At 62.4% G+C, this 56339-nt stretch carries 49 protein-coding genes, 1 rRNA gene and 3 pseudogenes (1 of these 53 running past the window's edge); 29 read left to right on the forward strand and 24 right to left on the reverse strand.

Features of this window, described 5'->3' with window-relative positions:
- The 7 genes from rrf to GV818_RS25480 all read left to right on the forward strand — a co-directional run.
- Positions 1–84 (forward strand): 5S ribosomal RNA (rrf, locus tag GV818_RS35345); the annotation flags it as partial.
- A gap of 163 nt (positions 85–247) precedes the next feature.
- Positions 248–3700: an exodeoxyribonuclease V subunit gamma gene (recC, locus tag GV818_RS25455; RefSeq protein WP_161777842.1), complete on the forward strand. Its 3453-nt coding sequence runs from the start codon at positions 248–250 to the stop codon at positions 3698–3700.
- A complete protein-coding gene (gene recB / locus GV818_RS25460) occupies positions 3697–7389 on the forward strand; it encodes an exodeoxyribonuclease V subunit beta (RefSeq protein WP_161777843.1) in 3693 nt (1230 codons plus the stop codon). The genes recC and recB overlap by 4 nt, the downstream gene beginning before the upstream one ends.
- Positions 7386–9467, forward strand: coding sequence for an exodeoxyribonuclease V subunit alpha (gene recD / locus GV818_RS25465; RefSeq protein WP_161777844.1), 2082 nt, complete (start codon positions 7386–7388; stop codon positions 9465–9467). The genes recB and recD overlap by 4 nt, the downstream gene beginning before the upstream one ends.
- Before the next feature lie 115 nt (positions 9468–9582).
- The gene (locus GV818_RS25470) at positions 9583–10164 is read left to right on the forward strand and encodes a YfiR family protein (protein WP_161755866.1); all 582 of its coding nucleotides are present in this window, start codon (positions 9583–9585) and stop codon (positions 10162–10164) included.
- Entirely contained in the window at positions 10161–11429 is a 1269-nt protein-coding gene (locus tag GV818_RS25475) for a diguanylate cyclase domain-containing protein (protein WP_161755865.1), read from the forward strand. Before GV818_RS25470 ends, GV818_RS25475 begins: the two co-directional genes overlap by 4 nt.
- 56 nt (positions 11430–11485) lie before the next feature.
- Entirely contained in the window at positions 11486–11938 is a 453-nt protein-coding gene (locus tag GV818_RS25480) for an OmpA family protein (protein WP_178125115.1), read from the forward strand.
- 516 nt (positions 11939–12454) lie between these two features.
- Here GV818_RS25480 and GV818_RS25485 read toward each other — a convergent pair.
- Positions 12455–13405 (reverse strand): LysR family transcriptional regulator, encoded by a 951-nt coding sequence (locus GV818_RS25485; protein ID WP_161755863.1) that lies wholly within the window; start codon positions 13403–13405, stop codon positions 12455–12457.
- A gap of 148 nt (positions 13406–13553) precedes the next feature.
- On the opposite strand from GV818_RS25485, the gene GV818_RS25490 reads away from it, so the two are divergent.
- Together GV818_RS25490 and mmsB are read left to right on the forward strand one after the other, a co-directional pair.
- On the forward strand, positions 13554–15080 hold the full coding sequence (locus tag GV818_RS25490; RefSeq protein WP_161777845.1) for a CoA-acylating methylmalonate-semialdehyde dehydrogenase: 1527 nt from the start codon (positions 13554–13556) through the stop codon (positions 15078–15080).
- 10 nt (positions 15081–15090) lie between these two features.
- Positions 15091–15981, forward strand: a complete 891-nt coding sequence (gene mmsB / locus GV818_RS25495) for a 3-hydroxyisobutyrate dehydrogenase (RefSeq protein ID WP_161755861.1) — start codon at positions 15091–15093, stop codon at positions 15979–15981.
- 161 nt (positions 15982–16142) lie between these two features.
- On the opposite strand, the gene GV818_RS25500 is transcribed toward mmsB, so the two are convergent.
- The 3 genes from GV818_RS25500 to GV818_RS25510 all read right to left on the reverse strand — a co-directional run bounded on the left by GV818_RS25500 (position 16143) and on the right by GV818_RS25510 (position 17614).
- Positions 16143–16661, reverse strand: coding sequence for an RES family NAD+ phosphorylase (locus GV818_RS25500; RefSeq protein ID WP_161755860.1), 519 nt, complete (start codon positions 16659–16661; stop codon positions 16143–16145).
- Positions 16658–17143, reverse strand: coding sequence for a type II RES/Xre toxin-antitoxin system antitoxin (parS, locus tag GV818_RS25505; RefSeq protein WP_161755859.1), 486 nt, complete (start codon positions 17141–17143; stop codon positions 16658–16660). Before parS ends, GV818_RS25500 begins: the two co-directional genes overlap by 4 nt.
- Before the next feature lie 126 nt (positions 17144–17269).
- On the reverse strand, positions 17270–17614 hold the full coding sequence (locus GV818_RS25510; RefSeq protein WP_161755858.1) for a cupin domain-containing protein: 345 nt from the start codon (positions 17612–17614) through the stop codon (positions 17270–17272).
- 297 nt (positions 17615–17911) lie between these two features.
- On the opposite strand from GV818_RS25510, the gene kynB reads away from it, so the two are divergent.
- The 3 genes from kynB to GV818_RS25525 all read left to right on the forward strand — a co-directional run bounded on the left by kynB (position 17912) and on the right by GV818_RS25525 (position 19849).
- A complete protein-coding gene (kynB, locus tag GV818_RS25515) occupies positions 17912–18553 on the forward strand; it encodes an arylformamidase (protein WP_161755857.1) in 642 nt (213 codons plus the stop codon).
- Between the two features lie 108 nt (positions 18554–18661).
- Positions 18662–19513 carry a tryptophan 2,3-dioxygenase gene (kynA, locus tag GV818_RS25520; RefSeq protein ID WP_161755856.1) on the forward strand — a complete coding sequence of 284 codons (852 nt, stop codon included), beginning with the start codon at positions 18662–18664 and terminating at the stop codon, positions 19511–19513.
- 159 nt (positions 19514–19672) lie between these two features.
- Positions 19673–19849, forward strand: coding sequence for a hypothetical protein (locus tag GV818_RS25525; protein WP_161777846.1), 177 nt, complete (start codon positions 19673–19675; stop codon positions 19847–19849).
- Between the two features lie 268 nt (positions 19850–20117).
- Here the strand turns inward: GV818_RS25525 and GV818_RS25530 are convergent, their stop codons facing one another.
- From GV818_RS25530 to antA, 4 genes are all read right to left on the reverse strand, one after another.
- Positions 20118–21518 carry an amino acid permease gene (locus GV818_RS25530; RefSeq protein WP_161777847.1) on the reverse strand — a complete coding sequence of 467 codons (1401 nt, stop codon included), beginning with the start codon at positions 21516–21518 and terminating at the stop codon, positions 20118–20120.
- 79 nt (positions 21519–21597) lie between these two features.
- The gene (gene antC, locus GV818_RS25535) at positions 21598–22620 is read right to left on the reverse strand and encodes an anthranilate 1,2-dioxygenase electron transfer component AntC (protein ID WP_161755853.1); all 1023 of its coding nucleotides are present in this window, start codon (positions 22618–22620) and stop codon (positions 21598–21600) included.
- Between the two features lie 17 nt (positions 22621–22637).
- Entirely contained in the window at positions 22638–23129 is a 492-nt protein-coding gene (gene antB / locus GV818_RS25540; protein WP_161777848.1) for an anthranilate 1,2-dioxygenase small subunit, read from the reverse strand.
- 2 nt (positions 23130–23131) lie between these two features.
- On the reverse strand, positions 23132–24520 hold the full coding sequence (gene antA / locus GV818_RS25545; protein ID WP_161777849.1) for an anthranilate 1,2-dioxygenase large subunit: 1389 nt from the start codon (positions 24518–24520) through the stop codon (positions 23132–23134).
- 409 nt (positions 24521–24929) lie between these two features.
- On the opposite strand from antA, the gene GV818_RS25550 reads away from it, so the two are divergent.
- The gene (locus GV818_RS25550; protein WP_161755850.1) at positions 24930–25943 is read left to right on the forward strand and encodes an AraC family transcriptional regulator; all 1014 of its coding nucleotides are present in this window, start codon (positions 24930–24932) and stop codon (positions 25941–25943) included.
- Positions 25944–25959: 16 nt separating this feature from the next.
- On the opposite strand, the gene GV818_RS25555 is transcribed toward GV818_RS25550, so the two are convergent.
- Complete coding sequence (locus GV818_RS25555; RefSeq protein WP_161755849.1) at positions 25960–26433, reverse strand: Lrp/AsnC family transcriptional regulator; 474 nt, start codon at positions 26431–26433, stop codon at positions 25960–25962.
- Between the two features lie 188 nt (positions 26434–26621).
- Between GV818_RS25555 and kynU the strand changes: the two genes are divergently transcribed.
- The 3 genes and pseudogenes from kynU to GV818_RS25570 all read left to right on the forward strand — a co-directional run.
- Entirely contained in the window at positions 26622–27872 is a 1251-nt protein-coding gene (gene kynU, locus GV818_RS25560) for a kynureninase (RefSeq protein WP_161777850.1), read from the forward strand.
- 130 nt (positions 27873–28002) lie between these two features.
- Positions 28003–29416: pseudogene (locus GV818_RS25565) on the forward strand (amino acid permease); the annotation flags it as partial.
- A pseudogene (locus GV818_RS25570) lies at positions 29403–29900 on the forward strand (transposase); the annotation flags it as partial. The pseudogenes GV818_RS25565 and GV818_RS25570, both read left to right, overlap by 14 nt.
- A gap of 457 nt (positions 29901–30357) precedes the next feature.
- Here GV818_RS25570 and GV818_RS25575 read toward each other — a convergent pair.
- From GV818_RS25575 to GV818_RS25585, 3 genes are read right to left on the reverse strand one after another with little or no spacing between them, the layout of a single operon-like run.
- Complete coding sequence (locus GV818_RS25575) at positions 30358–30729, reverse strand: MerR family transcriptional regulator (protein ID WP_161755846.1); 372 nt, start codon at positions 30727–30729, stop codon at positions 30358–30360.
- A 59-nt stretch (positions 30730–30788) separates the two neighbouring features.
- Positions 30789–31364 (reverse strand): NAD(P)H-dependent oxidoreductase, encoded by a 576-nt coding sequence (locus GV818_RS25580; protein WP_161777851.1) that lies wholly within the window; start codon positions 31362–31364, stop codon positions 30789–30791.
- Positions 31365–31420: 56 nt separating this feature from the next.
- Positions 31421–32305: a LysR substrate-binding domain-containing protein gene (locus tag GV818_RS25585; protein WP_161777852.1), complete on the reverse strand. Its 885-nt coding sequence runs from the start codon at positions 32303–32305 to the stop codon at positions 31421–31423.
- Between the two features lie 744 nt (positions 32306–33049).
- Between GV818_RS25585 and GV818_RS25590 the strand changes: the two genes are divergently transcribed.
- On the forward strand, positions 33050–33814 hold the full coding sequence (locus tag GV818_RS25590) for a sulfite exporter TauE/SafE family protein (RefSeq protein ID WP_161777853.1): 765 nt from the start codon (positions 33050–33052) through the stop codon (positions 33812–33814).
- A 9-nt stretch (positions 33815–33823) separates the two neighbouring features.
- Here GV818_RS25590 and GV818_RS25595 read toward each other — a convergent pair whose 3' ends face one another.
- Positions 33824–34138, reverse strand: a complete 315-nt coding sequence (locus tag GV818_RS25595; RefSeq protein WP_161755842.1) for a putative quinol monooxygenase — start codon at positions 34136–34138, stop codon at positions 33824–33826.
- A gap of 203 nt (positions 34139–34341) precedes the next feature.
- Here GV818_RS25595 and GV818_RS25600 point away from each other — a divergent pair, with 203 nt between their 5' ends.
- From GV818_RS25600 to GV818_RS25635, 8 genes are all read left to right on the forward strand, one after another.
- Positions 34342–34932 carry an NAD(P)H-dependent oxidoreductase gene (locus GV818_RS25600; protein WP_161755841.1) on the forward strand — a complete coding sequence of 197 codons (591 nt, stop codon included), beginning with the start codon at positions 34342–34344 and terminating at the stop codon, positions 34930–34932.
- 75 nt (positions 34933–35007) lie between these two features.
- Positions 35008–35919 carry a LysR substrate-binding domain-containing protein gene (locus tag GV818_RS25605; protein WP_161755840.1) on the forward strand — a complete coding sequence of 304 codons (912 nt, stop codon included), beginning with the start codon at positions 35008–35010 and terminating at the stop codon, positions 35917–35919.
- Positions 35920–36531: 612 nt separating this feature from the next.
- A complete protein-coding gene (gene ggt, locus GV818_RS25610; RefSeq protein WP_161777854.1) occupies positions 36532–38199 on the forward strand; it encodes a gamma-glutamyltransferase in 1668 nt (555 codons plus the stop codon).
- Between the two features lie 213 nt (positions 38200–38412).
- A complete protein-coding gene (locus GV818_RS25615; RefSeq protein ID WP_161777855.1) occupies positions 38413–39858 on the forward strand; it encodes a SulP family inorganic anion transporter in 1446 nt (481 codons plus the stop codon).
- A 199-nt stretch (positions 39859–40057) separates the two neighbouring features.
- Positions 40058–41407 (forward strand): gluconate:H+ symporter, encoded by a 1350-nt coding sequence (locus GV818_RS25620; protein ID WP_161755837.1) that lies wholly within the window; start codon positions 40058–40060, stop codon positions 41405–41407.
- The gene (locus GV818_RS25625; RefSeq protein WP_161755836.1) at positions 41408–42268 is read left to right on the forward strand and encodes a MurR/RpiR family transcriptional regulator; all 861 of its coding nucleotides are present in this window, start codon (positions 41408–41410) and stop codon (positions 42266–42268) included.
- Position 42269: 1 nt separating this feature from the next.
- Positions 42270–43736 carry an N-acyl-D-amino-acid deacylase family protein gene (locus GV818_RS25630; protein ID WP_161777856.1) on the forward strand — a complete coding sequence of 489 codons (1467 nt, stop codon included), beginning with the start codon at positions 42270–42272 and terminating at the stop codon, positions 43734–43736.
- Positions 43737–43852: 116 nt separating this feature from the next.
- Positions 43853–44221 carry a glyoxalase superfamily protein gene (locus GV818_RS25635; RefSeq protein ID WP_161755834.1) on the forward strand — a complete coding sequence of 123 codons (369 nt, stop codon included), beginning with the start codon at positions 43853–43855 and terminating at the stop codon, positions 44219–44221.
- Positions 44222–44227: 6 nt separating this feature from the next.
- On the opposite strand, the gene gliR is transcribed toward GV818_RS25635, so the two are convergent.
- The 4 genes and pseudogenes from gliR to GV818_RS25650 form a co-directional block, all read right to left on the reverse strand.
- On the reverse strand, positions 44228–45256 hold the full coding sequence (gliR, locus tag GV818_RS25640) for an AraC family transcriptional regulator GliR (RefSeq protein ID WP_161755833.1): 1029 nt from the start codon (positions 45254–45256) through the stop codon (positions 44228–44230).
- Between the two features lie 173 nt (positions 45257–45429).
- Positions 45430–46293 (reverse strand): methyl-accepting chemotaxis protein, encoded by an 864-nt coding sequence (locus GV818_RS35135; protein ID WP_372242124.1) that lies wholly within the window; start codon positions 46291–46293, stop codon positions 45430–45432.
- Positions 46288–47349, reverse strand: a pseudogene (locus GV818_RS35140) (methyl-accepting chemotaxis protein); the annotation flags it as partial. The pseudogene GV818_RS35140 and the gene GV818_RS35135, both read right to left, overlap by 6 nt.
- The gene (locus tag GV818_RS25650; RefSeq protein ID WP_161777857.1) at positions 47342–47641 is read right to left on the reverse strand and encodes a hypothetical protein; all 300 of its coding nucleotides are present in this window, start codon (positions 47639–47641) and stop codon (positions 47342–47344) included. The gene GV818_RS25650 and the pseudogene GV818_RS35140, both read right to left, overlap by 8 nt.
- A gap of 67 nt (positions 47642–47708) precedes the next feature.
- On the opposite strand from GV818_RS25650, the gene GV818_RS25655 reads away from it, so the two are divergent.
- Positions 47709–48386, forward strand: coding sequence for a histidine phosphatase family protein (locus GV818_RS25655; protein WP_161777858.1), 678 nt, complete (start codon positions 47709–47711; stop codon positions 48384–48386).
- Between the two features lie 63 nt (positions 48387–48449).
- Here the strand turns inward: GV818_RS25655 and GV818_RS25660 are convergent, their stop codons facing one another.
- The 3 genes from GV818_RS25660 to GV818_RS25670 form a co-directional block, all read right to left on the reverse strand.
- Positions 48450–49019, reverse strand: a complete 570-nt coding sequence (locus GV818_RS25660; protein WP_161755829.1) for a DUF2589 domain-containing protein — start codon at positions 49017–49019, stop codon at positions 48450–48452.
- 76 nt (positions 49020–49095) lie between these two features.
- A complete protein-coding gene (locus GV818_RS25665; protein ID WP_161755828.1) occupies positions 49096–49779 on the reverse strand; it encodes a DUF2589 domain-containing protein in 684 nt (227 codons plus the stop codon).
- Between the two features lie 82 nt (positions 49780–49861).
- Complete coding sequence (locus GV818_RS25670; protein WP_161755827.1) at positions 49862–50245, reverse strand: transcriptional regulator; 384 nt, start codon at positions 50243–50245, stop codon at positions 49862–49864.
- A 168-nt stretch (positions 50246–50413) separates the two neighbouring features.
- Between GV818_RS25670 and GV818_RS25675 the strand changes: the two genes are divergently transcribed.
- Entirely contained in the window at positions 50414–50971 is a 558-nt protein-coding gene (locus GV818_RS25675; RefSeq protein WP_161755826.1) for a pesticin C-terminus-like muramidase, read from the forward strand.
- Positions 50972–51012: 41 nt separating this feature from the next.
- Here the strand turns inward: GV818_RS25675 and GV818_RS25680 are convergent, their stop codons facing one another.
- The 3 genes from GV818_RS25680 to GV818_RS25690 form a co-directional block, all read right to left on the reverse strand.
- A complete protein-coding gene (locus GV818_RS25680) occupies positions 51013–51471 on the reverse strand; it encodes a hypothetical protein (protein WP_161777859.1) in 459 nt (152 codons plus the stop codon).
- 89 nt (positions 51472–51560) lie between these two features.
- Positions 51561–52109: a hypothetical protein gene (locus GV818_RS34585; RefSeq protein ID WP_256667426.1), complete on the reverse strand. Its 549-nt coding sequence runs from the start codon at positions 52107–52109 to the stop codon at positions 51561–51563.
- Between the two features lie 215 nt (positions 52110–52324).
- Positions 52325–53791, reverse strand: coding sequence for an ArnT family glycosyltransferase (locus tag GV818_RS25690; RefSeq protein ID WP_161755824.1), 1467 nt, complete (start codon positions 53789–53791; stop codon positions 52325–52327).
- A 196-nt stretch (positions 53792–53987) separates the two neighbouring features.
- On the opposite strand from GV818_RS25690, the gene GV818_RS25695 reads away from it, so the two are divergent.
- Positions 53988–55007 (forward strand): metallophosphoesterase, encoded by a 1020-nt coding sequence (locus GV818_RS25695; RefSeq protein ID WP_368668884.1) that lies wholly within the window; start codon positions 53988–53990, stop codon positions 55005–55007.
- Here the strand turns inward: GV818_RS25695 and GV818_RS25700 are convergent.
- Positions 54982–55356: a winged helix-turn-helix transcriptional regulator gene (locus GV818_RS25700; RefSeq protein ID WP_161755822.1), complete on the reverse strand. Its 375-nt coding sequence runs from the start codon at positions 55354–55356 to the stop codon at positions 54982–54984. The two genes, GV818_RS25695 and GV818_RS25700, sit on opposite strands and share 26 nt — an antisense overlap.
- A gap of 106 nt (positions 55357–55462) precedes the next feature.
- Here GV818_RS25700 and GV818_RS25705 point away from each other — a divergent pair, with 106 nt between their 5' ends.
- Positions 55463–56339 carry the 5' portion of a zinc-binding alcohol dehydrogenase family protein gene (locus tag GV818_RS25705; protein ID WP_161777860.1) on the forward strand. It continues 170 nt past the right edge of the window, so only the first 877 of its 1047 coding nucleotides appear in the window; its start codon is at positions 55463–55465; the stop codon falls past the right edge of the window.

Below are 56339 nucleotides of genomic sequence, written 5' to 3' on the forward strand. Positions count from 1 at the left end.
TCCCATCCCGAACTCAGTAGTGAAACGATGCATCGCCGATGGTAGTGTGGGGTTTCCCCATGTGAGAGTAGGTCATCGTCAAGATTAAATTCCGAAACCCCAATTGCGAAAGCAGTTGGGGTTTTGTTTTGCCCGAAAGAAAAGCTGCAGGCAGCTCTCTGTCCTTGTTTGGTCGGCCCGGCTGCCACCGCACTGTGACAGTGCTAAGGTTCCGCCCTAGCTTTTTGCATTCTCCAAGGAAGCCCTTATGCCGGACGCCTCGTCCCTCAACCCTGGTTTCATGGTGGTTCACGGTAACCGCCTGGACGAGTTGCGCAGCCTGGTGGTCAGCTGGATGCGGCGTTACCCACTGGCACCCCTGGAAAATGAAATTGCTCTGGTACAGAGCAACGGCATCGCTCAATGGTTGAAGCTGGCCTTGGCCGAAGATCCCGAAGAAGATGATTCTGGCGGCTGCGGCATTGCCGCCGCCATTGACGTGCAATTGCCCGGCAGCTTCATGTGGCAACTGTATCGTCTGGTCCTGGGCCGGGACGAAATCCCGCCCAAATCCCTATTGGATAAAGCCCCACTGACCTGGCGCCTGATGCGCCTGTTACCAGAGCTGATCGATGAGCCCCATTTCGAGCCCCTGCAGCGCTTTCTGACCCATGACAGTGATTTGCGTAAACGCTATCAACTGGCGGAGCGCCTTGCCGACCTGTTCGACCAATACCAGGTCTATCGAGCCGACTGGCTGGAGGACTGGGCAGCCGGTCGCCATCAATTGCGCAATGTTCGTGGTGAAGCCAAAGTCCTGGCCCCAGCCAACTGTTGGCAAGCCGAATTGTGGCGGGCGCTGCTTCTGGATGTAGGTACCGAAGGCATGGCCCAGAGCCGTGCAGGTGTCCATCAGCGCTTTATCGAGCAGATCACCCACATGCACCAGGCTCCCACAGGCCTGCCTTCACGGGTGATCGTTTTCGGCATTTCTTCATTGCCGGCCCAGGCCCTCGAAGCCTTGGCTGGACTGGCCCGTTTCAGCCAGGTCCTGCTCTGCGTGCACAACCCTTGTCGCCATCATTGGGCGGATATCGTCGCCGACAAGGACCTGCTGCGGCATCAATACAAGCGCCAGGCGCGCAAGGCCGGCATGCCCCAAGCCCTGGACCCGCAAACCCTGCACCAGCATGCCCATCCGTTGTTGGCCGCCTGGGGCAAGCAGGGCCGAGACTACATCAATCTGTTGGACAGCTACGATGATCCCAGCAGCTACCGCTCGGCTTTTCGCGATGGACGGATCGATCTGTTCAGCGAGAGCCAGCCGCTCTCCATGCTCCAGCAACTGCAGGACGACATCCTAGAACTGCGGCCGCTCAACGAAACGCGAGAGCTGTGGCCCGAGGTCGACCTCCAGCAGGATCAGTCGATCCGCTTCCATATTGCCCACAGCGCCCAGCGCGAGGTGGAGATCCTCCACGATCAGCTTCTGGCGCGTTTTAGCGCCGAGCCTGACCTGCGTCCTCGTGACGTGATCGTCATGGTTCCGGATATCGATAGCTATGCTCCGCATATCCGCGCCGTGTTCGGTCAATTGGGGCGTGATGATCGAAGATTCATCCCCTTCACCCTTACCGACCAGGGCCAGCGTGGTCGCGATCCTCTGCTGATTGCTGTTGAACACCTATTGAAGTTGCCGGACAGCCGTTTTCCGGTCAGCGAGATCCTCGACCTACTGGACGTCCCGGCATTGCGCACGCGCTTCGGTGTCGAAGAAGCCGACCTGCCCACCTTGCACCGCTGGATTGAGGGCGCCGGTATCCGCTGGGGTATGAACGCGGAGCAGCGTGCAGAGCTGGGATTGCCCCAGGCGCTCGAGCAAAACAGCTGGCGTTTCGGTCTGCGGCGGATGCTCCTGGGGTATGCCGTTGGCCGCTCCGATGCCTGTGACGGTATCGAGCCTTATGACGAAATCGGCGGCTTGGATGCTGCCCTGATCGGCCCCCTAGTGGCGTTGCTGGACGCCCTGCAGATTGCCTATCAGGAACTCACCCAACCCGCTGTGCCAGCACAATGGGGGGAGCGCCTGCACCACTTGCTGGAGCAGTTCTTCCTGGCCGGCACCGAACATGACGACTACCTGTTGGGGCAACTTGAGGACCTGCGGGAAACCTGGCTGGAAACCTGTGAGTCGGTAGGCCTGCAAGATGAGTTGCCTCTGACTGTGGTGCGTGAAGCGTGGCTGGCCGGTCTTGATCAGGGCCGCCTGTCCCAGCGGTTCCTCGCCGGTGCGGTGAACTTCTGCACCCTGATGCCGATGCGCGCCATTCCTTTCAAGCTGGTGTGCCTGTTGGGCATGAACGATGGTGACTACCCGCGGGCCCAACCGCCTCTGGACTTTGACCTGATGGGCAGCGACTACCGCCCTGGCGATCGCTCGCGACGTGAGGACGACCGTTACCTGCTGCTCGAAGCACTGCTCTCGGCTCGGGACCAACTCTATGTCAGCTGGGTTGGCCGCAGCATTCGTGACAATAGCGAACGCCCGGCCTCGGTGCTGATCGGCCAGCTGCGCGATCACTTGGCCAGCGGCTGGCAACTGTCGGATGCACAAGACCCCCTGCTGGATGCCCTGACCCAGGAGCATCCGCTGCAACCTTTCAGTGCTCGTTACTTCCATGACAACGACACCTTGTTCAGCTATGCCCGGGAGTGGCAGGTGTTGCACCAGGCTCCTGTAGAGCCAGGTGCAGTTGAGCGCCTGGAGCCTTACGTCCAGGACGAACCCCTGAGCCTGACCCAGTTGCAGGACTTTTTGCGCAACCCGGTGCGGCATTTCTTCAGCCAACGGCTCAAGGTGTTCTTCGAAGCCATGGAAGCTCCGCTGGCTGATGAGGAACCTTTTGTTCTCGACGCCTTGCAACGCTATAGCCTCAGCGACAGCCTGCTGGAGGCTGCATTGAGCAATGCTGAGCACCCTGAACAGGCCTTGCAGGCGCAAGCGCAAAGACTGCAAGCCAGCGGACTGCTACCCATGGCCGGCTTCGGCGAGTGCCTGCAGCGCGAGCTTATGGAGCCCCTGCCGGATCTGTTGCACCGTTATCGGCAACTGCTCGACCTGTGGCCGACGCCGCTCACTAGCGCGTTGCCAGTCAGCCTGGAATTGCAAGGCGTACGCCTGGAGGGCTGGTTGAGCAATCTGCATCAGCGGGCTGATGGCGGGCTATTGGCGGTAACCACTATTCCCAATGGCATCGGCTCCACCAAGACTCGTAAATGGCACCGCTTGATCAAGCCCTGGATCAATCACCTGCTGGCCTGTGCCAGTGGTTACTCCTTGACTACGGCATTGGTGGCCAGCGATGACAGCTTGTTGCTGCCACCACTGGAGCAGGATCCGGCCCGGCAGATCCTCGGTAATCTGCTGCTGGCCTGGCAGTCGGGGATGCGCCAGCCCTTGCCGGTGGCAGTCAAGACCGCCTTCGCCTGGCTAGGACAGAGCGACCCGGACAAAGCCGCGATCGCGGCCCGCAAAACCTACGAGGGCGACGGCCAGAACAGCGAGGGCGAGCGTCGGGAAAGCCCGGCGCTGGCTCGGCAATTCGCTGATTACAATGCCCTGATCGCCGATGAAACCTTCAGCGGCTGGGCCGAGACACTCTATCGACCCCTGCTGGACGCGCCCTGGCGCTCGGCCCTCGGCGAGGAGACCGGCGCATGACGCAACAAGTCCCCCTGGCACTGGCCTTCCCGCTGCGCGGTAGCCAATTGATCGAGGCCAGCGCCGGTACCGGCAAGACCTTCACCATCTCCGCGCTCTACCTGCGCCTGGTGTTGGGGCATGGTGGCGAGTCTGCAGGCTTTGGTCGCGAGTTGCTGCCGCCGCAGATCCTGGTGGTGACCTTCACCGATGCGGCCACCAAGGAGTTGCGTGAGCGCATCCGCACCCGCCTGGCGGAAGCCGCGCGCTTCTTCCGCGACGAGACCGCTGCACCGGACAGCCTGATTGTCGATCTGCGCGAGCAGTACCCCGCCGAACAATGGGCTGCCTGCGCCAACCGCCTGGACATCGCCGCGCAATGGATGGATGAGGCTGCGGTTTCAACCATTCACAGTTGGTGCCAGCGCATGCTGCGCGAACACGCATTCGACAGCGGCAGCTTGTTCACCCAGACCCTGGAAACCGATCACAGCGACCTGCTCGGCCAGGTACTGCGCGATTACTGGCGACTGTTTTGCTACCCGATGCAGGGTGATGCCCTGAACTGGGTGCGCTCCAATTGGGTGGGACCGGCCGAGCTCATGCCTCGGGTCCGCGCAATGTTCGGCAGTGAGCGTCGGGATTCGTCGGAACAGAGCCCCAGCCAATTGATCGAGGCTTGCCTGCAGGAGCGCCGTGAAGCCCTGGTGCAACTCAAGGCGCCTTGGCACCAGTGGGCAGGTGAACTGCGGGATATCTGCCTGCAAGGCGTGGCCAGCAAGAGCGTTGACGGTCGCAAGATGCAGGCGCGTTACTTCGAACCCTGGTTTGAAAAGATCAGCGCCTGGGCCGAGGATGAAACACTTGAGCAACTGGACATCGGCAGCGGTTTTATCCGCCTGACCCCCGAAGGCATGAGCGAAGCCTGGAAAGGCCAGGCACCCAGCCACCCGGGGCTCGATGCCATGGCTGGGCTCAAAGCCAGTCTCGACGCCTTGCCTAGCCCGGATGCCGCAGTGCTGCAGCATGCCGCGCAATGGGTGGGGATGCGCTTCGAAGAAGAGAAACGGCGTCGCGCCGAGATGGGCTTCGACGACATGCTGCTGCGGCTCGACATTGCCCTGCAGAACGACGGCGGCGAGCGCCTGGCAACCCTGATCCGCGAGCAGTTCCCAGTGGCCCTGATCGACGAGTTCCAGGACACCGACCCGGTGCAGTACCGGATCTTCGAAAGCATCTACCGCATCGAGAATAACGATCCCGAGACCGGGCTGTTCCTGATCGGCGACCCGAAGCAGGCGATCTACGCTTTCCGTGGCGCCGATATCTATACCTACTTGCGAGCGCGCCAGGCCACCAGCGGACGCCTGCATACCCTAGGCACCAACTTCCGCTCCAGTCAGGCCATGGTCAGTGCGGTCAACCACGTGTTCCTGCAAGCGGAACAACGTGAGCAGGGGCAGGGGGCCTTTCTGTTCCGTGAGGCGGATGGCGAGAATCCGGTGCCGTTCCTGGCGGTGGCTGCCCAGGGTCGCAAGGAGCATCTGCAGGTCGATGGACAATCAGTACCGGCGCTGAACTTCTGGCAATTGCCATCGGAGCAACCGCTGTCCGGGGTCCAGTATCGCCAGCATCAGGCCGCGGCCTGTGCCAGCGCGATTGTCGAGTTGCTCAATGGCGGGCAACAGGGCCGCAGCGGTTTTGCCCGTGACCAGCAGCCACTCAAGGGCCTGCTGCCGGCGGACATCGCTATCCTGGTGCGCGATGGCAAAGAGGCCCAGGCAGTGCGCGGCGAATTAGCCTCCCGTGGGGTACGCAGCGTGTATCTCTCGGACAAGGACTCGGTATTCGCCGCCCAAGAGGCCCGAGACCTGCTGATCTGGCTCAAGGCCTGTGCCGAGCCGGATGTGGAGCGTCCGCTGCGTGCGGCCCTGGCATCCTTGACTCTGAACCTGTCACTGGGGGAATTGGAGCGGTTGAACCAGGACGAGCTGGCCTGGGAAGCCAGAGTCATGCAGTTCCGCGGATTCCGGGCGATCTGGCGCAACCAGGGTGTGCTACCGATGCTGCGCCGCCTGCTCCACGATTTCCAATTGCCCCAGGCACTGATGGCCCGCAGCGATGGCGAACGGGTGTTGACCAACCTCTTGCACCTGTCCGAACTGCTGCAGCAAAACGCTGCCGAACTGGACGGTGAACAAGCCCTGATCCGCCATTTGGCCGAGCACCTGGCGTTGTCCGGGCAAGCTGGGGAAGAGCAGATCCTGCGCCTGGAAAGCGATGAACAACTGGTCAAGGTGGTGACCATCCACAAGTCCAAGGGCCTGGAATACCCCTTGGTGTTCCTGCCCTTCATCTGTTCCACCAAACCGGTGGATGGCAGTCGATTGCCGCTGCATTACCACGATACCGCAGGCAAGCCCCAGGTCAGCCTGCGACCGACACCGGAACTGATCGCCCTGGCCGACGAGGAGCGCCTGGCAGAAGACCTGCGTCTGCTCTATGTGGCCCTGACCCGGGCCCAGCATGCTTGCTGGCTGGGTGTCGCCGACCTCAAGCGCGGCAATCACAACAGCTCGGTGCTGCACCTCTCGGCCCTGGGCTACTTGCTCGGCGGCGGAGATCGGTTGGCTGAGTCCACGGGTTTGCAGCGCTGGCTGCTGGATCTGCAACAAGGCTGTGAAGCCATCGGCGTGGGCGAGTTACCGATCGCCGATGCACAGCACTTTCATCCGCCGCGCAATGACGCCAGCCTGCTGGCTCCGCTGATACCCGCACGACGTGCAGCGGAGAACTGGTGGATCGCCTCCTACAGCGCCCTGCGTATCAGCGACACTTTGGGCGCAGGCAGCCCTTCCGCACCGGAAAACCCCCAGGCCCAGAAACTCTTCGACGATGAGCGGCTGGACCCTGAAGCCCCTCGGGAAGTTGTTGCCAGCGGCGGCGACATTCATCGCTTCCCGCGCGGTCCCAACCCCGGCACCTTCCTCCACGGCTTGCTGGAATGGGCCGGGGAGGAGGGCTTTGCCGCCGCGCCCACGGTGATCGAGGATGTCATCGCCCGGCGCTGCAATCGTCGGGGCTGGCAAGGCTGGATTCCCACCTTGAGCGAATGGCTGCAACATCTGTTGCAGGTGCCTTTGCCACTGGGCGCTGGCCAGCCACCGGTGGTACTCGGCCACTTGACCCAGTATCGGGTCGAGATGGAATTCTGGTTCGCCAGCCACAAGGTCGACGTGTTCAAGCTCGATGAGCTGGTGCGCCAGCAGACACACCAGGGCGCGCCTCGGGTGACCGCCGAACCGGTGGTGCTCAATGGCATGTTCAAGGGCTTTATCGACCTGACGTTCGAACATCAGGGCCGCTATTACGTGGCCGACTACAAATCCAACTGGCTGGGCGTGGACGATGCTGCTTACACCGAGCAGGCCATGGAACAATCGATTCTCGACAACCGCTACGACCTGCAATACGTGCTGTATCTGCTGGCTCTGCATCGGCAGTTGAAGGCCCGCCTGGCGGATTACGACTACGATCGGCACATCGGCGGGGCCTTGTACCTGTTCCTCCGGGGGACCCGTTCCGCCAGCCAGGGCGCGTATTTCGCGCGGCCGCCACGGCAGTTGATTGAACGCCTCGACCTGATGTTCCAGGGCCAGCCCGAGCCGCCGAAGGCCGAGCCCGCCTGGGAGCAGGGAGTACTGCTATGACCGAAGACCTGTTCGCCCCATTGGCCGAGGTGTCACGCGCCCCTCTCGATCTGGCGCCCCTGAGTAGTGCCGCAGACCTGCTGCTGTTACTCGAGCGCTGGGTCGAGCGCGGTTGGCTGCGGGCTCTGGACAAGGCCTTTGTCGGTTTCCTTCATGAGCTGGACCCGGGCTGTGACCCGCTGGTGCTGATGGCGGCGGCCCTGACCAGCCACCAACTGGGACATGGGCATGTCTGCCTGGACTTGTTCGAAACCCTCAAGGAGCCGGACTTCGCCCTGTCCCTGCCACCGGAAGGCGATGCGCAAAGCGGTGCCCCGGTGTTGCCTTCCCAGGTGCTGGCGACTCTTGAGGGGGCCCACTGGTGCAAGGTCCTGGCCGGTAGTCGGTTGGTGGCCCTGGCGGCAGACCATGGCGAGTCGTCCCAGCAACGGCCGTTGGTACTCTCCGGCAAGCGCCTGTACCTGCGGCGTTACTGGGCCTATGAACGGCGCATTGACAACGCCTTGCGCCAGCGCCTGGCGTTGACCGAGGCGAGCCCTGAGCATCTGTCCCGGCGCCTCGATGGACTGTTCGGCGTGGCCAAGGTCTCTGGCCCCATCGACTGGCAGAAGCTGGCCTGTGCGCTGGCCACTCGAGGCGCCTTCAGCATCATCACTGGCGGCCCCGGCACCGGCAAGACCACCACTGTGGTACGCCTGCTGGCGTTGCTCCAGGCACCGGCGGTGGAGGCTCGCAAACCGCTGCGTATCCGTCTGGCGGCGCCCACCGGCAAGGCTGCCGCGCGCCTGACCGAATCCATCAGCCTGCAAGTGCGCTCCCTATCGGTGCCGGATGAAGTGCGGGAGAAGATTCCCAGTGAAGTGACTACGGTGCACCGCTTGCTGGGCAATCGTCCCGGCACCCGGCATTTCCGTCACCATGCCGGTAACCGCCTGCCCCTGGATGTCCTGGTGGTGGACGAAGCCTCGATGATCGACTTGGAAATGATGGCCAACCTGTTGGACGCCTTGCCTATCCACGCACGCCTGGTGCTGCTGGGAGACAAGGACCAATTGGCGTCGGTAGAGGCGGGCGCAGTGCTCGGTGACCTGTGTCGCGATGCCGAGGCCGGCTGGTACAACCCGCAGACTCGCGCCTGGCTGGAAGCGGTCAGCGGTGAACATCTCGGTGCCAGTGGCCTGCAAGAGGACACCGGGTACCAGCATCCCCTGGCACAACAGGTGGTGATGCTGCGTCACTCCCGGCGTTTCGGTGAGGGCAGTGGCATTGGCCAGCTGGCGCGCTGGGTCAATCAGCAGCAGGCCGATGAGGCCCGGCGCCTGCTGGCGGCCCGCAGTCATGCGGACCTGTATGGCCTGAGTCTCAAGGGCGAACAGGACCGGTCCCTGGAGCGGCTGTTGCTGGAAGGGCACGGTGAAGGGCCACAGGGCTACCGTCATTATCTGAATGTGCTGCGCAGCCAGCGCCCACCTGTCGATGCCGCCCTGGAAGACCGGCGTTGGACCGATTGGGCACGTAACGTCTTGCAGGCGTTCGACCGCTTCCAGTTGCTCTGTGCGGTACGCAAAGGGCCGTGGGGCGTTGAAGGCTTGAACCTGCGGGTTACCCAGGCCCTGTTCAAGGCCCGCCTGATCGACAGCGACCAGCAATGGTATGAAGGTCGCCCGGTGCTGATGACCCGCAACGACTATGGCCTGGGCCTGATGAACGGCGACATTGGCATTGCCCTGAAACTGCCGGAGCAGGAAGGGCCAGAGCCGGGACGCCAGGTACTGCGCGTGGCCTTTCCTCGTAACGACGGCCAGGGCGGGGTACGCCTGGTATTGCCGAGCCGGCTCAACGATGTGGAAACGGTCTACGCCATGACCGTGCACAAGTCCCAGGGGTCGGAGTTCGCCCACACCGCGCTGATTCTGCCCGACGCCCTGAACCCGGTGCTGACCAAGGAATTGATCTATACCGGGATCACCCGCGCCAAGGACTGGTTCAGCCTGATCGAGCCTCGTGCCGGAGTGTTCGAGGAGGCGGTGCGACGTAAGGTCAAGCGCCTCAGCGGGTTGATGCTGGAGTTGGACTGAAGCCAATGTTTCCGGCCTTCATTCGCACCGTTTCAGGGCGCCGACCTCGCTGCATTTTCCCGGGCTGTGCTATCGTTGCGGCATCATCTCCGTGAAAATCAAAGAGAATCCCTGCATGGACGTGGCTGTCTTGAGGACAGAGCGCATTTTGGGATGGCGACAGTGTGTGCTGTCGACCATTCTTTGCCTGTTCAGCCTGTTTGCCATTGCGCAATCGGAGCCGCCGGTTTCTACCAGCCTGGCCGAACAGCGAGCCAAGGCAGTGACGCAAGTGGTGCTGGGCATCCTCAGCTACGCTCGCTGGCCGGTGGAGCCGGCGCAACTGCGTTTATGCGTGGTGGGGCCCACCGAGTACACCGATGACCTGCTCAAGGGCACCACCCAGGCCTCCGGTCGGCCGGTGCTGGTGCAGCGCCTGTTGGCCAACAACCCGGCGCTCGCCAGTGAGTGCGATTCGGTCTACGTCGGCAAACTGAGCAATGATGAACGTAGCCGCCTGTTCAGCTCGTTGACCGGTCAACCGGTGTTGAGCATCAGCGAGGGCGGTGATCAGTGCACCGTTGGCAGTCTGTTCTGCCTGCGGGTCAGCGACAGTCAGGTGTCGTTCGAGGTCAACCTGGACTCGGTAGCCCGCAGTGGGGTGAGGATTCATCCCAGCGTGCTGCAACTTTCCCGTCGTCGTCCGGCGGCGCCATGAGATTGTTCAAGTCCGACGCACGTCCCACCTTGCGCTCAGTCATCGGTCGCGGCCACCTGATCGTCGCGCTGTTGGCGATCTCCATGGCCAGCCTGTCCTTGACCTTTCTCGGGGTGTTGGCGCTACGTGTGTATGCCGATCACAACCTGCACCTGATCGCCCGCTCCATCAACTACACCGTGGAAGCTGCAGTGGTGTTCAACGACAGTGTCGCGGCCACTGAGGCGCTCGCCCTGATTGCCTCCACCGAAGAAGTGGCCGACGCCAAGGTGTATGACAGCCAGGGTCAGTTGCTGGCCAGTTGGCAACGTCCGGAAAGTGGCTTCCTGACCAACCTGGAAATGCACATCGCCAGCGCCTTCCTGGAGAAGCCCATCAGCTTGCCGATCCTGCATCAGGGCCGGGAGATCGGCACCATCAATGTCACCGGCCACGGGGGCAGCCTGATGCGCTTTCTGCTCAGTGGCCTGGTGGGCATCGTGCTGTGCATCGCCTTGAGTGCCTGGATGGCGCTGTACCTGGCACGCCGGCAACTGCGAGGGATCACCGGTCCCTTGCGCAGCTTGGCGGAAGTGGCCCACGCGGCGCGGCGCGAGCGGGCTTTCGACCAGCGGGTGCCGCCGGCGGAGATCGCCGAACTGGATAATCTGGGCAACGACTTCAACGCCCTGCTCGATGAGCTGGAGGCTTGGCAGACCCACCTGCAAAGCGAGAATGAAACCCTGGCCCACCAGGCCAGCCACGACAGCCTGACCGGCCTGCCCAACCGGGCGTTTTTCGAAGGCCGGCTGATTCGTGCGCTGCGCAGTGCCAACAAGCTCAACGAGCGCATGGCGGTGCTGTTCCTCGACAGCGACCGCTTCAAGGAAATCAACGACAACTTCGGCCATGCCGCTGGTGATGCGGTGCTGGTGGCGGTGGCCACGCGGATTCGCGCGCAATTGCGTGAGGATGACCTGGTGGCCCGCCTCGGCGGGGACGAATTCGGCGTGCTACTGACGCCACTGCATCGGGTCGAAGATGCCCAGCGGATTGCCGACAAGATCATCAGCAGCATGGAAGTACCGATTCAATTGCCCGGCAGCCTGTCGATCCTGACGTCGCTGAGCATCGGCATTGCCCTGTACCCGGAACATGGTGCTACTCCGGGCAGCCTGTTGAATGCTGCTGATGCGGCCATGTACCAAGCCAAGCGCGGTGCGCGAGGCGGGCAACACACCATGGGGGCGGAGCCCCCTATCGTTCAGGTTCAACACAGGAGCTAACTCCCTTGTTTTCATTGACACAACGTTCGGTTCGACTCTTCAGTACCCTGGTAATCATGGCCTTGCTGGTCCTGACCGGCTGCCAGAGCGTGCCGCCCAAAGGCCTGACCCCGAAACAGATTGCGGTGCTGAAACAGGAGGGCTTCGAACTGACGGATGAAGGCTGGGCCTTCGGCTTGTCGGGCAAGGTATTGTTTGGCAGCGACGTGGAAACCCTGAACCAGGCCAGTACCGATATCGTCCAGCGCATCGGCAAGGCGCTGCTCAGCGTCGATATCCAGAAGGTCCGGGTCGACGGCCACACCGACGCGTCGGGCAAGGAAGCCTACAACGTGCAGTTGTCCGTGCGCCGGGCCAAGAGCGTGGTCAAGGTGCTGACCCAGGCCGGCATGCGTGAAGAGAACATCCAGCTGCGCGGCCTGGGCAGCAGCGAGCCGGTGGCCTCCAACAGCAATGTGGCCGGGCGTACCGAAAACCGCCGGGTGTCGATCGTGGTGATCGCCGACTGATCGGCGCTGCCCAGCATGGCGGCTGCTAACCCGGCAGCCGCTAGCGGCCCTTGGCCGGCCGGTCGCCTATGCAATCCGGCACGTTGGGGCCGATGTCGATCATGGCCGCGGATACCTGGGGCCTATCGCGGTCTCCCCATCTAAGTGGTCCGCCGGCGTCGATCAGGTCGTAGATCTCGCTTTCGCCAAGTTGTTGGCCGTTGCGATGATCGTAAAGGCGAAAAAATGCCGGAATCTCCCAGCGTGCGTACCGGATCGGTTCAGCTTCCGGATCCGGGTGGTAATGGGTGTGAAACAGGCCAGGCAGGATCCAGAAGGGCTTGAATTCCTGAACCCGATAGCAGCCGTTGGGGCTGATGTAGGGACCATGGGCTGGAGTCGCCAGGCCCTTCTCCCACTATTGCGAAGCGGGCCACAGCCCGGCGCCGAGAAGCACTGCGCCCAGGGTGAGTGAGCCGCGCCGGCTGAGCTTTTTCAGCTTCGGGGATCCAGATCGATCCACGAGCAGGTGAGGGGTCAGGGGGCGGCGAACAGCATGCTGCGACTGTCGCCCATGAGCAGCGGCCGATTCTGCTCGGTTACCTCGCGGATGTAATCCCATAACAGGGTGATGCGCTTCAATTTGCGCAAATCCTCGCGGCAGTACATCCAGAATTGCCGGGTCAGGTTGATTTCCGCGGGCAAGACCGGCAGCAGGCGTGGGTCCTGGGCCGCGAGGAAGCACGGCAGAATCGCCAGTGAGCGGCCCTGCTGCGCCGCCACGTACTGGGCGATGACGCTGGTGCTGCGCAGGTTGGCGCTGGCCCCAGGCACCACATTGGCCAGGTACAGCAGCTCGGAGCTGAAGGCCAGGTCATCCACGTAGCTGATGAATTGATGTTCACCCAGGTCGTTCGGGCGGCGGATCGGTGGGTGGCGATCAAGGTATTCCTGGGTGGCGTATAGCTGCAGGCGGTAGTCGCAGAGTTTGCAGCACACGTAGGGGCCGTGCTCCGGGCGTTCCAGGGCGATGACAATATCCGCTTCGCGCTTGGACAAGCTGATGAAGTGCGGCAGCGGCAGGATATCCACCGAGATCGCCGGGTAGGTGTCGAGGAAGTGACTCAACTGTGGGGTGATGAAAAAACTGCCGAAGCCTTCGGTGCAGCCCATGCGCACGTGCCCGGACAGCGCCACGCCGGAGCCCGATACCTGCTCGCAGGCCATATGCAGGGTGCTCTCGATCGATTCGGCATAACCCAGCAGGCGCTGACCCTCGGCGGTCAGGACAAAGCCATTGGTGCGGGACTTTTCAAACAGCAGAGTGCCCAGCGCGGTCTCCAGTGAGCTGATGCGTCGCGACACGGTGGTGTAGTCCACCGCCAGGCGTTTGGCTGCGCTGCTGGCCTTGCGGGTGCGCGCCACTTCGAGGAAAAACTTCAGGTCGTCCCAGTTCAGGGTGCTTAGCGAGGTGATGTTTTTTTGCATGATGGACCGGTTTTTATGTGCGTTCTTATTAGAAGTTTGCACATCTATACTCCAAAAACCGTCCGACACCAACTCGCGACAGCCCCTCTCTCAAGGCGACTCAGTGCCTTGGTTCCCTGCATAAGAACTCAAGAAGTCAGGAGACCCCATGAACGCATCCCTCAAGCCCGGTGGCACCACCCTGCAACAGGTCAAGTTGCTGATCGACGGTGAATGGGTCGAGTCCCAGACCCTGGAGTGGCATGACATCGTCAACCCGGCGACCCAGGAGGTCCTGGCCAAGGTGCCTTTTGCCACTGCTGCTGAAGTTGACGCCGCGATCGCCGCTGCCCAGCGCGCCTTCCAGACCTGGAAGTTGACTCCGATCGGTGCGCGGATGCGCATCATGCTCAAGCTCCAGGCATTGATTCGCGAGCACTCCAAACGCATTGCCCAGGTCCTCAGCGCCGAGCAGGGCAAGACCATTGCCGACGCCGAGGGCGATATTTTCCGCGGCCTGGAAGTGGTAGAGCACGCGTGCTCCATTGGTACCCTGCAGATGGGCGAGTTTGCCGAGAACGTCGCCGGCGGCGTGGACACTTACACCCTGCGCCAGCCGATCGGTGTGTGCGCCGGGATCACCCCCTTCAACTTCCCGGCGATGATTCCGCTGTGGATGTTCCCGATGGCCATCGCCTGCGGCAACACCTTCGTCCTCAAGCCTTCCGAGCAGGACCCGCTGTCCACCATGCTGCTGGTGGAGCTGGCGGTGGAAGCCGGAGTGCCGGCCGGTGTGCTCAACGTGGTGCACGGCGGCAAGGACGTGGTGGATGCCCTGTGCACCCACAAGGACATCAAGGCGGTGTCTTTCGTCGGTTCGACCGCGGTCGGTACCCACGTCTATGACCTGGCAGGCAAGCACGGCAAACGCGTGCAATCGATGATGGGCGCAAAAAACCACGCCGTGGTGCTGCCCGACGCCAACCGCGAACAGACCCTCAATGCCTTGGTGGGCGCAGGCTTCGGCGCTGCCGGCCAGCGTTGCATGGCCACCTCGGTGGTGGTGCTGGTGGGCGCCGCGAAACAATGGCTGCCAGATCTCAAGGCCCTGGCGCAGAAACTCAAGGTCAACGCCGGCTGCGAGTCGGGTACCGATGTCGGTCCGGTGATCTCCAAACGGGCCAAGGCGCGGATTCTCGAACTGATCGAGAGCGGCGTGAAAGAAGGTGCCAAGCTGGAGCTTGATGGTCGTGGCATCCAGGTCCCGGGCTACGAGCAAGGCAACTTCATCGGTCCGACCCTGTTCTCCGGGGTGACCACCGCCATGCAGGTCTACACCCAGGAAATCTTCGGCCCGGTGCTGGTGGTGCTGGAGGTCGACACCCTGGATCAGGCCATTGCCCTGGTCAACGCCAACCCCTTCGGCAATGGCACCGGCCTGTTCACCCAGAGCGGCGCGGCGGCGCGTAAATTCCAGAGCGAGATCGACGTCGGCCAGGTGGGTATCAATATCCCGATCCCGGTGCCGGTACCGTTTTTCAGCTTCACCGGTTCCCGTGGCTCCAAGCTCGGCGACCTGGGCCCGTACGGCAAGCAAGTGGTGCAGTTCTACACTCAGACCAAGACCGTCACCAGCCGCTGGTTCGACGATGACAGTGTCAACGACGGTGTGAACACCACCATCAGCCTGCGTTGAGGAGCCTGACATGAACATTGCATTTATCGGCCTGGGCAACATGGGCGCGCCCATGGCCCGCAACCTGCTCAAGGCCGGGCATCAGCTGAACCTGTTCGACCTCAACCAGAGCGTGCTGGCGGAGCTGGCGCAACTGGGCGGGCGCATCAGTGCCTCGCCCAAGGCGGCCGCCGAAGGTGCCGAACTGGTGATCACCATGCTCCCGGCGGCTGCCCATGTGCGCAGTGTCTGGCTGGGAGAAGACGGGGTGCTGGCGGGTATCGCCCGCGGCGTCCCGGCGGTGGACTGCAGCACCATTGATCCACAGACCGCTCGTGAAGTGGCCGCGGCGGCCGCCAAACAAGGCGTGGCCATGGCCGATGCGCCAGTCTCCGGCGGCACCGGCGGGGCCCAGGCCGGCACCCTGACCTTCATGGTCGGTGCCAGCGCCGAGCTGTTCGCCATCCTGCAACCAGTGCTGGCGCAGATGGGCCGCAACATCGTGCACTGCGGGGAAGTGGGCACCGGGCAGATCGCCAAGATCTGCAACAACCTGCTGCTGGGGATCTCGATGATCGGCGTCAGCGAAGCCATGGCCCTGGGGGATGCCCTGGGCATCGACACCCAGGTGCTGGCCGGGATCATCAACAGTTCCACCGGTCGTTGCTGGAGTTCCGATACCTACAACCCTTGGCCGGGAGTGATTGAAACCGCCCCGGCGTCCCGGGGCTACACCGGCGGTTTTGGTGCTGAACTGATGCTCAAGGACCTGGGGTTAGCCACCGAAGCCGCCCGTCAGGCCCACCAGCCGGTGGTGCTCGGCGCCGTGGCCCAGCAGCTGTACCAGGCCATGAGCCAGCGAGGGGAAGGTGGCAAGGACTTCTCGGCCATCGTCAACAGCTACCGCAAGCCGCAGAACTAGGCGGGGCGGCGAGGGCGCCAGTGCCCTCGCCACGGTTTTGCATCAGGTCATCGCTCGCAGCCCCTTCAGCGGGGGCGTTTCCGGGAGTCTGCGTCGGGTAGGCTTCCGGCTTTTTGCCGCTTCAGACAGTTTTTTTCAGCTCAGCAATCACTGCCCCCGGGTCAGTTCGGGCGGCTGCCGGGTGCGCGCAACGGAGGGTTGAGGCGGGTGTCGAGGCCGAATCGCTCTTGAACCACCACCTGATACAGACCTTTGGCCAGCAGCGGGTTGATCAGGATGTTCCAGCTATGTCGGGAAACCGATGAGGGCACCAGCACGAAGGGATGGTCGGCCAGCAGTTGATCCGCGAACTTTTGCTGGCCGGCGCTGGGAATACCCGGGACCAGCCAGTTCGGATTGGGCAGGCGGTGTTCATCCACTCGATAAATGGCTGACGGGTCCTGGATCAAGGCTCCGGTGAGTACATGGGGCATGCTATCGAGTGCCGCAAACCCCTTGTGTACGGCCACTTCCAAAATCGCCGTGGCAGGATCGGCGCTGCCATACACGGCCTTGACCCCTTTGGAGTTCCAGCGACCGCCACACAGCTCGGCACCGATGCCACTGTCCCAACTGTCGGCGTGCTGGGCGGCGTCCAGTCGCCAGAAATGAATCACGCTGCCACCGGGAACGTTGATCACTGATAGACCCCGTATTCCAGGCGGGTGAGGAACTCATCCACCAGTTCGAAGCCGATGGGGTTGGTCAGCAGTTCCACCGGTTTGTGGCCATCGAGGCCCATCACCGGCTTGGCCATCCAGTCCTGGGCCTGTTCACTGCTGCCGAAAACTTCCTGGGCCTTTGCCAGCACCTGGGCAAAGCGCACCGCACGGGCGCTCTGTTCCGGATTGAGGGGTTCGTCAGGGGTTTTCAAGCGCCGGTGCAGAGTGCGTTCGGACAGACCGATGATCTTGGCCAGGACCTGTTCGTCCTTGAGCATGGGCACCGAGGAGACAAACTTGATGATTGCCGTCAGCGGAATGCCTTCTTCGGTCAGGCGATAGATCGAGATGCGGTCGTCAAACCGCGCCCGGCCACCCAGGAGAATGTCCGAGGTCTGGTCTTTCACCACAGGCTTGCCGCGTCGTTTCAGGGCGGTGCCGGTTCCGGTCAGCGCAACCATGAGCCTTACTCCTGTCTTTTGCCATTTGGCAAGTATTGTACAGACATTTGGCGGGAGGCGTTGTTTCGGATATCGGCACGGTAAAGGGAGCCCGCGTTGCACGGGCTCCCGGCTGCCTGGCAGGGCTCAGGCAAACACGAAGTACTTGCGCACCGTCTCCACCACTTCCCAGGTGCCTTTCATTCCGGGTTCGACCACGAAGATATCGCCGGCCCGCAGGTGGATGGGGTCACGGCCGTCCGGGGTGATCACGCAGTAGCCTTCCTGGAAATGGCAGTATTCCCATTTTTCGTAAGCCACCCGCCACTTGCCCGGGGTGCAGATCCAGGTCCCCATGATCTTGCTGCCGTCCTCGCTGGTGTAGGCATTGAGGTTGACGGTATGCGGATCACCTGCAAGTTTTTCCCACTTGCAGGCGTCGAGCACCGGCAGTGGATGGGTGTCGCGCAGAACGGTAATAGGTTGGGACATGCTGTGCTCCTAGCGGGCAGAGAACTGAAGCCGCACCCTATAGCGCCCGGCGTTCGCAGGGTTGTCTGTTCTCGACCTCGGGGTATCCAGAAGCGCTGCCGTGATTCTCGGGGCCTGTTGGCCAGGGCCTGCTGCGGGGCGCTGATCAAGGGTTTTTTCGGTTGCAAGATTCATTCGGCAAATGACGCTTTGTTAGCAGGATTTGCGAAATATCCGAGGCTACCCGAGTTATTTCGCAAGAATCTTTACCGGTTTCGCTCGTATCATTCAGCTCGGAGTGTCCTAAGAGCCGCACGAATGGAAAATACACCACGCTGGTGGGATATCAGCCCGCCTTTGAGTACCGCGACCCCGACCTGGCCGGGGGATACGCCGTTCCAGGAGGAGCGCGTCTGGCAGTTCGGGCCCGAGTGCCCGGTCAATGTCGGGCGGGTGACCCTGTCGCCCCACACGGGCGCCCACGTTGATGCGCCACTGCATTACCGGCCGGATGGCCTGCCCATCGGCGAAGTGTCGCTGGATGTCTACATGGGCCCATGCCGGGTCCTGCATTGCCTGGACAGTGGCGCCCTGGTGCAGCCAGAAAGCTTGCTCGGACGCCTCGACAACCTGCCCCAGCGGGTATTGCTGCGCACTTACCGACAAGCACCGCTGAGTACCTGGGACCCTGATTTCACCGCCGTGGCCCACACCACCATCGAGCTGCTGGCCGGCCTCGGTGTGCGCCTGATCGGCATCGACACCCCATCCCTTGATCCCCAGCAATCCAAGACCATGGATGCCCATAACGCCGTGGCCCGACATGGCATGGCGATCCTGGAAGGCGTGGTGCTGGATGAGGTTGCCGAAGGCGACTACGAACTGATTGCCCTGCCATTGCGCTTCGCTCATCTGGACGCGAGCCCGGTGCGAGCGATCCTGCGACCGTTAGCCGATTAATTCCTACAATAAATACACAGCCGGTCGTCCGTGTCGTTGTGCATCCCCGTACCGGGATGGTGCAACCTGCGGGCGCCCAAGCGCTGCCTGAGGCGAGGAGCCCACGCGATGAGCCAATGTCCGTTTTCAAGCAATCCACCGGATGCCTGGCATAACGCCGAGCTGAATTTTTCCGACTCCATGAGCTACGGCGACTACCTGGACCTGGGGCGCATCCTCAGCGCCCAGCATCCTTTGTCGCCGGACCACAACGAGATGCTGTTCATCATCCAGCACCAGACCTCCGAGCTGTGGATGAAACTGATGCTGCACGAGCTCAAGGCCGCTCGCGAACACGTGCGTGAGGGCCAGTTGCCGCCGGCGTTCAAGATGCTTGCGCGAGTCTCGCGGATCTTCGATCAACTGGTGCATGCCTGGGCGGTGCTGGCCACCATGACGCCCTCGGAATACAAATCCATCCGCCCTTACCTCGGACAGTCCTCGGGCTTCCAGTCGTTCCAGTACCGCGAAATCGAATTCATCCTCGGCAACAAGAGCGCGGCGTTGCTGCGGCCCCACGCCCATCGTCCCGAGCTGCTGCAATCCTTGGAAGAGTCGATTGCCACCCCATCGATGTATGACGAGGCGATTGCCTTGATGGCCCGCAGCGGGCTGAGCATCGACCCGGAGCGTCTGGCGTTGATCAGCACCTCCACGACCCAGCATGATCCTTCGGTGGAAGCGGCCTGGCGTGAGGTGTACGCCAACCCTTCAGCCTATTGGGACCTGTATCAGTTGGCGGAGAAGTTCATCGACCTGGAGGACTCATTCCGCCAGTGGCGTTTCCGTCACGTGACCACAGTGGAGCGGATCATCGGCTTCCAGCCCGGCACCGGTGGCACCGAAGGCGTCGGCTACTTGCGCAAAATGCTCGACACCGTGCTGTTCCCCGAGCTGTGGCGGGTTCGATCCTCGCTCTGACTTGCCCCAGACGCCCCGCCTGCCGGGGCGTTTTCATTTCCCAGACGGCTTCTGCCCCCTTGTAGTCGCACACTTGTCTGCAATGGCTGACGACAGCGTCGTTCTGCAGACAAAGTGGCCGTCCTCGAAAGACGACGTGCATTTCTCCAGACAGACCACATGGCCCAGACCTTCGAGCTTGAGACCCTGAACATGCGGCTCAACGATCCCGAGTTTCAGGCGCTGGACCTGTATCAACGGATTCAGCGCGCCTTGCCTGGCTTGATTCTCGATGGCGCCCAGGGCCTGGGGATGAAGCTGCAAGACGAAGGTCCCGCCGTAGTTCACCAGCACTGAAATCAGCGCGGCCACGGTGGGTGGGCAAAACTCGGCCAGTCGAAGGCCTGTCGCAGGTCTGTTCATCAGCCACTCAATACATTCCTTGGCCCAGGCAGCCAGGATGGGCTCGATTCTGGGTCAGTAGTGGACTGTGATTTCAGGCCGCAGCCATGACAACTGGCAGGCGCACTTTGCGCGAGGCGACAAAAAAGCCCGGCCTTTCTCCAGGGCCGGGCTTTCAGGTTTACAGCCGTGTCACCGCGGGCGTGCAGGCCCGCGGCGAGGCTCAGCGCAGGGCCGGTTGTGCGGCCTTGCGCGCCCGGCTCAGGAGGTACAGGCCCCAGATCACCAGGACCCACACTGGAATCGCGTACACCGAAGCGCGGATCCCCGGAATCATCAGCATCACGCCAATGATCATCACCATGAAGGCCAGGCACAGATAGTTGCTGAACGGCGACCAGAAGGCCTTGAACCCAGGCACCACGCCCTGTTCGGCCATGGCCTTGCGAAAGCGCAGGTGGGTCAGGCTGATCAGCGCCCAGTTGATCATCAGTGCCGCCACCACCAGGGCGAACAGCAACTCCAGGGCTTCGTGGGGCGCCAGGTAGTTGACCAGCACGCAGAGCAGGGTGATCAGCGCTGAAATACCCAGGGCCAGCACCGGCACGCCCTGCTTGTTGAGCTTCATCAGTGCCTTCGGTGCGTCACCCTGTTCGGCCAGGCCGTAGAGCATGCGGCTGTTGCAGTACACGCCACTGTTGTACACCGAGAGTGCGGCGGTCAGCACCACGAAGTTGAGGATCTGCGCCGCCGTATCGCTGCCGATCAGGGCGAAGATTTTCACGAACGGGCTACTGCTGTAGGCGTCGCCACCGGCGTTGAGGCTCACCAGCAGTTCGTCCCACGGATACAGCGACAGCAACACCGCGAGGGCGCCGACGTAGAAGATCAGTACCCGGTAGACCACCTGGTTGATCGCCTTGGGGATCACCTTGCGCGGCTCGCTGGCTTCGGCGGCAGTGATGCCTACCAGTTCCAGGCCACCGAAGGAGAACATAATGAAGGCCATGGCCATCAGCAGGCCGGTGCCGCCGTTGGGGAAGAAGCCGCCGTGGGACCACAGGTTGCTGACCGACGCCTGGGGACCACCGCTGCCGCTGAACAGCATGTAGCAGCCAAGAATGATCATGCCGACGATGGCCACCACCTTGATGATGGCGAACCAGAACTCGGCCTCACCGAAGAACTTCACGTTCATCATGTTGATCAGGTTGACCAGGACGAAGAACACCGCAGCGCTGACCCAGGTGGGGATCTCCGGCCACCAGAACTGCACGTACTTGCCCACCGCGGTGAGTTCGGCCATGCCCACCAGGACATACAGCACCCAGTAGTTCCAGCCCGCCAGGAAACCGAAATAGCCGCCCCAGTACTTGTGGGCAAAGTGGCTGAAGGAACCGGCCACGGGCTCTTCGACGATCATTTCACCCAGCTGGCGCATGATCAGGAAGGCAATGAATCCGGCGATCGCGTAACCCAGGATCATCGAGGGGCCAGCGGACTTGAGTACCCCGGCAGAGCCGAGGAAGAGTCCGGTGCCGATTGCCCCGCCCAGGGCGATCAACTGAATATGGCGATTCTTCAAGCCACGCTTGAGTTCACCTTGCTTCAAGGTTTGATCCACTAATATGCGCTCTCTTCTAGTTGTTATCAGGACCGATCCCTGGCTGAACGGGAGCGATCGCGGCTGAATGCTGACGGGATCAGATATTACTCTCGGTAAACCGCTCGTAATACAGCTGAACGCGGTTAAGTTGCTGTTCTTGCAGCCAGATCCGGATTGAGTCGACCATCGGCGGCGGCCCGCAGACGTACATGTCCGCGTCGTTGTCGCGCAGCTCGCTGCTGTCGAAGTGCTCGCTGATGTAGCCGCGCTTGCCCTGCCAGTCCGGGTCGGCATCGCTGATCACCGGAGTGAAGCGAAACCTTGGCAGGCGTTCGCCATAGGCCTGGATGCGCGCCAGCTCGCACAGGTCGGCACTGTGGCGCACGCCGTAGTAAAGATGCACCGGCTGCTGGCAACCCTGTTCGACGATCTGTTCGAGCATCGCCAGCAGTGCGGACAGCCCGGTACCGCCGGCCACCAGGATCAGCGGACGGCTGATCTGGCGCAGGTAGAAGGCCCCCAGCGGTGCTTCCAGCTGGATGCTGTCGCCCACCAGGCAGCGTTCGCGGATGTAGTTGCTCATCACCCCATCGGGCAGCAGGCGGATCAGGAACTGCAACTGGTTGTCCGCCCCCGGCCGGTTGGCGAAGGAGTAGGCGCGGCTGCTGCCGGTGCCGGGGATGCTCAGGCGCGCGTACTGGCCAGGGAGAAAGTCCAGCGGCGTTTCGCTGCCGCCCAGGTCCAGGTGGAGGATTGCGGTGCTGTCCGAGATCTGCCGCACATCGATCACCGAAGCATTGAGCCGCACCGGCTCGGCGGCGTGGCACAGGCTGGAATCGAAGTCGAAGTAGAACGCCGCATCGGACTGCACCCTGGTCTGGCAGCTGAGCATCTTGCGTTGCTCCAGGTCCTGGGCGGACAAGGCTTCCTCGTCCACATAATCCTGGCTGTACTGGCCCGACTCGCAACGGCCCTGGCAGGTGCCGCACACCCCTTCGCGGCAGTCCAGGGGGATCTTGATGCCGTTGCGCAGGGCAGCGTCGAGCAATATTTCATTGGCCTGCACCGGGAAGAACAGGGTCTTGCCGTCGGCGAAGCTGAACGCGACCTTGTGCGTCATGACAGTATTTCCGTGGTTCAGAGGTGGTAGAAATCGAGCACCGAATTGATCGTGTCGTTGAGCAGCAACACGTGCTTGCGCTGGATCAGCCAGCTGTCGCCGTCGGGCTTGAGGTCATACGTGGCATGGCCGTAGAAGTCTTCGGAAGTGGCCAGGCGGTAGAACAGCGTGTGCCAGTTCAGGCGCACCTGCAGATGGCCGTTGTCGCCTTGGCTGATGCGCAGGTTGTTCACCAGGTGCAGGGTGCGCGGCATCGGGATGGTCGAGGCCGCCTTGCCGGTGCGCAGGCGGAACACCCGGTCTTCCAGCCCGGAGCGGTTGGCGTAGTAGATCAGCGACATTTCGCGCTTGGGGTCCTGGGTGTAGACGTGTTCCGAGTCCCATTGCGGCAAGTGGAACTCGCTGTCCACGGCGAACAGCGCCAGGTAGGCGTCCCAGTCCTGCGCGTCGCAGAGTTCGGACTTGCGGTAGAAGAATTGCTCGATCTGGTACTGCAATTGCGCATTCATGCTTACACCTCACGCAGTTTCAGGGGCTGGCGCTGCAAGCCATCGAGGATGAATTTCTGCCAGTTCTGGTGCTGGTTGACGTACAGCCCTTCATGGGTGATTTCGGTGCCGGTCATGGCTGGCTGGATCCCCAGGTTTTCACTGTTGGCGGTGGGCCCGGTGACCCAGCGATGGTGGCCACGGGAGATATCGCTCCAGCGTTCCAGGCGGCCCTGGAAACCACGCTGGGCTTCGCGGAACTCCACCAGGTCGTCCGGGGTGCCCATGCCCGAGACGTTGAAGAAATCCTCGAACTGGCGGATGCGGTTTTCCCGGTCGGCGTCGCTCTCGCCCTTGACCCCGATGCACTGGCTGATGATCTCGGTCTTGTTCCAGGCGATGGGGCGGATGATCCGCAACTGCGAGCTGATCTGGTCGAGGAAGAACAGGCTGGGATAGATGTTCAGGTTGCGCAGGCGGTGCATCATCCACTCGGCCCTGGCCTCGCCGTACTCCTGCACCAGGCGCGGCATGATCGTGGCGTAGCCGGAGCGCACCGCCGGGTTGGGCATTTCGCTGAACAGTACGCTGTGGCCGTTGTTGAAGGCGAACCAGCCATCGTCGGTGTTGGCATCGCCGGCGCCGAGCTTGCTGTAGTCGAGGGTGGCGCCGCTGGCGGTGCCGTTGTCACTGTTCACCTGCTGGCGGTGCTGCACCGTGGCCACATAGTTGTAGTGCACGGTACTGACGTGATAACCGTCCAGACCGTTCTCGTTCTGCAGTTTCCAGTTGCCGTCGTAGGTGTAGGCAGACTTGCCCGGCAGCACTTCCAGTTCACCCGTGGGCGATTGGGCGTTCATCATGTCGAAGAACACCTTGGCGTCGCCGAGGAAGTCTTCCAGGGAGTTGTCGGCGGCCACATCCAGGCTGATGAAGACAAAGCCCTTGTAGCTCTCGATGCGCGCCTTCTTCAGGCCGCGGGTGGCCTTGTCGAAGTCCTCGGCGTATTCCCCTGGCGCCTTGACCTTTACCAGGCGCCCGTCGCTCTTGTAGCACCAGGCATGGAAGGGGCAGGTGAAGGTCGACTGGTTGCCCTTGCCAACCCGGGTCAGGGTGGTGCCACGGTGCTGGCAGGCGTTGATCAGGGCATTGAGCCGGCCCTCGCCATCGCGGGTAATGATCATCGGTTGGCGCCCGGCACGCATCGTGATGAAGTCGTGGTTGTTGGGCAATTCGCTTTCGTGACAGGCGTAGATCCAGTTCTTCTCGAAGATCAGTTCCATCTCCAGGTCGAACAGCTCGGGTTCGGTGAACATCTCCCGGGCGATACGGAACACTCCGTCTACGGGACGGAAATCCAGGCAGCTGTCGATGAAGCTTTTCCACTGCTCGAGGTTTCTTGCACCACTCATGAGTCGGTACCTTTTTTTTTATTCAGGCCAATCGGGTACCTGCATTAGAGAGAGTGAAGCCGTGGGGTGGCTATCCGCTTAGTCGACCAAGCTCATCCATAAAGTTGCCGGCACGGCGCCTGGCGCGCTGCTCCTGCCTTTGCCGATGCCGCCGGCCGCCGCGGCAACAGGCGCGCGGCGATGGGTAGCATCTACCCAGAATCGGCCGGGTACTGATCAGTGGCTGCATGATGGGGCGCCAATGGGCTAGTGTGAGCACAGCCAATGAGGACGATGGGGCCTGGTTATCCACTTAGTCGGCGATTGCTATCCACTGGGTTGGCAGCGTTGCCCGCTGGCGCAAAACTTGCCCTGTCCTACAAGACGCGCCGTCAGAGCGCGCTGAAAATATTGCCGTGGGTGCGCCGTGATGAATAGCAAGGCTGATGGGCAGTTTCGCGAGATTCGTATCGATCGCTATGACCTCGAAGGGGCCAGGAACTGGATGGCGGGGATCTGCGGGCCTCACCGCCTGGAAACCGCGAACCCCGAACGAATCCGTTTTCATCACAGTGCCAATGTGCTCAGGTCACGCTCCACGACCCTGGGCATCATCGAGTACGGCACCGACGTGGTGGTGGATATCGAGGACACCGAACGCTTCAGCAGCTACAGCCTGAGCTTGCCCCTGTGCGGTGAGCAGGAGTTGAACAAGGGCGGGCGCTTGCTGCGTTCGGACCGCGACCAGGGTGTGATCATTGCTCCCAATGAAAGCCAGGTACTGGCCATCTCCGGCGATTGCCGCAAGCTGCAGGTGGTGATTTCCCGGCCGGCCATGAGCGAGGCCCTGGAGGCCTTGTTGCAACGTTCGGTGCAGCAGCCGCTGTGCTTCGAACCGAGCATGGATGCACTGCACGGTGCGGCTGCTTCCTGGTGGCGCATGGCGCAGCACTTCATGGGCGAGCTGGCCCAGGGCAACGAGCTCTACGAGCAGTTGGCCTTTACCCGGGAAATCGAGAACTCATTGATCAAGGGGCTGATCCTGGCCCAGCCCAACAACTACTCCGAAGAGCTGCGGGCGACGCTCGGGGTCAAGCTGCCGCATTATCTGGTGCGGGCTCGCCAGTACCTGCACGAGCATGCCCGTGAGGCGGTGCACATGGAGGACCTGGAGGCGGCGGCCGGGGTGTCGCGCTTCAAGTTGTTCGAGGCCTTTCGCAAATACTTCGCCCTGTCGCCGATGGCTTATCTCAAGCGCCATCGGCTCAATGGCGTGCGCCAGGAAATTCTCGAGTACGGCGCGGCACGCAATATCTCCGAGATTGCCCTGGGCTGGGGCTTTACCCACCTGGGAAGGTTTTCCGCGGAATACCGCAAGCTCTTCGACGAAGCGCCGAGCGCCACCGCGCAGCGTCATCCGCTGCGGCGTCCGGCGGGTTTCTAGGACGCTGGGGCTGGGGTTACTTGCGCAGTACCAGGTCCAGCAGGCCGTCCTGTTCCTTGATCTTCTGCAGGACGATTTCCGAGCGGATGTCGGTGACCCCGGACGCGCGGTTCAGGTGATTGACGATGAAATCCGAGAAGTGCTTGAGGTTGCGTGCCTGGATGCGCAACACGTAGTTGCTGGCGCCGGTGATCACATACCCCGCGACCACTTCCGGCCATTGCTGGACCTTGCTGATAAAGGTCTCGTGCCACCCTTCCACGTCCTGGCGCAGAGACACATGGACGATGGCCTCCAGCTCGACACCCAGGCGCTCGGCGTTGAGCTGGACGCGGTAGCCGCTGATCACCCCGTCGGCTTCGAGCATGCGCAGGCGGCGCAGGCAGGCGGAGGGCGAGAGGGCGACTTTCTCTGCCAGCTCCTGATTACTGATACGTCCATCCTGTTGCAGGAAGTGCAGGATGCGCAGGTCGGTGGAGTCGAGGGTCATGGCTGGCATAAATCCGCGTTTTTTATTGGAGGATTAGAATTTTATTCGAGATTAGTACGGGAACACGCTGCACTTTGCACGAAAATTCTCTGCTGCTTCGTCCATTATTTCCTCAGTATGCGGGTTGCCCAGACCCCGTGCCCGCCCCCTGGACGGCGGGCATGACATTGACCAAGACAGGACCTCCAATGATCAATAAAAACCACTGCCTGACGCTCGATGAACAGGACCCTCTGGCGCCACTGCGCCAACAGTTTGCCTTGCCCGAGGGGGTGATCTACCTCGACGGCAACTCCCTCGGAGCCCGTCCCCTGGCTTCCCTTGAGCGGGCCCGGCAGGTGATCGAGCAGGAGTGGGGCGATGGCCTGATCCGCAGCTGGAACAGCGCCGGCTGGCGTGACCTGCCCCTGCGCCTGGGGGATCGCCTGGCGCCGCTGATCGGTGCCGGTGCCGGCGAAGTGGTGATCACCGACACCACCTCGATCAACCTGTTCAAGGTACTCAGCGCGGCGTTGCAGGTACAGGCCGAGCGCGCCCCGCAGCGCCGGGTGATCGTCTCTGAAAGCAGCAATTTTCCGACTGACTTGTACATCGTCGAAGGCCTGACGCAGTTGTTGCAACGCGGCTATTCCCTGCGCCTGGTCGACAGCCCGGAGCAGATTCCGGCGGCCATCGACCAGGACACCGCGGTGGTCCTGCTGACCCACGTCAACTACAAGACCGGCTACATGCACGACATGCAGGCGGTCACTGGGCTGATCCACGAAGCCGGTGCCCTGAGCATCTGGGACCTGGCTCACTCCGCCGGCGCCGTGCCGGTGGCGCTGACCCAGTCCGGCGCCGACTACGCGATCGGCTGCACCTACAAATACCTCAATGGCGGCCCCGGTTCCCAGGCGTTCGCCTGGGTGGCCCCGACGCTCTGCGACCTGGTGACCCAGCCGTTGTCCGGCTGGTTTGGCCATGCCCGGCAGTTCGATATGGCCACTCACTATGAGCCCAGCAGCGGCATTGCCCGTTACCTGTGCGGCACCCAGCCGATCACCTCCCTGGCCATGGTCGAATGTGGCCTGGAAATTTTCGAACAGACCGACATGCAGAGCCTGCGCCGCAAGTCCCTGGCCCTGACCGATCTGTTTATCCAATTGGTGGAACAGCGCTGCGCCGGCCATGACCTGAAGCTGGTGACCCCGCGGGATCACGCCAAGCGTGGCAGTCACGTGAGCTTCGAGCACCCTGAGGGCTACGCGGTGATCCAGGCCCTGATCGCCCGGGGCGTGATTGGCGATTACCGTGAGCCACGGATCATGCGTTTCGGTTTCACCCCGCTGTATACCCGCTTCAGCGAAGTCTGGGATGCGGTGCAGATCCTCGGTGAAATCCTTGATCAGAAAACCTGGGCCCAGGCGCAGTTCCAGGTGCGTCACAGCGTGACCTGATGCGGTGTTTGTCGCCGCGGCCACAGGCAGTGGCGACAGCAAGCCAATACCCACATGAGTCAGATAGCGGCGCAGGGAGGCGCCGAAACATTGATCAACGCGTGCACATAACAATAAAGAGGCACTGAACGTGACCACCACCAACAAGGGTTTTGAAGCGATTTCCAATCGCGAGCATGGCCTCAGGCGGCAGTTGACCGCCGGCCAGATGAGTATGATCGCCATCGGCGGGGCCATCGGCACCGGGCTGTTCATGGGCAGTGCCTACGCCATCGGCTATGCCGGGCCCAGCGTGCTGCTGAGCTATGCCATCGGCGCGCTGATCACCCTGCTGTTGATGGGCTGCCTGGCGGAAATGACCGTGGCCCATTCCACTTCCGGCTCTTTCGGCGCTTATGCCGAGTTCTACGTCAGCCCGCTGGCCGGTTTCCTGGTGCGCTATGCCTACTGGGCGGCCATCGTGCTGGCGGTGGGCGCGGAGGTCACGGCCATTGCCATGTACATGAAGTACTGGTTCGCCAACGTCCCGGAATGGGTGTGGATCATCTCCTTCTCCAGTGTGCTGATCCTGCTCAACGCCATCAGCGTGAAGACCTTCGGCAACTTCGAGTACTGGTTCTCCACCATCAAGATCGCTGCCATCGTCGGCTTCATCATCCTTGCGGTGTATGTGGTATTCGGCTCTGGCAACCCCGACTACGGGGTGCACAACTACAGCGCCCACGGCGGTTTCTTTCCCAACGGTTTCGAGGGCATGTGGATCGCGGTGATCGTGTCGATCTTCAGCTACTTGAGCGTCGAGATGATCGCAGTGGCGGCCGGTGAGGCCGAGGATCCGCAGCGTGCGGTGAAGCAGGCCTTTCGCGCGACCATCGTGCGTCTAGTGGTGTTCTACCTGCTGACCCTGGCGTTGATGCTGGCCATCGTGCCCTGGGTGCAGGCGGGCAAGGCCCAGAGCCCGTTTGTCACGGTGATGCAGACCATCGGCATTCCCGGGGCCACCGGGGTGATGAACTTCGTGATCCTGATTGCCGCCCTGTCGGCGATGAACAGCCAGCTCTACATCACCACGCGGATGATGTTCAGCCTGTCCCGCGCCGGCTACGCACCCAAGTCGATGGGGGCCTTGAGCAAGAGCGGGATTCCGCTGAATGCCTTGCTGCTGTCCAGCTCCGGCATCGGCCTGGCGACCCTGATCAACGTGCTGTACCCGGAAAGTTCATTCACCCTGATGATGGCGATCTCGATGTTCGGCGCGATCTTCACCTGGTTCATGATCTTCCTCACCCACTACTGTTTCCGCCGTTATCACCAACGTCACGGCGAGCAGCAGCTGTCGTTCCGCATGCGCCTGTTTCCCTACAGCACCCTGCTGGGGCTGGTGCTGATGGGCGCGGTGATGATCACCACCTTTTTCACCGACGCGTTCAGGATGACCCTGGTGTTCGGGGTGCCGTTCCTGCTGTTGCTGACCCTGGTCTACTACCTGTGCTTTCGTAAGCCGAGGACGGTCGCCGGATTGTCCGAGGTCTGAGGCCACGCCTCCCGGATGTCCAGCAGCTTGGCGTGTTCTCGTACGTATCGGTGGAGGCCCGTGTACCGGCCGATCACCCCATTCGTAAGCTTCGCATCCTGGTCGATACGATTCTCCGCGAGCTGAACGATCTGCTGGACACCCGCTATGCGGACGCTGGGCGGCCGTCGATTCCGCCGGAGCGGATTCTCCGGGCATCGCTGTTGCAGGTTGTGTATAGCGTGCGTAGTGAGCGACTGCTGATGGAACAGATGGACTACAACCTGCTGTTCCGTTGGTGCGTTGGGCTCAACGTGAACGACTCGGTGTGGGACCACTCCACGTTCTCGTTCAACCGGGATCGGTTGTTCGATGGCGAGATTGCGCAACGGTTCTTTGAGCATTCGGTGCTGTTAGCGCGGATGCGTGAGCTGGTCAGCGACGAGCACTTCTCGGTCGATGGCACGCTGTTGGAGGCATGGGCCTCGCATAAGAGCTTCCGGCGCAAGGAGGGTGGTTAGGTCTCGCCACCGTGCGAGGCTGGGTCACCTGGGGCTTTGCGGCTTACAATGTGATCCGCCTGGGCGGAATCGCTGGGTGGTGGCAGCCATCCGCGACTTGAGTTGTGGTGAGTGTCACGCTTGCGCCGAACGAGCTGACTTGAAAATCGAAAGCCTTCAAAGGAGCTGCGCATGACAAATTGGCAACGTGGTGACTTAGTCGAGCTAGACGGCCTTCTTGCGGTCGTGGTCGGCATTGAGGGGGATCCAAATGTCCCCGAGGAGCACATCGCAGTTTGGTTTGGTGCCCCAAGTTGCATCCGAACGTCCAAGGGCGGAGCTGGTGGAGCGAGTCCGGAGGTTTGGACGGTGCCAGCGGACTTGTTCGTGCGAGCCGCTGAGCCTGATTGGCGTCACTGATAATTGAATTTTCTATCGGAATGCATTTTTCTGCTCCTTTCTCAACGACCTGCTAGAGGCTGCCCAGGGGGCACTCCTCGCGGGCTTGTTGCAGGCTGGTCTCGAAGATTTCGAGCCGGCCCTGCAACTGCTGCAAGTCATCGATCTGCTGTTGCAGTTCGCGCTTCTTCTGCGCCAGGGCCGCCTGGGCCCGGTCCCAGGGAAAGGCCTGCCCCTTGTGGGTGACGAACACCTGCTGCAATTCCTTGAGCTTGAAACCCAGTTGCTGGGCGCACTTGATGAACATCAGTTGCTCGACGCTCTGGGCGTCATAGAGCCGGTAGCGACCCTGGCGGGGCGCCTCGGGCAAGAGGCCGATAGCCTCGTAATGGCGGATGCTCTTGATGGTGGTTCCGGACAGTTGCGCGGCTTGGCCGATGTACATGAAAACTCCTTTTCGGTACCGGGTGGCGGGCAGACAGCGTTGCGCATTATCCGGCGGATTCACTGCCTGGCAAGGTACTGCGCCTGCATCAGCCAATCGGCCTTGCGTTCTTCACTGGCGTCCAGCACCGGACCAAAGGTCAGGGTACGCAACGGCTTGATGCCACAGAAGGCCAGGGTGGTGCGGCGCATCTGCTGCAGGCCGGGCATGCGGTAGAACCAGCGGAAGTACCAGGGCGGGGTGTCCATGGTCACCAGCAGGTGGGCGGTGCGGCCCTTGAGCAGTTGTTCCGGGAAGGCTTTGCCGGGGCGGTACTTGAAGGCGAAGCCCGGCAGCAGCACACGGTCGAGAAAACCCTTCATCAGCGCCGGAATGCCGCCCCACCAGATGGGGAAGACCCAGGTCAGGTGCTCGGCCCAGAGGATGTCAGCCTGGGCCCGCTGCAGGTCTTCTTCCAGGGGCTGGATCTGACGATAGCCTTCACGCAGCACCGGATCGAAGTGCAGGTCGCCGAGCCTGAGCTGGCGCACTTCATGACCGGCGTCCTGCGCCGCCTTCATGTAGCGCTCGCTCAATGCCGCGCACAGGCTGTGGCGCGAAGGGTGGCCGAGAATCACCAGGATGCGTTTGCTCATTGCCGTGGTCCTTGAGGAACAAACCCCAAGGCTAAGGTCTGCCCCTAAGGGGAGAGTCAAGGTGCCTGCAGTGCCAGGCACAAGCTCTGGGCATACAGCGGCAGGCCCTCGAAGTCGCGGGCGCACAGCAGCAGCAGCCGGCGCCGGGCCCAGGCCTCACTCAAGGGCCGGGATTGCAGCGCCAGGTGCGGGTTGCGCTGCAGCGCGGCCAGGGGCACCACTGCCAGCCCGGCACCACGGGCCACCATGCGCAGCAGGGCATCGAAACCCTCGGCGCGAATCCGCAACTGCATGCGTCGGCCCAGGTGCAGGGCCTGCTCTTCCAGGTACACCGCCAGGGCGCTGTGGCTGGCGAGGCCGACGTAGTCATGGGCCAGGGTGTCGCTGAAACTCGGGCTCGGTTGGCTGCTCAGGGCATGTTCCCGGGGCATCACCAGCACCAGGGGATCGTCGCGAAACGGGCGGGTCATCAGCCCCTGGGTGTCCACGGCGTCGGAGACGATGCCCAGCTCCGCCGCGCCCTGGCGCAGGGCGTGGGTAATGCGCTGGCTGGGCAGTTCCTGCAGGTCGATATCCACATGGGGCTGGCTGTGCAGGAAGTCCGCCAGCACCTCCGGCAGGTACTCGCTCAGGGCAGTGGTATTGCACAGCAGGCGCACCTGGCCCTTGACCCCCTTGGCGTACTCGGCGAGGTCCTGTTGCAGGTGGTCGGCGTACAGCAGCAGGGTCCGGGCGTGCTGGGCCAGGGCCTGGCCGGCGGCGGTCGGGCTGACGCCCCGGCGTCCGCGCTGGAGAAACGCGATGCCCAGCGAGGCTTCCATGGCGCGGATTCTGGCGCTGGCGGCGGCCAGGGACAGATGGCTGCGAGTGGCGCCGGCGGTGATATTGCCGGCCTCGAGAATGTTCAGGTACAGCCGCAGGTCGATCAGATCGAAGTGCATGGAGCCTCCCTCGGGGAACCGGGTCGGTGTAGGAGCCGGCTTGCCGGCGAAGGGGCCCTGAAGTTTTGCACAGGCCTTGGAAACGCCTTCGCTGGCAAGCCAGCTCCTACGGATGTATCGGCAATAGTTTTTTCGTAGGAGCCGGCTTGCCGGCGAAGGGGCCCTGGAGTTTTGCACAGGCCGTGGAAACGCCTTCGCTGGCAAGCCAGCTCCTACGGATGTATCGGCAATAGTTTTTTCGTAGGAGCCGGCTTGCCGGCGAAGGGGCCCTGGAGTTTTGCACAGGCCTTGGAAACGTCTTCGCTGGCAAGCCAGCTCCTACGGATGTATCGGTAATAGTTTTTTCGTAGGAGCCGGCTTGCCGGCGAAGGGGCCCTGAAGTTTTGCACAGGCCTTGGAAACGCCTTCGCTGGCAAGCCAGCTCCTACGGATGTATCGGCAATAGGTTTTTCGTAGGAGCCGGCTTGCCGGCGAAGGGGCCCTGGAGTTTTGCACAGGCCTTGGAAACGCCTTTGCTGGCAAGCCAGCTCCTACGGATGTATCGGCAATAGGTTTTTCGTAGGAGCCGGCTTGCCGGCGAAGGGGCCCTGAAGTTTTGCGCAGGCCTTGGAAACGCCTTCGCTGGCAAGCCAGCTCCTACGGAGGTACGGGCAATAGGTTTTCGTATGTGCCTATTGCCTGGAAAGAGGCTGGCTCAGTATATGGCAGATTTTCAGCGTGGCGAGCAGGGCGCAGGATAGGCCCATGAACAGCTCACTCGCGTTTTATCAGAACCTCGGAATCACCCTGTCGCTGTTGGTGATCTGTACCTTTGTGCTGGCCGGCATGGTCAAGGGGGTGATCGGTCTCGGGCTGCCCACCATTGCCATGGGGCTGTTGGGGCTGGCTATGGCTCCGGCGCAGGCTGCAGCCTTGCTGATCATTCCGGCGACCCTGACCAATCTCTGGCAACTGGCCTTTGGCGGGCATCTGCCGGCCTTGCTCAAGCGCCTGTGGCCGATGCTGCTGGCGATCTTGGTCGGCACCGGGGCCGGTTCCCTGTGGCTGGGGATCGATGGCGGGCATTGGGTGGTGCGGGGATTGGGTGCGGCCTTGTTGCTGTATGCCCTGAGCGGTCTGTTGTTGCCGACCCTGCGGGTGTCGGCGGCCCAGGAGCGCTGGCTGGCGCCGCTGTGCGGGCTGGTCACCGGAGTGATCACCTCTGCCACCGGGGTGTTCGTGATTCCGGCAGTGCCCTATCTGCAGGCCCTGGGTTTGAACAGGGATCAACTGGTGCAGGCCCTGGGCCTGTCGTTCACCGTCTCGACCCTGGCCCTGGCCGGCGGATTGCTCTGGCGCGGTGCCCTGGGTAGCGCCGAGCTGGGGGCTTCATTGCTGACCCTGGCCCCGGCGCTGTTGGGCATGTGGCTGGGGCAATGGCTGCGCCAGCGCATCAGTGCCTTGCTGTTCAAGCGGGCGTTCTTTATCGGCCTGGGCCTGCTGGGCGGGCATCTGTTGATCAGCGGCTAGACCTTCTGCTCAGCGGCCAGTTGCGGCCGGGCTGAGCATGTCGATGGCGCGGATCTCGAAGTCCTGCTGCAGATAGTCCATGCGGGCGTCGAGGAACTGCTGCATGTGCGGCAGGCTGGAGTGGATCTCCAGCGCCTCCGGCGAGGCCCAGACTTCATAGAAAATGAACAGGCTCGGGTCCTGCCGGTCCCGCAGCATGTGGTATTCGATGCAGCCTGCTTCGGCGCGACTGGCCGCAACGTGCCCGAGGAAGAAGGCTGCGAAAGCGTCGGCGCGCTCGGGACGGGTCTTGGCGTGAAGGATAAAGGCCTGGGGCGTGGACATGCTGAAAGCACTCGCTGCGTTGGAAGGGAGTGAAAATTCTAAGGCAACAATCCGCTATCGATTCGTGCGTTTGAGTCAAATGTATTTTGAACAACCCGGGCTTATTCTCCGGCCCTTGCCTGATTAACCTGCCGCCATCGTTTTCAATCTTCACAGCCCGCCGCCACCGATGCGCAACGGGTTGTTCCCGATGAGGCTGGATCATGAAAAAAGTACTGCTGCTCAATGGCGCCAAACAGTTCGCCCACTCCGATGGCCGCTACAACGCGACCCTGCAGGATACCGCCCTGGCGGTGCTGGATCGTGGCGGCCTGGACGTCAAGGTCACCCACATCGATGCGGGTTACGACGTCCAGGAAGAAGTGGCGAAGTTTCTTTGGGCCGACGTGATCATCTACCAGATGCCTGGCTGGTGGATGGGCGCGCCGTGGATCGTCAAGAAGTACATCGACGAAGTCTTCACCGAGGGCCACGGCAGCCTCTACGCCAGCGACGGCCGGACCCGTTCCGACGCTTCGCAGAAGTACGGCAGCGGCGGCTTGATCCAGGGCAAGCAGTACATGCTCTCGCTGACCTGGAACGCACCGCAGCAGGCTTTCGACGACCCCAGCGACTTCTTCGAAGCCAAGGGCGTGGACGCGGTGTATTTCCCGTTCCACAAGGCCAATCAGTTCCTCGGCATGAGCGGCCTGCCGACCTTCCTCTGTGTCGACGTGATGAAGCGCCCGAACATCGAAGGCGACGTTCAGCGCTACGAAGAACACCTCAAGGCGGTGTTCAATCTCAAAGACTGAATCCGGCTACTATTGAGTGCCTTGAAGCGGATCACTTGCTTTGTGGGTGCCATCCACTGCTGACAGAGGACTCATGTGAAAGCCAGATCCGACGAATTGCAGGTCTTTGTCTGCGTCATCGAGTGCGGTTCGATTTCCGCCGCCGCCGAGCAATTGGCACAGACCCCTTCGGCGGTCAGCCGCACCTTGTCGCGGCTGGAGGCCAAGCTCGATACCACGTTGATCAACCGCACTACGCGGCGCATGGACCTGACCGAGGAGGGGCGCTATTTCTTCGAGCAGGCCAAGCTGATCCTTGATCAGATGGATGAACTCGAAGAGCGGCTCTCCTCCCGCCAGCGCAATCCGTCAGGGCGCCTGCGGATCAATGCGGCGTCACCGTTCATGCTGCATGCCATCGTTCCTTATGTGGCCGAGTTCCGTCGCCTGTACCCGGATATCCAGTTGGAGCTCAACAGCAACGACCTGATCATCGACCTGCTGGAACAGAGCACCGACATTGCGATCCGTATCGGCGTGTTGGCGGATTCGACCCTGCATGCCCGCTCCCTGGGTTGCAGCCCGCTGCATATCCTTGCCAGCCCGGAGTACCTGGCCCGGCACGGAACACCACAAAGCGTGGCGGAACTGGCCAACCACACACTCTTGGGGTTCACCCAGACCGAGACCCTCAACCATTGGCCGCTGCGCCATGTGCACGGCGACCGCTGGCAGATCCAGCCAGGCATCAGCGCCTCCAGCGGGGAAACCCTGCGGCACCTGGCGCTGGCGGGGCAAGGGATTGCCTGTCTCTCGCACTTCATGACCATCGATGACATCCGCGCCGGGCAGCTGCAACCGGTGCTGGCCTCGTTCAACAGCGGCTATCGCCAGCCGATCAACGCGGTGTATTACCGCAACTCGCAACTGGCCCTGCGCATCCAGTGTTTCCTCGATTTCATCCAGGGCAAGCTGGCGGACTACGCCAACCCGGAGTTCCAGGGCTGACTCCCGCGCTTCCCCCTTCTATTGCATGGGCCGGCTTGCCGGCGAAGGGGGCTTTGGATTTGGTTTCAGGCTTGAGAGCGCCTTCGCTGGCAAGCCAGCTCCTACAGTGAGCGAGTGCCGCGGATTGTTTGGCAACGCAGCCCTTGTAGGAGCCGGCTTGCCGGCGAAAGGGCCCTTGGATTTTGCTCCGGGCTTGGGAGCGTCTTCGCTGGCAAGCCAGCTCCTACAGTGAGTGCCGCGGATTGTTTTGGCAACGCAGCCCTTGTAGGAGCCGGCTTGCCGGCGAAGGGGGCCTTGGATTTGGCTTCGGGCTTGAGACCGCTTTCGCTGGCAAGCCAGCTCCTACAGTGAGGGAGTGCCGCGGATTGTTTTGGCAACGCAGCCCTTGTAGGAGCCGGCTTGCCGGCGAAGGGGGCCTTGGATTTGGCTTCGGGCTTGAGAGCGCCTTCGCTGGCAAGCCAGCTCCTACACAACCCGATTCCCACACAAACCCGCGCCTGCATCACTCGGTGGTTGCAGGTTGGGACGGGCGTACCGCGATTGGCGATTGCTCAAACCTTGGCCCCGGGCCTAAGGTTCTTCCCGTTCGATAACAAGAAAAGGAAGGACCTTATGCGCATCCTGTTGTTCAAGACCCTGGCCCTGACGGCCGCCATTGCCGCCAGCAGTTCAGCCTTCGCCGTGACCCTGGAAGGCGGCGCGGTGGCCGCGCCGAATCAGTACGGCGCCGATGTCGCGGCGCAGATCCTCAAGAAAGGCGGCAACGCGGTGGATGCCGCAGTGGCCACGGCCTTTGCCCTGGCCGTGACTTACCCCGAGGCCGGCAATATCGGCGGCGGCGGTTTCATGACCATGTACATCGACGGCAAACCCTACTTCCTTGATTACCGGGAAACCGCGCCCAAGGCCGCGACCCGCAACATGTACCTGAATGAAAAGGGCGAGGTGATCGAGAACCTGAGCCTGGTGGGTGCCCGTGCTGCCGGGGTCCCGGGAACCGTGATGGGCCTGTGGGAGGCGCACCAGAAGTTCGGCAAGCTGCCCTGGAGCGAGTTGCTCACGCCAGCAGTGGGCTATGCGAAAAACGGCTTCAAGGTCGCCGACAAGCAGTACCAGTATCGCGAGGATGCGCTGAAGCTGTTCAACGGCACCACCAATTTTGGTGACTACTTCGGCAGCATGAAGCCGGGTGAAACCTTCCGTCAGCCCGAGCTGGCCGCGACCCTGGAACGGATTGCCGACCAGGGCGCCAAGGAGTTCTACAGCGGCAAGACCGCCGACTTGCTGGTGGCGCAGATGCAGGCCGACAAAGGCCTGATCAGCAAGCAGGACCTGCAGGACTACAAGGTCCAATGGCGCCAGCCGCTGCAGGTGACCTTCCGTGGCAACACCCTGTACACCGCACCACCGCCGAGTTCCGGCGGGGTCGCCCTGGCTCAGTTGATCAGCATCAAGGAAGACCGCGCAGCGGACTTCAAGGGCGTCGAACTGAACTCGGCCAAGTACATTCACCTGCTGGCGGAAATTGAAAAGCGAGTGTTCGCCGACCGTGCCGACTACCTCGGCGACCCGGCGTTTTCCGAAGTGCCGGTCAAGCAACTAACCGATCCTGCGTACCTGAAAAAACGTGCCGCCGAGGTCAACCCCAACGCCATCTCGCCTACCGAGAAGGTGCGCCCGGGGCTTGAGCCGCACCAGACCACGCACTTCTCCATCGTCGATGCCCAGGGCAACGCGGTGAGCAACACCTACACCCTGAACTGGGATTACGGCAGCGGCGTGGTGGTCAAGGGCGCGGGTTTCCTGCTCAACGACGAGATGGACGATTTCAGCGCCAAGCCCGGCGTGGCCAATGCCTTTGGCGTGGTCGGTGGCGATGCCAACGCCATCGCCCCCGGCAAGCGCATGCTGTCGTCCATGAGTCCGAGCCTGGTGACCCGCGACGGCAAGGTCACCCTGGTGCTGGGCACGCCCGGTGGTTCGCGGATCTTCACCTCGATCTTCCAGGTGCTGAACAATCTCTATGACTACAACCTGCCGCTGGAAAAAGCCGTGGCCGCGCAGCGCGTGCATCACCAGTTGCTGCCCAAGGACACCATCTACTTCGACGCCTACGCGCCGCTCACCGGCAAGGTTGCCGATGAGCTGAAAACCATGGGTTACACCCTGGAGGACCAGGGCTGGGAGATGGGCGATATCCAGGCGATCCGGGTCAACGGCACCCAGCTTGAAACCGCTTCCGACCCACGCGGCCGCGGTGTCGGCAAGGTCGTCAAATAACCGTTGAACCCCTGTAGGAGCCGGCTTGCCGGCGAAAGGGCCCGCCAGCCTGGCGCCAAATCGAGCGGCCTCTTCGCCGGCAAGCCAGCTCCTACAGTTCTTTGTGCAGGCTGCGACGGCCGGCTGGTCGGCGGCGGCTCAATTCCGTAACATTCCCTGACTTCTTCCCGCTCTCCCCAGGGCCCGTCTGCCGGCCCGCCCATCAGGTCAATCATGAAAGCAAAACGTCTGCGTGCCGATGTCCTGGCCGGACTCACCACCTCGTTCGCCTTGCTCCCCGAATGCATCGCCTTTGCCCTGGTGGCCCACCTCAATCCGTTGATGGGGCTGTATGGCGCCTTCTTCATCTGCACCCTGACCGCGCTGTTCGGCGGCCGGCCGGGCATGGTTTCCGGGGCTGCCGGTTCCATGGCCGTGGTGATCGTCGCCCTGGTGGTGCAACACGGGGTGCAGTATTTACTGGCCACCGTGCTGCTGGGCGGTTTGATCATGGTCGCGTTCGGCCTGCTGCGCCTGGGCAAGCTGGTGCGCATGGTGCCGCACCCGGTGATGCTGGGCTTCGTCAACGGCCTGGCGATCGTCATTGCCCTGGCTCAGCTGGAGCATTTCAAGAGTGCTGGGGTTTGGCTCAGCGGCTCGCCGTTGTATCTGATGGCCGGGCTGGTGGCGCTGACCATGGCAATCGTCTACCTGCTGCCACGGCTGACCCGCGCGGTGCCGCCGGCGTTGGTGGCGATCCTCGGCGTCGGCCTGCTGGTCTACCTGCTGGGCCTGCCGACCCGCACCCTGGGGGACATGGCGCATATTGCCGGCGGCTTGCCGAGCCTGGCCTGGCCGAATCTGCCCTGGACCGCTGAAACCCTGGGCATCATCGCGCCCTACGCATTCCTGATGGCCATGGTCGGCCTGCTGGAAACCCTGCTGACCCTGAGCCTCACCGATGAAATCACCGAGAGTCGTGGTTATCCGGACCGCGAATGCGTGGCCCTGGGTGCGGCCAACATGGTTTCAGGGATGTTCGGCGGCATGGGCGGCTGCGCCATGATCGGCCAGACCGTGATCAATCTCAGCTCCGGCGGCCGCGGGCGTTTGTCCGGCGCTGTGGCCGGCGGCCTGATCCTGCTGTTCGTGCTGTTCCTGTCGCCGCTGATCGAGCGCATTCCCCTGGCCGCGCTGGTGGGGGTGATGTTCGTGGTGGCGCAGCAGACCTTCGCCTGGGCTTCCCTGCGGGTGGTCAACAAGGTGCCGCGCAACGATGTGCTGGTGATCCTCGCGGTCACCGTGATTACCGTGTTCACCGACCTGGCCATTGCGGTGTTCTGCGGCATTGTCATCGCCGCCCTCAACTTCGCCTGGCAGCAGGCCCGCGAGCTATATGCCGACAGTCACTTGGAGGCCGATGGCAGCAAGCTCTATCAGTTGCACGGGACCTTGTTCTTCGCTTCCACCACGGCGTTTCTCAACCAGTTCGACTCGGCCAATGATCCGTTGCGGGTGACCATTGATTGTCGTCATCTGAATTTCGTCGACTACTCGGCGATTGCGGCGTTGAACACCCTGCGTGAGCGTTACGCCAAGGCCGGCAAGCACCTGCGGGTGTTGCATGTGTCGGAGCGCTGCAAGAAGTTGCTCAAGCGCGCCCGGGTGCAACACGACTGAAACCAATGGGCCAGCGGTTCGCTGTAGCGGATGAAAATACCCGCTGCCTATTTTCATTTCATGGCCCATCACTTAGCTGTTCACGACAAGGCCGGCCTCTTTACGAAAATTAGTTTCACTTGGTTTGAATATCACTTCGTTAAGTGATTAAAGAATTTCACAACCATTCTAAAGTGACGCTGTTTTCAAGGAGGACGCCATGGCTCCTGCAACGGGTTATTGGCTGCTGGGTTACGCCGCAGTCGCGATCATTGCGCTGATCGTGTTGATCGCTCGCTATCGCTTGAACCCCTTTATTGTCATCACCCTGGTATCTGTCGGCCTGGCGCTGATGGCCGGCATGCCGCCTTCCGGGGTAGTGGGTGCCTATGAGGCCGGGGTCGGCAAGACGCTCGGCCACATCGCCCTGGTGGTGGCCCTGGGCACCATGCTCGGCAAGCTCATGGCCGAATCCGGCGGTGCAGACCAGGTGGCGCGGACCCTGATCGATCGCTTCGGTGAGCGCAACGCACACTGGGCCATGGTGTGCATTGCCTTCCTGGTGGGCCTGCCGCTGTTCTTCGAGGTGGGTTTCGTGCTGCTGGTGCCGATTGCCTTCACTGTGGCGCGGCGGGTCGGGGTCTCGCTGCTGATGGTGGGCTTGCCGATGGTTGCCGGGCTGTCGGTGGTTCACGCCCTGGTGCCGCCGCATCCAGGGGCAATGCTGGCGGTGCAGGCCTATCAGGCGTCGGTGGGGCAGACCCTGCTCTACGCGCTGTTGATCGGCGTGCCCACGGCGATCATTGCCGGCCCGGTGTATGCGCGCTTCATCGTGCCGCACATTCACCTGCCGGCAGAGAACCCACTGGAGCGGCAGTTCATTGCTCGTGAGCCGCGCCTGCGCCTGCCGAGTTTCCGCCTGACCATGGCCACCATCCTGCTGCCGGTGGTGCTGATGCTGATCGGCGGCTGGGCCAACCAGATCGCCGTGCCAGGCACCGGTCTCAATCAGTTCCTGCTGTTTATCGGCAACTCGGTGATCGCCCTGCTGGTGGCGACTCTGGTGAGCTTCTGGACCTTGGGACTGGCCCAGGGTTTCAACCGTGAGGCGATCCTCAAGTTCACCAACGAATGCCTGGCACCGACAGCCAGCATCACCTTGCTGGTAGGGGCCGGCGGCGGTCTCAACCGGATTCTCATCGACTCCGGAGTGACCGATCAGATCGTTGGCCTGGCCCATGAGTTCCAGCTGTCGCCGCTGTGGATGGGCTGGTTGTTCGCGGTGCTGATGCGGGTGGCTACCGGTTCCGCTACCGTGGCCTTGACCACCGCCTCGGGGGTGGTAGCACCGGTGGCCGTCGGCCTCGGTTATCCCCATCCGGAATTGCTGGTGATTGCTACCGGTGCTGGCTCGGTGATTCTGTCCCACGTCAACGACGGCGGCTTTTGGCTGGTGAAGGAATACTTCAATATGACCGTCATTCAAACCTTCAAGACCTGGACCGTGCTGGAGACGCTGATCTCTGTGATCGCCTTCGGCCTGACCCTGGTACTCGCGGAGTTGCTGTAGATGGACATTCTTTATCAGATCCGCTCGCGCCTGGATCTGCTCAGCGCCGGGGAAGGGCGGATCGCCCGATTGATGCTCGACGATGTCGGGTTTGCGGCATCCGCCAGCCTCGACGAACTGGCCCGGCGCGCTGAAGTCAGCCCCGCCACCCTGTCACGTTTCGCCCGCAGCGTCGGCTGTCGCGACTTGCGCCAGCTGCGCCTGCAACTGGCCCAGGCCAGTGGGGTCGGCAGCCGTTTTCTCGACCCGGCCGGAGCCCCTGAACAATCGGCTTTCTACCGGCAGATCGTCGGCGATATCGAGTCGGCCCTGCACCAGCATCTGGCTGGTTTCGAGGAGGCACAGTTTGCTGACGCGGTGCGCTTGCTGGGGCGGGCGCGGATGATCCACGCCTTCGGCACCGGCGGCTGTTCGACCCTGTGCAGCGATGAACTGCAGGTGCGCCTGGTGCGTTTGGGTTATGCCATCGCTGCCTGCCACGACCCGGTAATGATGCGGGTCACCGCTGCCGCCCTGGGGCCGCAACATGCAGTGATTGCCTGCTCCCTGACGGGCATCACTCCCGAGCTGCTGGATGCGATAGCCCTGGCCCGCAGCTACGGTGCCGGAATCCTCGCCATCACCTTGCCCGACTCGCCCCTGGCGCAGTTGGCCGATGTAGTCTTGCCCCTGCACAGCGCCGAAACCTCGTTCATCTACAAACCCACTGCCGCCCGCTACGGCATGCTGCTGGCCATCGACGTCCTGGCCACCGAGCTGGCCCTGGCCTTGCCGGACGACAACCAGGAGCGCCTGCGACGGATCAAGTTGGCCCTGGACCATTACCGTGGCGGCGCCGACTGCCTGCCCCTGGGAGACTGACATGCGCTACGACACGCTGATCCGCAATGCCTTGATCATCGACGGCAGCAACCGTCCCGGCTACCGCGCCGACCTGGCGATCGACGCGGGCCGTATCCAATGCATTGGTGATCTGTCTGCCGCCAGCGCCCGGGAAGAGATCGACGCGGCCGGGCGGGTGCTGGCCCCCGGTTTCATCGACGTGCACACCCATGACGACACGGTGGTGATTCGCCAGCCGCAGATGCTGCCCAAGCTCAGCCAGGGGGTGACCACGGTGATCGTCGGCAACTGCGGGATCAGTGCCGCGCCGGTGAGCCTCAAGGGCGATCCGCCGGATCCGATGAACCTGCTGGGCGAGCGTCCGATGTTCGCCTACCCGCGTTTTCGCGATTACCGCGCGGCGGTGGATGCGGCTCGCCCGGCGGTGAATGTCGCGGCGCTGGTGGGGCATACGGCGTTGCGCAGCAATCACCTGACGGACCTGTACCGCACGGCGACGGCGGAGGAAATCGCGGCCATGCGCGAGCAACTGCGCGACAGCCTGGAGGACGGTGCCCTTGGCTTGTCCACCGGGCTGGCCTACGCCAGCGCCTTTTGTGCCGACACCGATGAAGTGGTGCAACTGGCCCAGGAACTGACGGCCTTCGGCGCGGTGTACACCACCCACCTGCGCAGTGAATTCGAGCCGGTGCTGGAGGCCATGGATGAAGCCTTTCTGATCGGTCGCGCGGCCAAGGCGCCGGTGATCGTCTCGCACCTCAAGTGCGCCGGCGCCGGCAACTGGGGCCGCAGTCCGCAACTGCTGGCGGCCCTGGAGCAGGCGGCGAAGGATCATCCGGTGGGCTGCGATTGTTATCCCTATGCCGCCAGTTCCTCGACCCTGGACCTCAAGCAAGTTACGGATGCCTATCGCATCACCATCACCTGGTCGACCTCGCACCCGGCGCAGGGCGGTCGTGACCTGAGCGAGATCGCCGCCGATTGGGGCGTTAGCCTGCTGGCCGCCGCCGAGCGCCTGCAACCGGCGGGTGCGGTGTACTACGGCATGGACGAAAACGATGTGCGGCGCATCCTCGCTCACCCGCTGTCGATGATCGGTTCCGATGGCCTGCCGGAAGATCCCTTCCCCCATCCCCGGCTATGGGGTGCCTTTCCCCGAGTGCTGGGGCACTTCAGCCGTGACCTGGGCCTGTTCCCGCTGCATACCGCCGTGCACAAGATGACAGGGCTTTCGGCGGCGCGTTTCGGCTTGCAGCAGCGCGGTGAAATCCGCGCAGGGCACTGGGCCGACCTGGTGCTGTTCGACCCGGCACGAGTGCGTGACGTGGCCGACTTCAAGAACCCCCAGCAAGCGGCAGAAGGCATCGATGGAGTCTGGGTCAACGGCGTGTGCAGTTATGCCGAAGGCCAGGCCAATGGTCGGCGCCTGGGCCGCTTCCTCGTGCGTCAGGGCGACTTGCGCCAGGGGTTCACCCGCGCCGGCTGACGGGATGAACTTCATTGCAGTTATGGCTTCGTGATATTAAAGAAACCCGGGGCAGCGCCGAAGTGTTGAGCATCGCCGCCTGTACAGTCGGTTTTTTTCAGTCAGGGAGTCGCGCAATGAGCTTTGGCAAAACCACCCCCATCCTGCGGATCTTCGATGAAGCCAAGGCCCGGGAGTTTTACCTGGACTTCCTGGGGTTCTCCCTCGACTGGGAGCATCGTTTCGAAGCCAACTTTCCGTTGTACCTGCAGGTGTCGCGAGGGGAGTGCGTGTTGCACCTCTCGGAGCATCATGGCGATTGCTCGCCGGGTGCCGCGCTGCGTATCGAAACCGATGAACTGGAAGCCTTCCAGCAGCAGTTGCTGGCCAAGCAGTACCGCTTTTCCCATCCGCAGATCCAGGCCATGCCCTGGGGCAGCCAGGACATGACCATCAGCGACCCGTTCGGCAATCGGCTGGTGTTCACCAACGCGATCAGCGTCTGACTGATTTCAGGCCTTGCCGGCGGCCACGGCTGCCTGGCGGAACTGGCCGGGAGTCAGCCCGGTACGGCTCTTGAAACTGCGGTGGAACGAGCGTGGCTCGGTGAAACCCAGGCAATCGGAAACGCCCTGGATCGACAGCTCGCTGTGCCGCAGGTAGTGCTCGGCGAGCTCCTGGCGCAGGTCATCGAGAATCTGCTGATACGAAGTCCCGGCCTGCTGCAACTGGCGTTGCAGGGTGCGCACCGACACCTGTAATTGTTCCGCCACCTGTTCCTTGCGCGGCAGGCCGTGCTTGAGCAATTGGCGCAGCACATTGTGCACTTGCAACGCCAGGGGGGCATCGGCCAGGGATGCCATCATCGCCTGGGCATGTTCTTCCAGGGTCTTGAGCAGGCGCGCATCGGCCTGGCGCAGGGGCATCTGCAGGTATTCCAACGGCGCCACCAAGGCCGAGCAGGGCTGCTGGAACAGCACCGGACAGCCGAACAGCGCTTCGTACTGCGCCGCTTGGGTCTTTTCCGGCAGCGCGTGCTCGAACCAGACCGCACTGGGGGACATGGCCGAGTCGGCGATCCAGCGTGCATACAGCAGCCAGGACGCGAGCACGTTCTCCACCAGGTGCCGGCGGATATCCGCACGCTGATGGCGGCAGCTCCAGATCAGCCGCACGTGCTCAGCGACCACCTCGGCGCGACTGGTGCCCATGTCGCCCACCAGTTTTTCGAACGGCATGATGCGGCCCATGGCTTCGCCCAGGGTCGCGCAGTTCATGGTGATGTAGCCGAGCACGTTCCAGGAATTGGGTTTGACGAAACGCGCCGAATTGAGGCCGAACAACGGATCGCCGGAATGCTTGCAGAAGTAGTCCAGCAACCGTTCGTGGACTTCCATCGGCAGGCGCAGGCTGGTGTCGTTCAACTGCGCGGCTTGTAGCCCCGCCGCCGCCAGCGCCGGCGCCGTGGCAATACCCAGCTGCTCCGCATACAGCAGATATTTGAGCAGGGGCGGGACCGAGGTAAAGCCGAGGCTGGGCATGCGCGGGTTCCTGGCGACGAATCCTTCGGACAGCAGGACGGAGACCGGGAAAGGTAAGGGCAAACCCTGATGGGTGTAAATGCTCGGCGCGAGGGATTGGCGCCTTTCGCTGGCAAGCCAGCTCCTACGAAGCCGTGTAGGAGCCGGCTTGCCGGCGAAGGGCGCGCCAGGGATCAGACGCGGAAGTGGCTGACCATCATCTGCAACTGGCCGCCCAGGCGGGCCAGCTCGACGCTGGAGGCGGCGGTTTCATCGCTGGCTGCGGCGGTCTGTTCGGACACGTCGCGCACGTTGATGATGCTGCGGCTGATCTCTTCGGCCACGGCGCTCTGCTGCTCGGCGGCCGCGGCGATCTGCTGGTTCATCGATTGGATGTTGGACACGGTGCGGGTGATGCTTTCCAGCGAGGCGCCGGCCTTGCGGGTCAGCTGGACGCTGCTGTCGGTCAGGCTGCGACTGTTGTTCATCACCGTGGCCACTTGCTGGGTGCCGTTCTGCAGGCCGGCCACCAGTAATTCGATCTCTTCGGTGGACTTCTGGGTGCGCTGGGCCAGGGCCCGCACTTCGTCGGCCACCACGGCAAAACCACGCCCGGCTTCACCGGCTCGGGCGGCTTCGATGGCGGCGTTCAGCGCCAGCAGGTTGGTCTGCTCGGCCACGGCCTTGATCACGTCCATGACGCTGCCGATCTTGTCGCTTTCCTGTTGCAGCACGGTCATGGCGTCGGTGGAGCGCACCACTTCGCTGGCCAGGCGCTCGATCTGCTCGATGGCCTGGGCCACCACCTTGTCACCCTGGCGGGCTTCGCTGTCGGCGGCGGCTGCGGCCTGGGAGGCTTCTTCGGCGTTGCGCGCGACTTCCTGCACGGTGGCGGTCATCTCGTGCATGGCGGTAGCCACTTGATCGGTCTCGACTTTCTGGCTGTTGACCCCGGCGCTGGTTTCTTCGGTCACCGCAGACAGCTCTTCAGCGGCGCTGGCGATCTGGGTCACGCCGTCACGGATACCGCCGATCAGCTCGCGCAGGGTCACGCCCATGCGCACGATGCCTTGTTGCAGTACGCCGAGCTCGTCGCGGCGGGTGACTCGCAGGTTTTCGGTGAGGTCGCCGGAGGCAATGCGCTCCACCACAGCCAGGGTTTCGCGCAGCGGGCGAGTGATCTGCCGGGTGATGATCACCGCGGCCAGTACACCCACCAGCAGGGCCAGCAGGGTGCTGATCAATTGCAGGCTACGGGCCTGGACGCTTTCGATGTCGCGTTGGTCCAGCTGGAACTGGTACAGGGCGTCGCTGCGGTCAACGATGTCGGCGCCCTGGTCGGTCATTTCCTTGCGCGCCTGCAGGGCGTCGTTAAAGGCCACCTTGAAGGCCTGCAGCGAGCTGCGGTAGTCGGTCAGGGCCGCTTCCAGCTGTTGCAGGGCATCACTCTGGGTGCTGCTGAAATGGGCCTTGAGCTGGCCCATTTCGGCAATCGCCGCATTGAGCTGGGTGAAGGCTTTCTGTTCGGTGCTCGGGTTGTTGGTGCTGGTGTAGCCGCGCACTTCATAACGGGCCAGCTGGAAGGCTTCCTTGGCCTGGGTGATGGCCTGGAACTGCTCGAAGCGCTGGTCGCTCAGGGGCATCTGCTTGACCCGGGTGTTGATCCCGTTGATCAAGTCATTGGCGAGTTCGGCATTCTGGTTCATGGCCTGGCGCGCAGCATTGCCGGTGCGGTAGGCGTTGCGCATCTTGTTCAGCGAGTCCTGATAGGCGCTGATGGTCGTTCCCAGGCCTTGCAGGAGCTTGATGCTGATCGGGCTCTGGAACGAGGTCAGGAGCTTTTTCTGGTGGGCGCTGAAATCATCCAGGGTGCTCTGCACGCCCTGGGCGGCGGTTTCGTCGCCATTGGCCAGCATGTACTGCAGGCGAGTGACCCGCAGCTTGGTCAGGCCGTTGTTGAGCTGGGTGATGTCGCTCATCCAGTTGCTGCGGTCGATCAGCTTGCCCAGGCTGGTCCAGCCGGTCAGTGCCAGTATGGTGGTCAGGGCCAGGACCAGGCCGAAACCCAGGCCGAGCTTAAGGTTGACGCTTATGTTGGCAAACCAACTATTCATTGAATTCCTCCAGGAACGTAGCGCTTCTTGATCTAAGTTGGCTGGAAGATTGTTGTTCTTGGTGACCAGCAAGGTGTTTTGTAGGGGGTGTATCGGCGGGATGTGCCATAGCTGAAACGATTTCGTCGGTATTGCGCCAGGACAATGTTTTAGCCGATGAACGGTTATTTTGCGGGATGAAGCGCCGTTCCGTTGAGCTTTTTTTCACATTCATTTCACCGCTCTGCCACGCCCACGAACCTAGAGTCAGGCTGGTTGCTGCCCAAGGTTCTGGGCAGTGCTCAATTGTCATCAGGATTCTGTAGTCTCGGCACGAGCTGCTCAACACATCTAATCATTCGCAAAGGGGCGGCTGGACAGTGGCTACAAGACTTGTTTTTCCGCTGGTCAAACGCTCGCTCTTGATCAGCAGCCTGATGCGCTACAAGCACCGTCTGGCGTTGCTGCTGGCGGTACTTCTGGTGATCCCCCTGAGTCTGTGGGTGTTCAAGCCGGCGGCGGTGCCCGATCTGGCCCACGGCAATGTGGCCGGGATCAACGCGCTGACGGCCGGGTGGGCCAAGGGCGAGATGATCGTGCTGGTGCGCCATGTGGAGCGCTGTGATCACTCCAATGCCGCCTGCCTGGGGCCGGCCGACGGTATTACCGACCGGGCCCGGGAAGTGGCGGTGGGGTTGGGGGCCCAGTTCGAGCACCTGGGCCTTGAGCGTGCCGATATCTACAACAGTCCGCTGACCCGTACCGCGCAGACCGCGAGCTACATGTTCAGCAAGGTCAGCAGTGGCGATGACTGGCTGTTCAACTGCAAGAACAGCATGTTGCGCGACGTGCTGGCGCATAAGGTCGCCGGGCGCAACCTGGTGCTGGTGACCCACAGCGAATGCATGGCGCAACTGGAAAAGGACTTGAAGCTGGCGACCCCGACCCTGGGCTACGGTGCCTCCCTGTTCGTTTCCACCGACACCCTCAACGGTGCACCGAAGATGCTCGGGATGATCGAGGCCAGTGACTGGCGTTCGGTCAACCTCAAGCCCTGAGTGCTATCCGTTGCTCCCGGAGGCTGGCCGTCGCGGTCAGCCAGGTGCGTCATGGGATGAGGCTCAGGGGGCCAGCAGGTCTTGCTCGGCGGGCGGGTTGTCGGCCGGTGCAGGACCTTCATAGATCCGCTGCGGGCTGATCAGGTTGGTGAACTCTTCGATCAGTCTCTGGATCGCTTCCGGCGGCTCACAGTTGCGAAACTCCATGCTGATCTGTACCTCGTCCGGGTCACGCTCCTGACCTTCACGCTTGCCGTTGCCGAAGGTGACGAAGAACTTCTCGCTCTGCAACTCGCCGTTCTCCAGGTCGTGGCTGGCCTTCTGCAGTTCCGTACCCTGCATGCGCACCGACAGATTGACCGTCATCTTGTGCAGGGCCAGGCCCTTGGGCGATACCAGGGCAATCAGCGGAACGTTGATGATGTGCTGCTCGTTGAGCGCCACCTCGACCATCTTGGCCTTCATCGGCGTGCCCAGGTCATTGACGTTGTAGTCGAAGAACTGGTCGAACAACTTGATGTATTGCTGGGCGATCAGGTTGTGGGTGGCGGCCGCAGCCTGGTGCATGCCACGGGTGATATGGCTCAGGTCGCTGGCGGACATGGGCTCCTTGCGGCGGGAAAAAAACGCCATGGATCACGCTCCTTGTTCGGTGGCTAAGGTGCCCCACCGGAGCGGCGGGGCGGTTGCAGGGGGGGACAGATCAGCCTTACGGGTTTTTTCCGGCAGCTGCGGAGCCGTCGGCTTTCTTGGCGGTGGCCGGGTTGACCGGGTTGGTCAGGGCGTTGTCCCGAGACAGTTTGTCGGTGTCCTTGCTGGCGGTTACTCCCGGCAACATGATCGGCTTGGTGGCTGCGTCAGTGAGGAAGTCGATTACCCGCATCAGGGCTTCCGGTGGATCCTGACGGACGATCTTGGTGCTGATGGCGTAGCGCGCTCGAGTGTCGGTCTTGCGAGTCTGGGTCGATTTGTGGCTCGCCGCGCCCTTGACCGAAACGCTGAACGGACCCCAGCCCATCTTCGCCTCGAAACTGCCGGAGGCTTCATTGGAGCTGGTGTCCTCGGCCATCTGGCTGATGGTCAGTTCGAACTCGATCGAACCTTCCTCGATGGTGATGTTGGGGTGACTGATGGCCGCCAGCAGCGGGATGCGCATCGTCTTCTTCACCGTGCCCTTGTAGACGCCCTGGTCATCCACCAGGGTCTCGTCGTAGTCGAACTGCACCGAAACCGCCTGGCCGTTCTGGATGCACACCCCCATCAGGAAGTCCGCATAGGCTTTGCTCGCGGCGACCTGCGCCTGGATCATTGCCATCAGCGGACCGGTGATCATCTTGTCCAGGGGCAGAGCGGCAATCACGCCGCCGATCAGGCCCTTATCGATATCTGCCATGGTGTTTCTCCTTGTTCTTCGCTGCGCGAAATGCGCCCCTGCAACTTAAGAAAACCGTGGTGATTGATTCAGCGGGAATCGATTACCGGGGAATGATGGCCTCCAGGCGGCGGATGTTGCCGATCTGCCGCAGACTCAGGCCGTACTTGTCCGCCAGGACGCTGCGCGAAATGCCCCCCAGGCTTTCCAACTGGATGTGCTGGTTACGGATCTGTCGGCAGAAGTGGTCGGCCTTGGGGATTTCCAGGGCCAGTCCGGCGAAGCGTTCGATCAGGGCATTGAGGGCATCGGGAGGCAGGATCAGGGCCAGGGAAGTGCGTTCGGCATGCTTGGGAATGTATTTCGGGCGGCCCCCGTATTCGCAGGTCAGGCGGTAGGCATTTTCCAGGCCGATGCAATCTACAAGGGCCTGCAGCGAGTGGGGCAGCTGGCGAATATCGATAAGGTTGAGGTCGTTCACGTCCATTTGTTACCTCCTTGGAATGATGGATAAGGCCGGTTTGATCCTAAGGAGGTGTCTCGTCCTCTGTTCAGTGGGAAATTTCCCCCCTATTAGTGGGAACTATTACAGGCTGATGCTGTATTGGTCGCTGGTGATGCACTGGTTTTTCTTCAAAAGGATGAGGAAATTCCCATGTCACGCTATTCGATTGATTTCAGTTTCATCGCCGCCCTCGAGGGCGCTGCCAAGACCCAGGGGTATGTGCCCGATGCGGCCAACAGCAAGAGCGGGGTCACGGTGGGCACCGGTTTCGACCTGGGGCAACGCAAACTCAAGGACATGCAGGCGCTCAACCTGCCCGCGGACCTGCTGCAGCGTCTGGAACCCTACCTGGGGCTGACCGGGATGGAGGCGAAGAATTTCCTCGATGGCCGGCCCTTGAGTATCAGCAGTGGTGAGGCGGAGCTGATCGATGAGGCGTTCAAGGCGCCCTTTGTCGAGCGCCTGGCGGCGCGCTATCTCAAGGCCAGCGGGGTGGACTTTGCCCAGTTGCCGGCGCCGATGCAGACGGTGATCGCGTCGGTGGCGTTCCAGTACGGCGACCTGGCCAGCCGCACACCGAAGTTCTGGGCCCAGGTGGTGGCCCGTGACTGGCCGAGTGCCCTGGCCAACCTGCGCAATTTCGGAGACCGCTACGCCCCCCGCCGGTGCAAGGAGGCCAATCTGCTGGGCTCGCAGCTCGCACCCTAGCCGCTTGCCGCCCAGGCCTTGGGCTTGGGCGGCGACCGGGTTCAGGGGCAGGGGAAGATTTGCAGCAGGCTCACGTTGCCCATATGGCTTGAGTCATTGGGGGCGGTGCCAGCGGGCAGGGTGCGCCAGTCCACCAGCAGGCACAGAGCCTTGAGTGGCTGTTTGGCCGCGGTACCGATGGCGGCGGAAAACTCATAGCGGTACAGCGCCTGGGTGGTGTCTTGCGCTGTGACACTGGTGGCGCTGCTCAGGGTGGTGCGGGCCATGTCCGGCACTTTGTCCTGGGTGACGGTGAAGCGCGGTTGTTCACCCTGGGGGTTGAATACACCGTTGTCCCGAGAGCGTTTCCACAGCTGTTGCCACTGGTTGTTGCCTGCCGCCTCGCCCAGGGTGGTGGCGTAGGCCTTCAGAGTGGTGGTGGAGGTATTGCTGGTTTCCAGGGCGTGGACGGCGCCGGCGAACAGGCTCAGGCCAATGATCAGTGAACGCAGAATCAACATGAGGAGGAGCTCCTTTTCAAGGCCGCGAAGGGCCCGCAACAGATTGCAGGAAAGGCACCCCGGCGACTGCGCGCCGCCGGGGTGAACGGTCAGCGGGCGTCGAGATAGTCCCAACGCAGGCCTTCCTTGTTGTTTTTCTCCATCAGTTCCTTGGCCACAGTGTTTTCGATGGCGTTGACGTTGATGTTTTCCACTTCGAGGATGTTTCTGGCTGCCAGTTGGCGACGGAACTCGACCTTGTTGGTGAGGAATTGGCAGGCGTGCCCCAGTTCGTGCATCAGCACCAGGGCGGGAGACAGGCGTTCGACCCGATCACCGGAGAACAGCGCGAGGAATTTCTGAAAGTTGCTCAGGTCCGGTTGTTTGTATTTTTTCTCGATGGCGTAGATCCGCGACTTGAGGTTCCAGATGACGCTCCCGGCCTGGTGGGGCGAGTTGGACGCGGGTGGCGTCCAGCTGTCCACTTTGTCCGCCGCCGAGGAAGTGGTGACTTCCACCAGCAGGTCATCCTTGACGCCCAGCAACTCGTCGAGGAGGAAGTTGGCCAGGTCGGACTGACGCAGGTACTTGCATGCGTCGTCGAAGGTTTTCTGGGCGACGGCATGGCTCAGGGTGGTGCTGACAACGGTGATGGTCATGACTGACTCCTTGGGGGAAACGCCCGTGGTTGGGCTGGAGTCATGGTTTCAAGGGCGGCAGGCGGGTATCAGCAGGAAAGGGTTCAAGGGTAAGGAAGCAATGTGCAGGGGGCCGTGGTCACGCTGAAGAACCCTCAGTAAGCGTGTACCAAGGCTGGGATTGTTCCTGGCCTGGAACAACCAACGGCACCTGGTCCAGGTGCCGTTTTTTTGCTTCAGCCAGCCGGGGGCAGGTTGACGAAGTAGTAGGCCTGGCGTCCCACCATCAGCATTTTCTGCACCTGCAGCGGCGGCTTGGGCGCTTCGGCACCGCCGAGCACGGCCACGTGCTGGGCCGACTCACGCAGAAACGCCAGCAGTTGTTCTTCGCTCTGCAGGTCCTTGAGCAGGCTCTGGGTGTAGAACACGCTGGCCCCGGCGATGCGCTCATTGGCCTGATACAGCGCCAGCTGATGACCGCTGGCCTGCAATGCCATGATCTGGTCGGTCACCGGGACAAAGGACAGTTCACGATCAGCCTTGGGCGCGGCCCATTGAGCGCCGGCCAGGTAACCGCCGATCATCAGGCCCATGAGGGTGACAACCAGGCCTCGGCGCCGGCGTCCCACGGCACTCCACAAACCAGTCCCCTGGGCACGTTGGCCCAGGCGCTGGTACAGCACCGCGCCATATTCCGCCGCCAGCACCGCCGCCGCCGGGGTCAGGGACATCAGGTACACCGTGCGCTTGCTCGAAGCCAGGCATAGCAAGGCGAACTGCGCCAGCAGCCAGAGGGTGAAGAACAACAGGTAGCGGTTCTTCACCAGGCTTTTACGAAAGTGCCACAGGCCGAGGTAGACCAGGATGTTCCACGGTAAAAAGGCTTGGGGCAGCTTGGCCAGGTAGTAATAGAAGGGTTCGTAGTGCCCGGCCTCTTCAAAGGAGCCATCGAAACGTCCGACGCTGTTGGTCCACAGCAATTCCCCCAGGGCTTGCAGGCCACCCCGTTGATAGAGCATGTACAGCCAGATCGCCAGGGGCACCAGGCCCAACAGGGTCCACAGGCCGGGGCGCAGCCATTGGCCAAGGTCAAAGCGCTTGTCGATCAGGCTCACGGCCACCAGGTAGGCGAAGATCACCACCCCTGGCATGGCCAGGCCGAGTACTCCCTTGCTCAGGGTGGCAATGGCGATCCCGCCGGCGAAGGCCAGCCAGGCCAGCGGTGCCGGCTGCTGTTCGGCCTGGCGGCGCTGGGCCTGGAAAAATGCCAGCAGGGCCAGGGTCACCCCGAGGCTGAGCAGTGCATCCTCGCCCACGCCGCGCACGTTGCTCCAATAGCTGGCCATGGTCGCCAGCATCAGCCCGGCGGCCAGCCCCAGGGTGGCTGGCCGCCCGAAGCGGCGCAGCATGGCGTACAGCAGCATCACGCTGAACAGGCCGGCGAAGGCCGAAGCCAGGCGTACCGCCAGGGGCGTGCCACCGAAGGCGCGAATGGCGCCGGCGTCGAGCCACAGGCTCAGCGGCGGTTTTTCCAGGAATGGCGTGCCGAACAGGCGCGGCGTGACCCAGTCATCGTCCAGGTGCATTTCCATGGCGATGCCGGCGACCCGGGCTTCGGTGGAGCCTTGCAGCTGGTGATTGCCCAAGGCGAAGAAGAACAGCAGGCAAGCAAGCAGGAACAACAACGGTGCGGGTCGTGACATGGGTTTTTGGCCACCAGATCGAGGGGCGCAGGCAACAGTCTGCGGGCAAGCGCGAAAGTATACGGGGGTCTGTCTTAACAAATTGTGAACAAGGATTGTGGTCTAGTGTGGATACACCTCGATCCTTTCCTTCGCCCCTTAGAGTAGATCGTCCTTGAAACCGCCATACAAGAATAAGGCTGCGGTTATGCCGGCCGTGGAACCGCTCAGAAAGCGTACCTGGCTGCTGGGTCTGTTGTGCCTGCTGGTGGCGCTTGGCCTGGCACTGGGGGGGTGGTTGATCACCTCGCCAGCGCCCTTCGTATCGCCTGCCGAGTCGCTTCCCGAGCACATTTCGCTGATTGCCCTTGGCGATCAGGGCAGTGGTGCCTTGCAGCAATGGCGGGTAGCCCAGGCCATGGAACGAGTCGCTGCCCGAGATCGGCGCCTGGATCTGGTGGTGCTGTTGGGCGACAACTTCTATGGGCCGCCTTTGAGCGATACCAGCGACATGAGCTGGCAGCTCAAGTTCGAGCGAGTCTACTGGGGGCACTGGCTCAATCGCGTACCCTTCTACGCGGTGCTGGGCAACCACGATTACCCGGAGTCGCAGCAGGTCGAACTCGACTACAGCCAGCAGCACAAAGGTTCGGGGCGCTGGCAAATGCCGGCCCGCTACTATGTGAAGGATTTTGGCCAGGCCCAGGGCCGTCCCTTGCTGCGGGTGGTGTTCCTCGATACTGCTGCGCCTCGGCAGGCGATGACGCAGCAGGTGGCGTTTCTTGAGCAGGCGTTTAGCCTGGATGGCCCGCAACCGATCTGGCGAGTGGTGGCGGCCCATCATCCGCTGCGTAATGCCGGCAAGCATGGCAATGATGAGGAACTGCTGCGGGATCTGTTACCGGCGTTGCAGCGCAACAAGGTCGATCTCTATCTGTCTGGGCATGAGCACAATCAGCAATTGTTGTTGCAAACCGGAGAACCGGCCTGGGTGATTTCCGGTGCTGGCGGGCAGAAACTCTACGAGATGCCCCACATCATGACCGATAGCCAGTTCAGCGATTCACGGGCGGGTTTCAGCAAGCTGGATTTCACCCAGGACCAGTTGCGCCTGGTCTTCTACGACGAACGCGGTACGCCGGAGCAGCGTTACCACTGGCTGCGTCAGTGCCGGTGGCTGGCCAAGGGCTGCCTGTTGCCGGAGGCCGAGGTCAGGCAAGGGGCAGTGGCGCAGTGACTGACGGCGGGTGTGGCTGTTGCCGGCTGATGCGTCCGCGGCCCCAGGCCGACAGCGCTTCGATGACCGGCTGTAGGGAATGCCCTTCTGCACTCAGGCGGTACTCAACCCGTGGCGGTACTTCGGCGTACACCGTGCGTGATACCAGGCCCGCGGCCTCCAGGTCACGCAGCTGCTTGGTCAGCAGGCGCTGCGAAATCCCAGGCAGGCGGCGTTGCAGCTCGTTGAAACGCAGGAAGTCGTTGGCCAGTAGTTGATGCAGGATCACACCTTTCCAACGCCCGTCGATGAGGTCCAGGGTGACTTCCACCGGACACCCGGGAATGTCCTGATAGTGCTTGTTTTTCATTGCCTGACGGCCCTTTTGCGTAGCAGGTACGCAAAAGTACCCTACTTGTGCGAGTACGGCGTGAGGGATTTAAGTAGGCGCTTTGAGTCGTCAAGGAAGCTCTGCAATGAAGGCCATCGCCTACCTCCCGGGTTCGGACCTGTCCCATCCCCAAGCCTTTTATGAAGTGCATCAGGCCGAGCCGATACTCGCCCCCCATGACCTGCTGGTGGCTGTGCACGCGGTGTCGGTCAATCCCTTGGATACCAAGGTTCGCGCGGGCAAGGTGCAGGTGCCGGACGATGTGCGCATCCTCGGCTGGGATGCCTGTGGCGTGGTCCAGGCGGTGGGCTGCGGGGTGACGCTGTTCAGCCCCGGGGATGCAGTGTTCTATGCCGGCACCTTTACCCAGGATGGGGCTAACGCCGAACTGCATCGGGTCGATGAGCGACTGGTGGGGCACAAGCCCGCAAGCTTGTCCTTTGCCCAGGCGGCGGCCATGCCGCTGACCTCGCTGACCGCCTGGCAATTGTTGTTCGAGCGTCTGCGAAGGGTGCCCGGTGATTGCTCTGCGCAAGGCACGCTGTTGATTGTCGGCGGCGCTGGAGGAGTGGGTTCGGTGCTGATTCAGCTGGCCCGCAAGTTGACCGGGATGACGGTGATCGCCACGGCTTCACGGCCGGACAGTCGCCAGTGGTGCCTGGAACTGGGAGCGCAGCATGTACTGGATCATTCGCGCTCGCTGGTGCAGCAGTTGGCCCGCCTGGGGCTGCCTGCAGTGACCCATATTGCCGCGCTGACTCACACCGAGCAGCACTTTGCCGAGTTGGCCGAGATCATTGCGCCCCATGGGCACATCGCGCTCATCGACGATCACGACTTCTTTGATGCGGTGCCGCTCAAGAGCAAGAGCGTGTCCCTGCACTGGGAAATGGTCTTCACCCGGGCGCTGTTCCAGACCTCGGACATGATCGAGCAGCATCATATTCTCCAGCGCCTGGCAC

The organism is Pseudomonas sp. Fl4BN1 (genome assembly GCF_009908285.1).
Classification (GTDB): domain Bacteria; phylum Pseudomonadota; class Gammaproteobacteria; order Pseudomonadales; family Pseudomonadaceae; genus Aquipseudomonas.

What these genes read in the sequence shown, in the direction of transcription:
- GV818_RS25485 (WP_161755863.1), bottom strand. Translation starts at nt 13,405, where the DNA reads ATGCAAAAAAACATCACCTCGCTAAGCACCCTGAACTGGGACGACCTG.
- recD (WP_161777844.1), top strand. Translation starts at nt 7,386, where the DNA reads ATGACCGAAGACCTGTTCGCCCCATTGGCCGAGGTGTCACGCGCCCCT.
- GV818_RS25665 (WP_161755828.1), bottom strand. Translation starts at nt 49,779, where the DNA reads ATGGCAGATATCGATAAGGGCCTGATCGGCGGCGTGATTGCCGCTCTG.
- parS (WP_161755859.1), bottom strand. Translation starts at nt 17,143, where the DNA reads ATGGTTGCGCTGACCGGAACCGGCACCGCCCTGAAACGACGCGGCAAG.
- GV818_RS25595 (WP_161755842.1), bottom strand. Translation starts at nt 34,138, where the DNA reads ATGTCCACGCCCCAGGCCTTTATCCTTCACGCCAAGACCCGTCCCGAG.
- kynB (WP_161755857.1), top strand. Translation starts at nt 17,912, where the DNA reads ATGGAAAATACACCACGCTGGTGGGATATCAGCCCGCCTTTGAGTACC.
- GV818_RS25555 (WP_161755849.1), bottom strand. Translation starts at nt 26,433, where the DNA reads ATGACCCTCGACTCCACCGACCTGCGCATCCTGCACTTCCTGCAACAG.
- GV818_RS25700 (WP_161755822.1), bottom strand. Translation starts at nt 55,356, where the DNA reads ATGAAAAACAAGCACTATCAGGACATTCCCGGGTGTCCGGTGGAAGTC.
- GV818_RS25625 (WP_161755836.1), top strand. Translation starts at nt 41,408, where the DNA reads ATGGACATTCTTTATCAGATCCGCTCGCGCCTGGATCTGCTCAGCGCC.
- GV818_RS25620 (WP_161755837.1), top strand. Translation starts at nt 40,058, where the DNA reads ATGGCTCCTGCAACGGGTTATTGGCTGCTGGGTTACGCCGCAGTCGCG.
- GV818_RS25635 (WP_161755834.1), top strand. Translation starts at nt 43,853, where the DNA reads ATGAGCTTTGGCAAAACCACCCCCATCCTGCGGATCTTCGATGAAGCC.
- gliR (WP_161755833.1), bottom strand. Translation starts at nt 45,256, where the DNA reads ATGCCCAGCCTCGGCTTTACCTCGGTCCCGCCCCTGCTCAAATATCTG.
- GV818_RS25525 (WP_161777846.1), top strand. Translation starts at nt 19,673, where the DNA reads ATGGCCCAGACCTTCGAGCTTGAGACCCTGAACATGCGGCTCAACGAT.
- recB (WP_161777843.1), top strand. Translation starts at nt 3,697, where the DNA reads ATGACGCAACAAGTCCCCCTGGCACTGGCCTTCCCGCTGCGCGGTAGC.
- GV818_RS25650 (WP_161777857.1), bottom strand. Translation starts at nt 47,641, where the DNA reads ATGACAATTGAGCACTGCCCAGAACCTTGGGCAGCAACCAGCCTGACT.
- antB (WP_161777848.1), bottom strand. Translation starts at nt 23,129, where the DNA reads ATGAATGCGCAATTGCAGTACCAGATCGAGCAATTCTTCTACCGCAAG.
- GV818_RS25680 (WP_161777859.1), bottom strand. Translation starts at nt 51,471, where the DNA reads ATGTTGATTCTGCGTTCACTGATCATTGGCCTGAGCCTGTTCGCCGGC.
- mmsB (WP_161755861.1), top strand. Translation starts at nt 15,091, where the DNA reads ATGAACATTGCATTTATCGGCCTGGGCAACATGGGCGCGCCCATGGCC.
- GV818_RS25550 (WP_161755850.1), top strand. Translation starts at nt 24,930, where the DNA reads ATGAATAGCAAGGCTGATGGGCAGTTTCGCGAGATTCGTATCGATCGC.
- GV818_RS25585 (WP_161777852.1), bottom strand. Translation starts at nt 32,305, where the DNA reads ATGCACTTCGATCTGATCGACCTGCGGCTGTACCTGAACATTCTCGAG.
- GV818_RS25675 (WP_161755826.1), top strand. Translation starts at nt 50,414, where the DNA reads ATGTCACGCTATTCGATTGATTTCAGTTTCATCGCCGCCCTCGAGGGC.
- GV818_RS25510 (WP_161755858.1), bottom strand. Translation starts at nt 17,614, where the DNA reads ATGTCCCAACCTATTACCGTTCTGCGCGACACCCATCCACTGCCGGTG.
- GV818_RS25615 (WP_161777855.1), top strand. Translation starts at nt 38,413, where the DNA reads ATGAAAGCAAAACGTCTGCGTGCCGATGTCCTGGCCGGACTCACCACC.
- antA (WP_161777849.1), bottom strand. Translation starts at nt 24,520, where the DNA reads ATGAGTGGTGCAAGAAACCTCGAGCAGTGGAAAAGCTTCATCGACAGC.
- GV818_RS25600 (WP_161755841.1), top strand. Translation starts at nt 34,342, where the DNA reads ATGAAAAAAGTACTGCTGCTCAATGGCGCCAAACAGTTCGCCCACTCC.
- GV818_RS25630 (WP_161777856.1), top strand. Translation starts at nt 42,270, where the DNA reads ATGCGCTACGACACGCTGATCCGCAATGCCTTGATCATCGACGGCAGC.
- GV818_RS34585 (WP_256667426.1), bottom strand. Translation starts at nt 52,109, where the DNA reads ATGACCATCACCGTTGTCAGCACCACCCTGAGCCATGCCGTCGCCCAG.
- kynA (WP_161755856.1), top strand. Translation starts at nt 18,662, where the DNA reads ATGAGCCAATGTCCGTTTTCAAGCAATCCACCGGATGCCTGGCATAAC.
- GV818_RS25480 (WP_178125115.1), top strand. Translation starts at nt 11,486, where the DNA reads ATGGCCTTGCTGGTCCTGACCGGCTGCCAGAGCGTGCCGCCCAAAGGC.
- GV818_RS25590 (WP_161777853.1), top strand. Translation starts at nt 33,050, where the DNA reads ATGAACAGCTCACTCGCGTTTTATCAGAACCTCGGAATCACCCTGTCG.
- ggt (WP_161777854.1), top strand. Translation starts at nt 36,532, where the DNA reads ATGCGCATCCTGTTGTTCAAGACCCTGGCCCTGACGGCCGCCATTGCC.
- GV818_RS25690 (WP_161755824.1), bottom strand. Translation starts at nt 53,791, where the DNA reads ATGTCACGACCCGCACCGTTGTTGTTCCTGCTTGCTTGCCTGCTGTTC.
- GV818_RS25660 (WP_161755829.1), bottom strand. Translation starts at nt 49,019, where the DNA reads ATGGCGTTTTTTTCCCGCCGCAAGGAGCCCATGTCCGCCAGCGACCTG.
- GV818_RS25470 (WP_161755866.1), top strand. Translation starts at nt 9,583, where the DNA reads ATGGACGTGGCTGTCTTGAGGACAGAGCGCATTTTGGGATGGCGACAG.
- GV818_RS25475 (WP_161755865.1), top strand. Translation starts at nt 10,161, where the DNA reads ATGAGATTGTTCAAGTCCGACGCACGTCCCACCTTGCGCTCAGTCATC.
- GV818_RS25575 (WP_161755846.1), bottom strand. Translation starts at nt 30,729, where the DNA reads ATGTACATCGGCCAAGCCGCGCAACTGTCCGGAACCACCATCAAGAGC.
- GV818_RS25670 (WP_161755827.1), bottom strand. Translation starts at nt 50,245, where the DNA reads ATGGACGTGAACGACCTCAACCTTATCGATATTCGCCAGCTGCCCCAC.
- GV818_RS25490 (WP_161777845.1), top strand. Translation starts at nt 13,554, where the DNA reads ATGAACGCATCCCTCAAGCCCGGTGGCACCACCCTGCAACAGGTCAAG.
- recC (WP_161777842.1), top strand. Translation starts at nt 248, where the DNA reads ATGCCGGACGCCTCGTCCCTCAACCCTGGTTTCATGGTGGTTCACGGT.
- kynU (WP_161777850.1), top strand. Translation starts at nt 26,622, where the DNA reads ATGATCAATAAAAACCACTGCCTGACGCTCGATGAACAGGACCCTCTG.
- GV818_RS25580 (WP_161777851.1), bottom strand. Translation starts at nt 31,364, where the DNA reads ATGAGCAAACGCATCCTGGTGATTCTCGGCCACCCTTCGCGCCACAGC.
- antC (WP_161755853.1), bottom strand. Translation starts at nt 22,620, where the DNA reads ATGACGCACAAGGTCGCGTTCAGCTTCGCCGACGGCAAGACCCTGTTC.
- GV818_RS35135 (WP_372242124.1), bottom strand. Translation starts at nt 46,293, where the DNA reads ATGGGCGTGACCCTGCGCGAGCTGATCGGCGGTATCCGTGACGGCGTG.